Source organism: Cypionkella sp. PAMC25878 (genome assembly GCF_058135695.1).
Window position 1 is genome coordinate 1926799 of record NZ_CM176871.1, and the last position, 56100, is coordinate 1982898.

52 protein-coding genes and 2 tRNA genes (2 of these 54 cut by a window edge) are annotated in these 56100 nt (G+C 61.5%); 28 read left to right on the forward strand and 26 right to left on the reverse strand.

The genetic code is table 11. From position 1 onward, the window contains the following. A protein-coding gene (locus tag ACS5RD_RS09285) for a site-specific DNA-methyltransferase (protein ID WP_489930942.1) crosses the window boundary here: on the reverse strand, positions 1–1267 show its 5' portion. Its footprint begins 41 nt before the window's first position; only the first 1267 of its 1308 coding nucleotides appear in the window; the start codon lies at positions 1265–1267; its stop codon lies off the left edge, out of view. 156 nt (positions 1268–1423) lie between these two features. Continuing rightward, positions 1424–2524 carry a HigA family addiction module antitoxin gene (locus tag ACS5RD_RS09290; protein WP_489930943.1) on the reverse strand — a complete coding sequence of 367 codons (1101 nt, stop codon included), beginning with the start codon at positions 2522–2524 and terminating at the stop codon, positions 1424–1426. A 116-nt stretch (positions 2525–2640) separates the two neighbouring features. Between ACS5RD_RS09290 and ACS5RD_RS09295 the strand changes: the two genes are divergently transcribed. The 4 genes from ACS5RD_RS09295 (at position 2641) to ACS5RD_RS09310 (ending at position 5749) form a co-directional block, all read left to right on the forward strand. Beyond that, a complete protein-coding gene (locus ACS5RD_RS09295; protein ID WP_489930944.1) occupies positions 2641–2916 on the forward strand; it encodes a hypothetical protein in 276 nt (91 codons plus the stop codon). A gap of 252 nt (positions 2917–3168) precedes the next feature. After that, complete coding sequence (locus ACS5RD_RS09300; protein WP_489930945.1) at positions 3169–3690, forward strand: DUF3489 domain-containing protein; 522 nt, start codon at positions 3169–3171, stop codon at positions 3688–3690. Continuing rightward, positions 3687–4097 carry a DUF2924 domain-containing protein gene (locus ACS5RD_RS09305; protein WP_489930946.1) on the forward strand — a complete coding sequence of 137 codons (411 nt, stop codon included), beginning with the start codon at positions 3687–3689 and terminating at the stop codon, positions 4095–4097. Before ACS5RD_RS09300 ends, ACS5RD_RS09305 begins: the two co-directional genes overlap by 4 nt. Further along, complete coding sequence (locus ACS5RD_RS09310; protein WP_489930947.1) at positions 4094–5749, forward strand: recombinase family protein; 1656 nt, start codon at positions 4094–4096, stop codon at positions 5747–5749. The genes ACS5RD_RS09305 and ACS5RD_RS09310 overlap by 4 nt, the downstream gene beginning before the upstream one ends. A gap of 366 nt (positions 5750–6115) precedes the next feature. On the opposite strand, the gene ACS5RD_RS09315 is transcribed toward ACS5RD_RS09310, so the two are convergent. From ACS5RD_RS09315 to ychF, 3 genes are all read right to left on the reverse strand, one after another. After that, a tRNA-Ser gene (locus ACS5RD_RS09315) sits at positions 6116–6205 on the reverse strand. A gap of 316 nt (positions 6206–6521) precedes the next feature. After that, positions 6522–7475, reverse strand: coding sequence for a formylglycine-generating enzyme family protein (locus tag ACS5RD_RS09320; RefSeq protein WP_489930948.1), 954 nt, complete (start codon positions 7473–7475; stop codon positions 6522–6524). A 104-nt stretch (positions 7476–7579) separates the two neighbouring features. Continuing rightward, positions 7580–8677 carry a redox-regulated ATPase YchF gene (ychF, locus tag ACS5RD_RS09325; RefSeq protein WP_489930949.1) on the reverse strand — a complete coding sequence of 366 codons (1098 nt, stop codon included), beginning with the start codon at positions 8675–8677 and terminating at the stop codon, positions 7580–7582. Between the two features lie 241 nt (positions 8678–8918). Between ychF and trpA the strand changes: the two genes are divergently transcribed. Both trpA and ACS5RD_RS09335 read left to right on the forward strand, forming a co-directional pair. After that, positions 8919–9710, forward strand: coding sequence for a tryptophan synthase subunit alpha (gene trpA / locus ACS5RD_RS09330; protein ID WP_489930950.1), 792 nt, complete (start codon positions 8919–8921; stop codon positions 9708–9710). Positions 9711–10040: 330 nt separating this feature from the next. After that, complete coding sequence (locus ACS5RD_RS09335; RefSeq protein WP_489928261.1) at positions 10041–10295, forward strand: hypothetical protein; 255 nt, start codon at positions 10041–10043, stop codon at positions 10293–10295. A 429-nt stretch (positions 10296–10724) separates the two neighbouring features. On the opposite strand, the gene ACS5RD_RS09340 is transcribed toward ACS5RD_RS09335, so the two are convergent. Together ACS5RD_RS09340 and ACS5RD_RS09345 are read right to left on the reverse strand one after the other, a co-directional pair. Beyond that, entirely contained in the window at positions 10725–11762 is a 1038-nt protein-coding gene (locus ACS5RD_RS09340) for a BstA C-terminal domain-containing protein (protein WP_489928262.1), read from the reverse strand. Next, positions 11755–12690, reverse strand: coding sequence for an IS1595 family transposase (locus tag ACS5RD_RS09345; protein ID WP_489928263.1), 936 nt, complete (start codon positions 12688–12690; stop codon positions 11755–11757). The genes ACS5RD_RS09340 and ACS5RD_RS09345 overlap by 8 nt, the downstream gene beginning before the upstream one ends. 214 nt (positions 12691–12904) lie before the next feature. On the opposite strand from ACS5RD_RS09345, the gene ACS5RD_RS09350 reads away from it, so the two are divergent. From ACS5RD_RS09350 to ACS5RD_RS09360, 3 genes are all read left to right on the forward strand, one after another. Continuing rightward, the gene (locus ACS5RD_RS09350; RefSeq protein ID WP_489930951.1) at positions 12905–13471 is read left to right on the forward strand and encodes a TMEM175 family protein; all 567 of its coding nucleotides are present in this window, start codon (positions 12905–12907) and stop codon (positions 13469–13471) included. A gap of 73 nt (positions 13472–13544) precedes the next feature. Further along, positions 13545–14711 (forward strand): alpha-hydroxy acid oxidase, encoded by a 1167-nt coding sequence (locus ACS5RD_RS09355; protein ID WP_489930952.1) that lies wholly within the window; start codon positions 13545–13547, stop codon positions 14709–14711. A gap of 97 nt (positions 14712–14808) precedes the next feature. After that, entirely contained in the window at positions 14809–16992 is a 2184-nt protein-coding gene (locus tag ACS5RD_RS09360) for a calcium-binding protein (RefSeq protein ID WP_489930953.1), read from the forward strand. Here the strand turns inward: ACS5RD_RS09360 and ACS5RD_RS09365 are convergent. Beyond that, entirely contained in the window at positions 16989–18128 is a 1140-nt protein-coding gene (locus ACS5RD_RS09365; RefSeq protein ID WP_489930954.1) for an MFS transporter, read from the reverse strand. The genes ACS5RD_RS09360 and ACS5RD_RS09365 overlap by 4 nt on opposite strands. Before the next feature lie 210 nt (positions 18129–18338). On the opposite strand from ACS5RD_RS09365, the gene ACS5RD_RS09370 reads away from it, so the two are divergent. Beyond that, positions 18339–18935 carry a 50S ribosomal protein L25/general stress protein Ctc gene (locus ACS5RD_RS09370; RefSeq protein WP_489930955.1) on the forward strand — a complete coding sequence of 199 codons (597 nt, stop codon included), beginning with the start codon at positions 18339–18341 and terminating at the stop codon, positions 18933–18935. A 129-nt stretch (positions 18936–19064) separates the two neighbouring features. Here ACS5RD_RS09370 and ACS5RD_RS09375 read toward each other — a convergent pair whose 3' ends face one another. Next, the gene (locus tag ACS5RD_RS09375) at positions 19065–20081 is read right to left on the reverse strand and encodes a glycosyltransferase family 2 protein (protein WP_489930956.1); all 1017 of its coding nucleotides are present in this window, start codon (positions 20079–20081) and stop codon (positions 19065–19067) included. A gap of 253 nt (positions 20082–20334) precedes the next feature. Here ACS5RD_RS09375 and pth point away from each other — a divergent pair, with 253 nt between their 5' ends. Next, positions 20335–21018, forward strand: coding sequence for an aminoacyl-tRNA hydrolase (gene pth, locus ACS5RD_RS09380; RefSeq protein ID WP_489930957.1), 684 nt, complete (start codon positions 20335–20337; stop codon positions 21016–21018). Further along, positions 21015–22070 carry a DUF2332 domain-containing protein gene (locus ACS5RD_RS09385; protein WP_489930958.1) on the forward strand — a complete coding sequence of 352 codons (1056 nt, stop codon included), beginning with the start codon at positions 21015–21017 and terminating at the stop codon, positions 22068–22070. The genes pth and ACS5RD_RS09385 overlap by 4 nt, the downstream gene beginning before the upstream one ends. Here ACS5RD_RS09385 and ACS5RD_RS09390 read toward each other — a convergent pair. Beyond that, on the reverse strand, positions 22054–22656 hold the full coding sequence (locus ACS5RD_RS09390; protein WP_489930959.1) for a DUF1287 domain-containing protein: 603 nt from the start codon (positions 22654–22656) through the stop codon (positions 22054–22056). The two genes, ACS5RD_RS09385 and ACS5RD_RS09390, sit on opposite strands and share 17 nt — an antisense overlap. Positions 22657–22749: 93 nt before the next feature. Here ACS5RD_RS09390 and mnmH point away from each other — a divergent pair, with 93 nt between their 5' ends. Beyond that, a complete protein-coding gene (mnmH, locus tag ACS5RD_RS09395; protein ID WP_489930960.1) occupies positions 22750–23799 on the forward strand; it encodes a tRNA 2-selenouridine(34) synthase MnmH in 1050 nt (349 codons plus the stop codon). A gap of 62 nt (positions 23800–23861) precedes the next feature. Here mnmH and selD read toward each other — a convergent pair whose 3' ends face one another. Next, positions 23862–26024 (reverse strand): selenide, water dikinase SelD, encoded by a 2163-nt coding sequence (gene selD / locus ACS5RD_RS09400; protein ID WP_489930961.1) that lies wholly within the window; start codon positions 26022–26024, stop codon positions 23862–23864. 252 nt (positions 26025–26276) lie between these two features. On the opposite strand from selD, the gene rpoN reads away from it, so the two are divergent. The 3 genes from rpoN (at position 26277) to ACS5RD_RS09415 (ending at position 29912) form a co-directional block, all read left to right on the forward strand. Beyond that, positions 26277–27608 carry an RNA polymerase factor sigma-54 gene (rpoN, locus tag ACS5RD_RS09405; RefSeq protein WP_489930962.1) on the forward strand — a complete coding sequence of 444 codons (1332 nt, stop codon included), beginning with the start codon at positions 26277–26279 and terminating at the stop codon, positions 27606–27608. A gap of 51 nt (positions 27609–27659) precedes the next feature. Beyond that, positions 27660–29684: a hydantoinase/oxoprolinase N-terminal domain-containing protein gene (locus ACS5RD_RS09410; protein ID WP_489930963.1), complete on the forward strand. Its 2025-nt coding sequence runs from the start codon at positions 27660–27662 to the stop codon at positions 29682–29684. A gap of 151 nt (positions 29685–29835) precedes the next feature. After that, a tRNA-Met gene (locus ACS5RD_RS09415) sits at positions 29836–29912 on the forward strand. A gap of 51 nt (positions 29913–29963) precedes the next feature. Here ACS5RD_RS09415 and ACS5RD_RS09420 read toward each other — a convergent pair. After that, on the reverse strand, positions 29964–31229 hold the full coding sequence (locus tag ACS5RD_RS09420) for a class II D-tagatose-bisphosphate aldolase non-catalytic subunit (RefSeq protein WP_489930964.1): 1266 nt from the start codon (positions 31227–31229) through the stop codon (positions 29964–29966). Positions 31230–31357: 128 nt separating this feature from the next. Here ACS5RD_RS09420 and ACS5RD_RS09425 point away from each other — a divergent pair, with 128 nt between their 5' ends. From ACS5RD_RS09425 to ACS5RD_RS09455, 7 genes are read left to right on the forward strand one after another with little or no spacing between them, the layout of a single operon-like run. Continuing rightward, the gene (locus tag ACS5RD_RS09425; RefSeq protein ID WP_489930965.1) at positions 31358–32128 is read left to right on the forward strand and encodes a DeoR/GlpR family DNA-binding transcription regulator; all 771 of its coding nucleotides are present in this window, start codon (positions 31358–31360) and stop codon (positions 32126–32128) included. Beyond that, positions 32128–33051 carry an N-acetylglucosamine kinase gene (locus ACS5RD_RS09430; RefSeq protein WP_489930966.1) on the forward strand — a complete coding sequence of 308 codons (924 nt, stop codon included), beginning with the start codon at positions 32128–32130 and terminating at the stop codon, positions 33049–33051. Before ACS5RD_RS09425 ends, ACS5RD_RS09430 begins: the two co-directional genes overlap by 1 nt. 23 nt (positions 33052–33074) lie before the next feature. Beyond that, positions 33075–34310 carry an ABC transporter substrate-binding protein gene (locus tag ACS5RD_RS09435; protein WP_489930967.1) on the forward strand — a complete coding sequence of 412 codons (1236 nt, stop codon included), beginning with the start codon at positions 33075–33077 and terminating at the stop codon, positions 34308–34310. Between the two features lie 21 nt (positions 34311–34331). After that, complete coding sequence (locus tag ACS5RD_RS09440) at positions 34332–35237, forward strand: carbohydrate ABC transporter permease (protein WP_489930968.1); 906 nt, start codon at positions 34332–34334, stop codon at positions 35235–35237. After that, complete coding sequence (locus tag ACS5RD_RS09445; RefSeq protein ID WP_489930969.1) at positions 35234–36109, forward strand: carbohydrate ABC transporter permease; 876 nt, start codon at positions 35234–35236, stop codon at positions 36107–36109. Before ACS5RD_RS09440 ends, ACS5RD_RS09445 begins: the two co-directional genes overlap by 4 nt. A 24-nt stretch (positions 36110–36133) precedes the next feature. Further along, positions 36134–37093, forward strand: a complete 960-nt coding sequence (locus ACS5RD_RS09450) for an SIS domain-containing protein (RefSeq protein ID WP_489930970.1) — start codon at positions 36134–36136, stop codon at positions 37091–37093. Between the two features lie 21 nt (positions 37094–37114). Continuing rightward, on the forward strand, positions 37115–38170 hold the full coding sequence (locus tag ACS5RD_RS09455) for an ABC transporter ATP-binding protein (RefSeq protein ID WP_489930971.1): 1056 nt from the start codon (positions 37115–37117) through the stop codon (positions 38168–38170). Positions 38171–38174: 4 nt separating this feature from the next. Here the strand turns inward: ACS5RD_RS09455 and ACS5RD_RS09460 are convergent, their stop codons facing one another. Continuing rightward, on the reverse strand, positions 38175–40055 hold the full coding sequence (locus ACS5RD_RS09460) for a potassium transporter Kup (RefSeq protein ID WP_489930972.1): 1881 nt from the start codon (positions 40053–40055) through the stop codon (positions 38175–38177). A gap of 110 nt (positions 40056–40165) precedes the next feature. On the opposite strand from ACS5RD_RS09460, the gene ACS5RD_RS09465 reads away from it, so the two are divergent. Beyond that, a complete protein-coding gene (locus tag ACS5RD_RS09465; RefSeq protein ID WP_489930973.1) occupies positions 40166–41704 on the forward strand; it encodes an ATP-binding protein in 1539 nt (512 codons plus the stop codon). Further along, positions 41701–42378 carry a response regulator gene (locus ACS5RD_RS09470; protein WP_489930974.1) on the forward strand — a complete coding sequence of 226 codons (678 nt, stop codon included), beginning with the start codon at positions 41701–41703 and terminating at the stop codon, positions 42376–42378. The genes ACS5RD_RS09465 and ACS5RD_RS09470 overlap by 4 nt, the downstream gene beginning before the upstream one ends. A 3-nt stretch (positions 42379–42381) precedes the next feature. Here ACS5RD_RS09470 and ACS5RD_RS09475 read toward each other — a convergent pair whose 3' ends face one another. Further along, a complete protein-coding gene (locus tag ACS5RD_RS09475; RefSeq protein ID WP_489930975.1) occupies positions 42382–43524 on the reverse strand; it encodes an alpha-D-ribose 1-methylphosphonate 5-triphosphate diphosphatase in 1143 nt (380 codons plus the stop codon). 85 nt (positions 43525–43609) lie between these two features. Between ACS5RD_RS09475 and ACS5RD_RS09480 the strand changes: the two genes are divergently transcribed. Continuing rightward, on the forward strand, positions 43610–44293 hold the full coding sequence (locus ACS5RD_RS09480; RefSeq protein WP_489930976.1) for a DUF1045 domain-containing protein: 684 nt from the start codon (positions 43610–43612) through the stop codon (positions 44291–44293). On the opposite strand, the gene phnN is transcribed toward ACS5RD_RS09480, so the two are convergent. Genes phnN through phnG form a run of 8 tightly spaced genes read right to left on the reverse strand, consistent with a single transcriptional unit; the run spans position 44275 to position 50254 of the window. Further along, positions 44275–44808: a phosphonate metabolism protein/1,5-bisphosphokinase (PRPP-forming) PhnN gene (gene phnN, locus ACS5RD_RS09485; protein ID WP_489930977.1), complete on the reverse strand. Its 534-nt coding sequence runs from the start codon at positions 44806–44808 to the stop codon at positions 44275–44277. The two genes, ACS5RD_RS09480 and phnN, sit on opposite strands and share 19 nt — an antisense overlap. Next, entirely contained in the window at positions 44805–45488 is a 684-nt protein-coding gene (gene phnL, locus ACS5RD_RS09490) for a phosphonate C-P lyase system protein PhnL (protein ID WP_489930978.1), read from the reverse strand. The genes phnN and phnL overlap by 4 nt, the downstream gene beginning before the upstream one ends. Beyond that, a complete protein-coding gene (locus ACS5RD_RS09495; RefSeq protein ID WP_489930979.1) occupies positions 45485–46447 on the reverse strand; it encodes a magnesium transporter CorA family protein in 963 nt (320 codons plus the stop codon). The genes phnL and ACS5RD_RS09495 overlap by 4 nt, the downstream gene beginning before the upstream one ends. Before the next feature lies 1 nt (position 46448). After that, positions 46449–47258, reverse strand: a complete 810-nt coding sequence (phnK, locus tag ACS5RD_RS09500) for a phosphonate C-P lyase system protein PhnK (RefSeq protein WP_489930980.1) — start codon at positions 47256–47258, stop codon at positions 46449–46451. Continuing rightward, complete coding sequence (locus ACS5RD_RS09505) at positions 47258–48136, reverse strand: alpha-D-ribose 1-methylphosphonate 5-phosphate C-P-lyase PhnJ (RefSeq protein WP_489930981.1); 879 nt, start codon at positions 48134–48136, stop codon at positions 47258–47260. Before ACS5RD_RS09505 ends, phnK begins: the two co-directional genes overlap by 1 nt. Next, the gene (locus ACS5RD_RS09510; protein ID WP_489930982.1) at positions 48133–49221 is read right to left on the reverse strand and encodes a carbon-phosphorus lyase complex subunit; all 1089 of its coding nucleotides are present in this window, start codon (positions 49219–49221) and stop codon (positions 48133–48135) included. Before ACS5RD_RS09510 ends, ACS5RD_RS09505 begins: the two co-directional genes overlap by 4 nt. Then, positions 49221–49787: a phosphonate C-P lyase system protein PhnH gene (phnH, locus tag ACS5RD_RS09515; protein ID WP_489930983.1), complete on the reverse strand. Its 567-nt coding sequence runs from the start codon at positions 49785–49787 to the stop codon at positions 49221–49223. The genes ACS5RD_RS09510 and phnH overlap by 1 nt, the downstream gene beginning before the upstream one ends. Beyond that, entirely contained in the window at positions 49784–50254 is a 471-nt protein-coding gene (gene phnG / locus ACS5RD_RS09520; RefSeq protein ID WP_489930984.1) for a phosphonate C-P lyase system protein PhnG, read from the reverse strand. Before phnG ends, phnH begins: the two co-directional genes overlap by 4 nt. A 94-nt stretch (positions 50255–50348) precedes the next feature. Here phnG and phnF point away from each other — a divergent pair, with 94 nt between their 5' ends. Both phnF and ACS5RD_RS09530 read left to right on the forward strand, forming a co-directional pair. Next, positions 50349–51095 (forward strand): phosphonate metabolism transcriptional regulator PhnF, encoded by a 747-nt coding sequence (gene phnF / locus ACS5RD_RS09525; protein ID WP_489930985.1) that lies wholly within the window; start codon positions 50349–50351, stop codon positions 51093–51095. Between the two features lie 65 nt (positions 51096–51160). Beyond that, positions 51161–52342: an alpha-D-ribose 1-methylphosphonate 5-triphosphate diphosphatase gene (locus tag ACS5RD_RS09530; protein WP_489930986.1), complete on the forward strand. Its 1182-nt coding sequence runs from the start codon at positions 51161–51163 to the stop codon at positions 52340–52342. Between the two features lie 240 nt (positions 52343–52582). On the opposite strand, the gene ACS5RD_RS09535 is transcribed toward ACS5RD_RS09530, so the two are convergent. The 4 genes from ACS5RD_RS09535 to phnD form a co-directional block, all read right to left on the reverse strand. After that, positions 52583–53200, reverse strand: coding sequence for an LbetaH domain-containing protein (locus tag ACS5RD_RS09535; RefSeq protein ID WP_489930987.1), 618 nt, complete (start codon positions 53198–53200; stop codon positions 52583–52585). A gap of 311 nt (positions 53201–53511) precedes the next feature. Then, positions 53512–54831: a phosphonate ABC transporter, permease protein PhnE gene (phnE, locus tag ACS5RD_RS09540; protein ID WP_489930988.1), complete on the reverse strand. Its 1320-nt coding sequence runs from the start codon at positions 54829–54831 to the stop codon at positions 53512–53514. 1 nt (position 54832) lies between these two features. Next, a complete protein-coding gene (gene phnE / locus ACS5RD_RS09545) occupies positions 54833–55711 on the reverse strand; it encodes a phosphonate ABC transporter, permease protein PhnE (protein ID WP_489930989.1) in 879 nt (292 codons plus the stop codon). Positions 55712–55769: 58 nt separating this feature from the next. Then, a protein-coding gene (gene phnD / locus ACS5RD_RS09550; RefSeq protein ID WP_489930990.1) for a phosphonate ABC transporter substrate-binding protein crosses the window boundary here: on the reverse strand, positions 55770–56100 show its 3' portion. 560 nt of this gene lie beyond the right edge of the window; only the last 331 of its 891 coding nucleotides appear in the window; its start codon lies off the right edge, out of view; it ends in the stop codon at positions 55770–55772.

Here is a 56100-nt window from a genome sequence, read left to right on the forward strand (position 1 = left end):
GCCAGCCGCAGACCAGATGTTCCGCTTGATCTTTGGCATGGACCTCCCAGCGGGCGAGGATGCGGTCGCAGTAGATCGGATCGAGTTCGATCACACGGGCACGACGTCCGGTCTTTTCAGCGGCGATGAGGGTCGAGCCAGATCCGCCAAAGCTGTCGAGGACGATCTCACCGCGACCCGAGACGTCCTTGATCGCATCGGCGATCATCTGCACCGGCTTCACCGTTGGATGCAGGGCAAGCTCCTCCATGCGCCCTTTGCGCATCGTGTTGATGCCCCGGTACTGCCAGACGTTGGTGCGGTAGCGGCCGTGCTGGCCAAGCTCGAAACTGTTGATATGCGGCGCCTCGCCCTTCTTGAAGGCAAAGATCAACTCGTGGCGCGACCGGTAGAACGTTCCCATGCCCCCGTTGTCCTTGGCCCAGACGATCAGGTTCTTCAACTCCGTATAGGCGATCTGACCCGCTGCTAGCATTTCGCCCATATGGCGCCAGTCCATGCAGACGTAGTGGATCGAGCCATCGACGCTGTTGTGCGCCAGATTGTGCAGCGCTTGGGTCAGAAACGCGGTGAACTCCGGCACCGTCATCTCACCCGATGCCATGGCGAACTCCCTGTGCTTGATCTTGCCCGATCCACCGACATGCCCGTCGATTTTCACATTGTAGGGCGGATCGGTAAAGACCATGCGGGCCTGCTCGCCCTGCATTAGCACGTCCATCACTGCCGGATCGAGTGCATCGCCGCACGCCAGGCGGTGCGCACCGAGCTGCCAGACATCTCCCGGGTTCACTCGCTGCGGGGCATTGTCAGGCAGGATGTCATCCTCGGGGTCGCCGGGCTCTTCGGGAGTAAGGCCTTCAACCAAGGCATCCATCTCTGCCACTTCAAAGCCAATGACGCCGATATCGAAGCCCAAATCTTCGATCGCTGAGAGGGCTTTCAGCTCTTCCGCGAGGATTTCGTCATCCCAGCCGGCATTTAAAGCCAACTTGTTGTCCGCGATGACATAGGCGCGTTTTTCGGCCTCAGTCATATTCTCGATGCGCAGACAGGGCACTTCGGCCAGCCCCAGCTCCTCGGCCGCCCGTACCCGGCCGTGACCGGCAAGGATCGTGCGCGACTGATCGATCAGCACCGGGTTTGTGAACCCGAAGGTGCGGATCGATGCCGCGATCTGGCGGATCTGTTTTTTGGAATGGGTCCGGGCATTGCGGCCCCAAGGCCGCAGATCCTGCGGTGCAATCATTTCGATGGTCTGTGTCATGGCGGCAGCTTCCTTCAGCCAAGTGTGAGCGGGCGAAGTCCGCAAGATGGAATCGCTCTGCCACAGACTGCGCGCCCAAACACACTTCGTCAATATGTGTTACCCATCACGACACAATTTTATTTTCCATAGTTGCAGCCCAACACAGCTCATTCTCTATAATTCGTGGTGGAATACCTTCAGATTGTTGAAGACCGCATACCGGATGGCCTTGTTATGTTGGAGCTGTCCGACAACGATGCCTGGCGCGATACCAAGTGATTTGGCGAAAGCGAGCACCTCGCCCTCAGTGCGGGTAAACGTCAGACGAAACGACCGCATCGCAGCGGAAGGAATGAGGAAGTCCGCGGCCCAGATGTTGGCCTCGGCTTCTTCCTTCGGTCCAGCGCTGCCGGAGCTTTTTTCCATGTCGATGAAGATGGCCTTGCGGCTGTGCAGGAGAAGATGTGCACATTCATGGAAGAACGTAAACCAGAAGTGGTCGTCCGACTTGTACCGGAAGCTTTGCTGGATCAGCGCCTTGCGCGGGCTCAACCATCGCGATACGCCGCTGACTCGCATTTTAGGCAGCGGCGGTTCTAGGACGAAAGCAACGCCCGCCGCAGCACATTTTGCCTCGATTTCTGGAAGAGCTTCCGTGATGGGCATCAAGGTAAGTCTGCGGATATCTTTAAGCGCCGCAAGGAAGGCATCGCGGTCATAATCCCGGCAGACGATGCTGGCGGCCTGACGTTCCCCAATCCGGAGCCAAGCGGCAAGCGACCAGGGGTCGTTGTCAAATGTCTCTGAGGTGCGAAAGTCGGCCTGCAGAAGCTCATCGATCCGGTCCACGCAGGCCTTGACGCCCCCCACGGAAAAAAACTTCAGCAATTCCTGAACTTGGTCGGCTTTGTCTGGCGGACGTTTCAGATAGCCGCGTGCGGCAAGTTCGGCGAGCGGGAACGCTTTGGCCCAGTCATGGCTTGCAGCGAGATGCTGGCCCTCGGTATCACGGGCCTGATGCAGCTGGTATGCCGCTTCCATATTGCTCCAGATCGCCGCCGGCACACCGAGCACCCGTTCAAGCTGAAGGGCGGTTGCAGGTTCGAGGGGTGCCCTGCCACTGACAATCTCTGCCATCAACTTGCCCGAGCGCCCGCAGCGACGGGCCAACTCACGTGCCGATATCCCGAGGTGCTCGAGGTACTCCTGCACAAGATCGCCTGGAGGCGAAGCGTGATCGGGCGTGTAGGCGCGGGAGGAACTCATATTTGTCATGATTGTCGGTCCTTCGCTGTACGAACCGGTTCTGGTCCTATGATCAAGAGCTTCAAGACTAGCGAGAAGTCGGTGTCCTCTGCGGCCTCAAAAGGAATTGTCTGGAAGAGGAGCTGGTGATCGGCTCCCAGTGCGACAGAAAAATTCCCCTGCAAAGCGAGGCGCGTCAGACCTACCGGTGGTCCCGCGGGGACATCGGCAAGCGATGGCGAGGCCGCAAGAACCGCCAGCCTGCAGATGATTTTCCGCGCGAGTTCGGCGCCGAATTCGTGCACAAGGGCGCTCTTGCTGCAACAAAGGGCCCGGATCTTGGCATCCGGGAAGCTCAGGTCCACGGGAATATCCTGAAGTGTTTCGCAATACGTAACAAGATATTGTTGTCGGCGCAATAGGAAACAGCATCTATGCTCCGTCAGACGGAAGCGCAGGGCCTATGGATTTAGAAAGACACTTTCTCCAATCTTATTTTTAGAGATGGAGGGTAAGTCCAACGGCCAAAAACCCACCTCCAAATTCGCAACTCGATAGTGTTCCACTGGACTTTGGTCGCCCAAAGAGCGTTGGTTTAATTGTGCCTGGTGACATCCAGGCCTTCCTCAGTAGGGCCAGGCCTTTTGCCTTGCCCCGAACCGAGGAGACAGCACATGGCGAAGACAAAGCACATTACCGCGAAGAATCCGCAGATCACGGGTGGCGGACCCAAGACACATGTTCCGGAAGAGATCCCCGAACAACAGGCCCCCGACCCAACCTCACCGCCCCGCAAAACCAAGGAGATTCTCTTGCGCGACATGCTCTGCGACCCCGCCGGGGTCAGCCTGCAGAGCCTCATGCTGGCGACCGGCTGGCAATCCCACACCGTCCGCGCAGCAATCTCGGGCCTGCGCAAAACCGGGCTGGAGGTGACCCGGACGTCCGGCGAGGCCGGGCCGATCTATACCGCCTCGTTTGCAAGGGACAGTTCCGGCAAAGTAAAAGTCGCCATCATTACTTGCGCGAGCCCGCGGGAGGAAACCGATCAGAAGGCCAGTAAACCCGAAACTCCACCGGTTGCGACGGCCGGGATCACATCAGAGGTGGGAGATGCGGTGGTGCCGGTCTCCACCAGTGCTTCCGGCGCCGGTTCAAACGGAACTTTTGAGAGCTCTGGAAGGGTGGCGTCATGACCGAGGTGGCCCAACTTGCGACCCTGGACCGCGCGGCACTTGCCCGGCTCTGGTCCGACGTCCTCGGCGGACCGGTTCCACCAAAGATGAGCCAGATCCTGCAACGCCGCTTTCTTGCCCATGCGCTGCAGGTCAGACATTCCGGCGATCTACCCACCGCCGCGGCGGCAAGGCTCGACCGGATTGCCGCCGGAAAGGAGCGCGAGGCGTCGCCGACATTGCAGCCCGGCGGGCGCCTGCTCCGGCAATGGAATGGCATCACCCATGTCGTCGATGTCGCCAAGGACGGCTATCTCTGGAACGGCGGGCGCCACAAATCACTCTCCTCCATCGCCCGGGCCATCACTGGCACCCGTTGGTCCGGCCCGCGCTTCTTCGGTCTGAAGCAAAGCGGTGAGCGGCCATGACCCCAAAGCCTATGATCCGCTGCGCCGTCTATACCCGCAAGTCCACCGACGAAGGGCTGGATCAGGAATTCAACTCGCTTGATGCCCAGTATGATTCCTGCGTGGCCTATATCGCAAGCCAACGTCATGAAGGCTGGAAGCTGGCGCCCGAGCGCTTCGATGATGGCGGATTGTCTGGCGGCACGCTGGAACGCCCCGCGCTGCAACGGCTGATGGCGGAGATCGATGCCGGGCGCATAGCTATGGTTGTGGTCTACAAGATCGACCGCCTGACCCGCTCCTTGGCCGACTTCGTTCGCCTCGTCGAGCGGCTCGAGGCCAAGGGCTGTTCCTTCGTATCGGTGACGCAGGCCTTCAACACCTCAACCTCCATGGGCCGCCTGACCCTCAACGTCCTGCTGTCCTTCGCCCAGTTCGAACGTGAGGTGACCGCCGAACGCATCCGCGACAAGATCGCCGCCTCCAAGAAGAAAGGGCTTTGGATGGGGGGCACCGTGCCGCTTGGCTATGACCGCCATGAAGATCCGCTGCGCCGTGAACTTGTGGTGAAGCCGGGCGAAGCCGCAGTCGTCAAAAGCCTGTTCCGGCTCTACGAGGCAACCCCGAACCTGCGTCATGTGGAACTGGAAGCGGCCCGGCTGGGCCTGCGCCCGAAAGCCAGATCAGGCGAGACGGCACAAACCGCCTCGCTGCACCGGTTCAGCCGCGGCCAGTTGCATTACCTGCTGACCAACCCGACCTATCTTGGACGCATTCGTCACCATGAGCGCGATTATCCGGGTCTGCACCCGGCCATCATCGATCAGTCCCTATGGGACAGCGTTCAGGCGAAACTGCAATCGAGCTCGGTAAGGCCGCGTGGACCTGCCGCGACAGTCCCTCCGGTTCGCTGCCTGACAGGAAAGCTGCGCGACGAGACTGGCGATGTCTTGACCCCGACCCACACTGAGCGGCGCGGGCGGAAATATGGCTATTACATCTCGCATCGGCTGATCCGCAATGGAACCGATCCGCAGGCATGGCGATTGTCGGCGTCGGAGCTGGAAGCCACCGTGCGCGGCATCATCGTCCTGCATCTGACCGAGGCCGCTGATCGAAACCTTATCCTCACTGCACCTGATGCCAGTGATGCAGGGGACGTCGGACGGAAAGTTGCCCGGCTGTGCCAGCGCATCGAGGCCGAGCCCGAGTTCATCGGGCACCTCATTGACGGCGTTGTCCTTCACCGGACCCGCATCAGCGTCCGCCTGACAGGCGAGGTGATTGCCGCTGCAATCGGTCATAAATGCGACGACCTTGGCCCCGACCTGATCCACTTCGAACACGGCATCACCTTGAAGCGGCGCGGTGTCGAAACCCGGATCTTTGCGGGCACCTTCCAGCGCTCCCCCGATCCTGTCCTGATCCGCGTTCTCGCAGAGGCCCGCGTCTGTGCCAAATCCCTGCGATCCGGAACTTCGCTCACCGCTCTGGTCGCCCGCACCGGCCATTCCGAACCTTATCTGCGCGCGCGACTGCCGCTGGCCTTCCTGTCACCCAAACTCCAGTTGGCGATCCTCGAAGGCAAACAGTCGCCAGACCTCAGTGTCGCCAAACTGATCGCGACCGAGATTCCCCTCGACTGGGTCGCGCAGGAGCGCCTCTTCCTCTGAAGCGCCCGCTTCCCTGTTACGCCTGTTCCCTTCCCTGTTTGGGCACATTTTCTGCCCTGTTCCCGTGAATATTATTCCCTGTTTTTTGAAAACAGGGAATTCGGTCCTATCCTGCGGAAATCGCGTGGCATTTCGGCGCAAAAAAGCTCAGTAACAGTCCCAAAAAATCGAATTTCCCTGTTAATTCCCTGTTATCACGCGAAAATCAATCCCAAACGGGGTCTTCGGCCTGCAGAGACGGGCGGGGCAATACGAGCAGATGTGCAGGGCCGCGAGCGTCTCCGGACAGAACACAGCCGGCTAACCCCCGGAATTACGGCGGAATTCCAGCGCAACAGGGAAAAGTAATGAGAATCAAGGGGTTGTTGGCGGAAGCGGTGGGATTCGAACCCACGGTAGGGTTCCCCCTACGCTCAGTTAGCAACCGAGTGCTTTCGGCCTCTCAGCCACGCTTCCGACGGGGTTTATTTAGCGAGGCGAGGGGGCGGGGGCAAGAGGGAAAGCGGGGGCAGGGTGTAGATTTGGTGGGGGAGGGTTGGAGGGATCGGGTGGGGGCGTGGCGAGGTGTCCACGCGTGGACAGGGGTGGGGGTATGTTTTATCAAGAGGTTAGGGGGTGCTGATTAAGGGTTTGTTAGGGTTTCTTATATTCTGTGCCAAATATGTCAGGCTAAGCTTGCTTGATGAGACGGGAACACGGAGATGTTTTCGAACCATAGTGCAAGAAGGCTGCCGAAACTGCGTGGCTACATCCGATACATTCATTTTAGCTCTCAGAATGTCTTTAAAGTTTTGACGACGCGAAATCCGACCCAACTACTTTGATGTGTAGAATCTAGCTGCTTGCCACGCCACGCAGATCGAAGCAAATCCATGGGTGCAATGTAAGAGCCTCCGCGCACAACACGTTCTGGGCATTCGTTGCCTGCGGCTACCCGCCATTCGCTTGTCACAGACCATTGCGCCAGTTGTTTGGTATAGCAAGACACAGTGATTTCCATCGCGTTTCCGATCATGTGGCGCAGTCCCCAAGCATTCGCGGTCTCCATAGCGCCAACCTCAACCGGAACCCCGCGTTCAACAAGCTCTGGCATTTTCTGCATCATCACAAATTCCGTAAGCTGCTTGGAAAAATTTGCCTGCTCTGACGTGATCGTGTCGCCTTGAGGGAAGGTTGTTTGTGTTCCAGCTCGCGCTGCGTATTCCCATTCGGCTTCTGTTGGAAGTCGATAGGCATCTGACCCTGTCTTGTCGTTCAACCACTGAACGTAGGCCAAGGCGTCGAAATACGAGACGTATAAAACAGGATACGTCCCGACAACCCTGACTTCTATGGGATTGGGGCCGTCTCGAAACACAGTTTCAGCAGGAATATAACCACCGCATCCGCCATCCTGCACACATGCCATCCAATCGTCATATGTCGTCTCATCCCGCGCCATTGCGAAAGCGATGTCGACTGTGACCAGATGCTGCGGGCCTTCGTCATCTTTGCGGTAAGGATTTGTGGGATTGCCGCTATACTGTGACGCTGGCGTCAATATGCGACGAAACTCGCCCTCTGGTGCGCCCATCATGAAGCTGCCCAAGGGCAATTCTATCATCTCGGGACAGGCGCCACAATCACGAAAGCTTTTCAGCGGCTCTGCGTGCAGGGGGAGGGCGCAGAGGGTCGAAACCATAAGGGCTAATGGAAACACGAAATGGCGTGGCAGCAGTCTTTTCATATTTTGTCCTCTGCACTGCCGGGGCGCGAAAGCTTTCGCGCCCGTTCGACCCTCAAATCGCTCCACTGGAGCGATTTGCCCCCGGCAAGGGCCGGGGTCGGTCCTCACCCATTAAACAAGAAATGCAGCACGTCGCCGTCTTTGACCTCATAGGTCTTGCCCTCAACCCGGAACTTGCCGGCTTCTTTCGCCCCGGTCTCGCCCTTGCCTGCGATATAATCATCGTAGGCGACGGTTTCGGCGCGGATGAAACCTTTCTCGAAATCACCGTGGATCACCCCAGCCGCCTGCGGCGCGAGCATGCCTTTGTGGATCGTCCAGGCGCGGGCTTCTTTCGGGCCGACGGTGAAATAGGTGGACAGGCCAAGCAGTTTATAACCCGCGCGGATCAGCCGGTCCAAGCCCGCCTCGTGCAGGCCCATTTCTTCGAGGAACATCGCGGCTTCGTCGTCGGCCAGCTGAGAAATCTCTTCCTCGATCTTGGCCGAGATCACCACCGAACCCGCGCCCTGTTTCGCCGCCATTTCCGCCACGCGGGCCGATTGGGCGTTGCCATCGGCGGCGCAGGCTTCTTCGACATTGCAGACATACAGCACAGGCTTCGAGGTCAGCAGTTGCAGCAGCCGCCACTGACGCTGATCATCTTCGGCGATCTGGAGATTGCGCGCCGGATGCCCCGCTTCCAGCAATTTCAAAGCTGCGCGCAGCAGGCGGTCTTGGTCCAATGTATCCTGATCGCCGCCGCGCAGTTTCTTGGCAAGGCCGGTCAGGCGCCGCTCGATGCTCTCCATATCTGCGATCATCAGCTCGGTCTCGATAGTTTCCGCATCAGCCACCGGATCAATCTTGCCCTCAACATGGGTGATGTCGCCATCTTCAAAGCAGCGCAGCACATGGGCGACGGCATCACATTCGCGGATATTGGCGAGGAACTGGTTGCCAAGGCCTTCGCCCTTCGACGCGCCACGCACCAGACCGGCAATGTCCACAAAGGTCATTCGCGTCGGGATGATCTGCTTGGAGCCCGCAATCGCCGCCAGTTTGTCCAGCCGCGCATCGGGCACCGCGACCTCGCCGACATTCGGCTCAATCGTGCAGAACGGGAAATTCGCCGCCTGCGCAGCAGCGGTGCGTGTCAAAGCGTTGAACAGGGTGGATTTGCCGACATTCGGCAGACCAACGATACCCATTTTGAAACCCATCGCGCGCACCCCTGTTGTTGGCCGATTGCCAAGACCGCCTGCGGCATAGGCAGGACAGGCGGTGCGGTCAAGGCTTTCGCTTGCGAAACCTGTGCAGGCTTGGGCTGTTGCAGCCTCCGGCGGGAGTATTTTTGCCAAGATGAAATTGCAAGACCGGCTTGGGCGGGGCTGTGAAGAGGCATTGATTTTCCGGGGCTTCCCGTGCAAACCGCTAGACAGATTTGCAGGGATGGGCCGGGATATGAGCAGAATCGACGACACTTTCGCGCGGCTGACATCGCAGCAGAAAAAGGCCTTCGTCGCCTATATCATGGCGGGCGACCCGGATGTGGCACGGTCTTTGGCGGTGATGCAGGGGCTGCCGGGAGCGGGGGTCGATATCATCGAGTTGGGGCTGCCGTTCACCGATCCGATGGCGGATGGCCCGACGATTCAACTGGCGGGCCAGCGCGCGCTTGAGGCTGGGATGACGCTGGACAAGACGCTGCAGATGGTGCGCGACTTCCGCAGCGGTGACAAAACCACCCCAATCGTGCTGATGGGCTACTACAACCCGATCTACTCGCGCGGCGTCGATCTGTTCCTGTCTCAGGCCACCGAGGCCGGTATTGACGGGTTGATCATCGTCGATCTGCCGCCCGAGGAAGACGCAGAGCTGTGCCTGCCCGCGCAGGCCGCGGGTCTGAATTTCATCCGCTTGGCCACCCCCACCACCGATGCCAAGCGCCTGCCGAAAGTGCTGCAAAACACTTCCGGTTTTGTCTATTACGTCTCGGTCACCGGCATCACCGGGGCGGCTGCGGCGCAGGCGGGCGATGTCGGGCCGGAAGTGGCGCGGATCAAGCGTTCGACCGATTTGCCAGTGATCGTCGGCTTTGGCATCAATACGCCTGAGGCCGCGAAAGCCATCGCCAGCGTCGCTGACGGCTGCGTGGTGGGTTCCGCCATCGTCAAGGAGCTCAGCACCGGCAAACCAGTGTCCGAAGTGCTGGCTTTTGTCGCCAAACTCGCATCAGGGGCTCATGCGGCATAAACCGCCAAATCGTCTAAAACTTATCTAAAATTGGGGACCTATATACAGAACTAGCCAGCGAAGGGCGAAGTCGCAGGGGCGGTTAACATGTTGGAAACCTGCGTCGTTCAAGGATGTGATCGCCGTTTGGGCTGTCATGGCCTTGCCCCAGCTGGGATCAGGCCCATATTTTGTGGATCTATGAATGTTCTCGTAAGGTTCGCACACAGTTGCAAACTGAACCACATTTGCGACACTTTGGTCGCTTACGCAGGGTCGAACTTTAAATGAACGTGTTGTCAATCCATGTATGGTATGGTTTGAGTGCCATGAAAATAGCGGGAGTCAAGTATGTCTGAAACACAAAATCTGCGGATCGTCGTTCTACGCGAAGGCGATACTTACGTTGCGCAGTGCTTGGAGTATGACATTTGTACCCAAGCACCGGACATCGCAACTTTGCAAGATCGAATGGAATGCTTGTTAGAAGCCGAACTTACCGAAGGGCAAGCTATTGACGCTGCGCCGGAAAGATTCCACAAGATGTGGGATCAAGCGTTCCTTCGACCAGCAGGCAACCACGAGTATGGATTGATTGCTGCTTAAGCCAGAGTGATCAATGTCAGCACCTTTCGCACCCTCTCCGAAGCTACGTGAGTATCTTGATTGGGTGCGAACCCATGCGGGTTGCGAGGTAAAAGAGGGCGTGCGAGGAACGAAGTCAATCGTTCGAATCAGTTCGCCAACTGGCAAAGTTGTCCATCAAGTTGGGCTGCATGATACAGAACCATTGTGTCATAGTCTCGTTGCGCACCTTGACCGTAGACTAGGCATAGACTCGCCATTTCCCAAGACACCAGACAGCTACGAATAGTTTGATAGCTGGCGGTTGCCCGGACGCGCGGACACCTGTGACGGTATCGAAGGCGTACAGGGACACGGCAGGCACGGCCCGCAAGGTTGATTGATGAACAAGTCTACCCGGAAGTCAGAATATCTCGTATTCACCGTCTGCAAGCACTGCCCAGATTGGCGCTAGTGACCGATCAGCTTGGGCGATAGACGCTCTATGGCAAGCTGCGCGACCGATGGGGCGATTTGCTTTTGCCCTTTCAGATAGTTTTTGAACTTTCCCCCGCTCAAATATTCGTCCTGCAACCATCTGCGATACTCGCCCAGAGCATCCAATGGATAGCAGTTGGCAATTTGCGGGTTAGATTTAGCCTGAGGATGATCCTTGGGGTATCGGTGGGGGAATTTCTCACGATCCCCAAATCTAGCCCCAAAATTATTCAAATCCCAGTGTTTTGCCCAATGCTGTCCGATTGAGATATCGGGAACCATCTTCTCGCCTATGGGAGCACCAGCCATAATTAGTTCATACATTACGGTATGGGCTTCATTGAAAATGCTGAAATAGCCGGAAGGCGCGCTCTGATGGTTCAGTTCAATGCGTTCATGCCACTTTCGCAGCGGTTCCGTGAGGCGCTGCCCAGTAGGATCATAGCCAACTTGGCTGTAGATAAGGTCTTGTAGGGCTTTCCCAGCGAGAATTCGGTAATTGTCACGGGCGGTTGTGCGCGGAGTTGCAGCATCAAAGGCGTAATACTCTAGAACTGCTAGGCATATCGCATCGGGGAATGCGTGGATTGTTCGACTTCCGTCCGAGGTCTCAATATGCGCCTCCGGGGCGCTAATCCCGCGCTTACTTAGGATCGACTTAATTGCGCTAATTCTAGGCTTTTGTGGGTTTTCATTCCAATCCTGACTGATTGTGCGAATGTGGAGGTTCTCAATGCCAACTAGGCGTGCCAGCCCCCGCCCTGTTAGGAATGCTGTCCCATCTTTAAGGACGCCCATTCCGATGCCTTCAATTTCAGCTTGGCGCTCGATTTGCAGGTCAAGCTTGCCCTGTTTTGGGTCGAGTTCCTTAGCGGTCGTTTTTTGAGGCAAGTATTTGATTTCATTTGATTTCATACCGAGTTCCTCTGGCTTTACACGCGGCACAATCGCACCTAACAAATCGTCAAAACTAGCGTCGATGGGGTCTATAATGTCGGGTTTCTTAGCCACGGACCAACTCCTCATAGGACAGGTGCTTGGACGCCATCCTGTCAATAGTCATGTTTATGAACTGCATCGTGCCAACTTGCGAGGTGTTATGGCGGAAAGAAAATTCCTTCACATAGCGATGCAAGTGCTTGGCGCTCATGTAGTGGTAGATGCCATAATGGCCGCGCTTCAACAGCGCCCAGAAGCTTTCGATGCCATTGGTGTGGGCCATGTCACGAACAAACTCACCAACCGAGTGATTGACGGTCAAGTGGTTGAAGCCAGCGCGGGCCAGCGGGCGGTAGCCGCGAAGCTCATCTGTAACTACGGTAGCGCCAGCGGGAGCATTGGCCGCGATGAAGCCGATCAGGGTGCCGGACTTCGTGTTAGCAACTGGCTCTGCGCGAACTTGGCCGCTTTGATCGCGCATCCCGACTACAGCGGTTTTGCCGACAGCGCCGCGACCAATGTGCAGCTTCTTGTTAGCGTGTTTGTTGCTTTCCTTACCGCCCACATAGGCTTCATCGACTTGAACGTGATCGCCCATATCGTCATTCTCGCCACCTTGGCTTTTCAACCAAGTTTCGCGGATACGTTGGGCGAGGAACCAAGCCGACTTTTGAGTGATGCCCAACTCGCGCGCCATTTGGGTTGAAGGGATGCCTTTGCGGGCGCTGGTGAGCATGAAGATAGCCAACAGCCATTTCAGCAAGGGAAGGCGGCTTTCTGCAAGCACAGTGCCAGTGCGGACGCTGAAATGCGCGCGGCAGTCCTTGCAGCGGTAGGCCATCGGTTTGTGGTCTTTGCACTCAGTTACGTTGACAGAGCCGCAATGACCACAAACAGGCTCCGAACCCCAGCGGCGATCTTCAAAGAACTTACGCGCGGCTTCCTCATCGGGAAACTTCTTGAAGAACTCGAAGGTGCTTAGGGTATCGGGCTTTTGCATCGTGAACTCCATCGCTCACGAACATAACTAGCCAAGCATAGAAGGCGTGTCAACTGAACTTTGGCTAGTTAAGTATATAGGTCCCTAAAATTGACATCCTCTGCGCGCAAATATCCCACCGGGGTTTGGGGGTGTGAAACCCCCAAGACGCCCGCCCCGATCACGCCACACGTCAGTCGCCACACGTTTCACCCGTAAACCTGAAAGGCGCGCCATGCACAAAGGTCGTATCGAAGCGTTCTCAGATGGCGTGCTGGCCATCATCATCACCATCATGGTGCTGGAGCTCAAAGTTCCACACGGCCATGATCTTGCGGCGCTCACCCCGCTGATCCCGATCTTCTTCAGCTATGTGTTGTCCTTCGCCAATGTTGGCATCTATTGGAACAACCATCACCACATGTTCCAAGCGGTCAAACATGTCGGCGGCTGGGTGCTTTGGGCCAATCTGCATCTGCTGTTCTGGCTGTCGCTGATGCCCTTTGCCACCGCGTTCATGGGCGAGAATGGCTTTGCCGCCCCCACCGTGGCGCTTTATGGCTTCGATCTGCTGATGTGCTCGGTGGCTTATGCTTTGCTGGTGAAGGCGCTGTTGGCCGAGCATGGTACGGATTCCGACTTCGCCCGGGCGCTGGGGTCGGATCGCAAGGGCAAGATCTCGACGCTGGCTTATACGCTGGCGATGCCGCTGGCCTTTGTGCAGCCGATGCTGGCGCTGATCGCCGTTGTGGCGGCGATCTGGATCGTGCCGGATCGGCGGTTTGCGCGGATGCCGCAGTAAGCACGAAAGCCATTGCGCGAAATCGTTGAAATTGGTAATCATCCATGACCAATTTCAGCGAAAAGGCCCAGATATGCCCCCGGTGATCACCTGCATCGACGATCTCAAGCAGCTTTACAAAAAGCGCACGCCGAAGATGTTTTATGATTACTGCGAAAGCGGGTCGTATACCGAGCAGACCTTCAAGGAAAACACCACGGATTTTGCAAAAATCCGGCTGCGGCAACGGGTTGCGCGTGATCTGACCGGGCGCAGCACCGAAGTGTCGATGCTGGGCAATCCGGTAGCGATGCCGGTCGCGTTGTCTCCGGTTGGCTCGACGGGGATGCAATGGCCGGATGGCGAGATTCTTGCCGCCCGTGCCGCCGCGGCGTTTGGTGTGCCGTTCACGCTGTCGACAATGTCGATTTGCTCGATTGAAGACATTGCCGCACACAGCCCGGTGCCGTTCTGGTTCCAGCTTTATGTGATGAAGGACGAAGATTTTGTCGATGCCGCCATTGAACGTGCGCGGGCGGCGAAATGCTCGGCCTTGGTGCTGACGCTGGATCTGCAAATTCTAGGTCAGCGCCACAAAGATCTGAAAAACGGCCTAACCAGCCCGCCGAAACTGACACTTCCGAACATGATCAATATGGCGACGAAACCGGCGTGGTCGATGGGGATGCTGCAAACCCCGCGCCGCACCTTCCGCAATATCGTCGGCCATGTGAAGGGCGTCACCGACCTCGCCGATCTGACCAAATGGGCGAATGAGCAGTTTGACCCGCATCTCGACTGGGACAAGGTCAAACGCATCCGCGACCAGTGGGGCGGCAAGCTGATCCTGAAAGGCATCCTCGACGCCGACGACGCCCGTTTAGCGGCGGATGTGGGCGCGGATGCGATGATCGTCTCCAACCACGGCGGGCGGCAGTTGGATGGCGCGTTGTCGTCGATCCGCGTGCTGCCCTCGATTGTGAAAGCGGTGGGCGATCAGACCGAGATCTATATGGACTCAGGCATCCGCTCCGGCCAAGACGTGCTGAAAGCCCTCGCCTTGGGCGCGAAATCCACCTTCATCGGTCGTAGTTTCATCTATGGCTTGGGTGCGATGGGGCAAGCGGGGGTCACCAAAGCGCTGGAGGTGATCCAGAAGGAACTCGATATCTCGATGGCTTTGTGCGGTGTTCAACAAGCCCGCGACATCAGCCGCGAGCACGTTCTGGTGCCGCAGGACTTTGAGGGGAATTGGGCGTAGGGGTGCATCCGCAGATTGACGGCTGGCGCTGATCTGGTGCTCTATACCCGCAAGTGCGCAGCGTCGCATGATGTGAATGTGCAAGAAGGATTGTGTAATGGGTGGCGTTGTTGAACCGGTTGTCGAACCCCCGCTGGTGACAGCCTCAATCCTTGGCACTGCTGGCAATGATACGCTCATTGGAACACTAGGCTCAGATACCATCACTGGTCTCACGGGCAATGATGTGCTGTTCGGCGGCGGTGGTGGCGATAGCCTTTATGGTGATGCTGGGGACGACTATCTGGTTTATCGGCCTGGGGATTATCTGTTTGGTGGCGCAGGCATCGACACCGTTTACTTCGATCTGAGCGCGCGCAGTGCTGGCATAGAACTGAACAACGTCACTGTTGGCAGCCCTTTCGTAGGCTTTGAGACGCTGACCGGAAAGTTGACCGCCTTTGATGATACCTTGTTCGCGGGTGCCTTGGGGGGGCCGGATCCCTCGGGCCTGTCCTTTATCTATGCCGGTGCTGGGCAAGACAGCCTTGTTTTGAATTACAGCGGCTTGGCAGTAGCCGAGCATGTGGTGGTTGGCACAGTTGGCAGCAACATCATCGCAGGGCGCTACCAAGGCTCGACCCAACTTGGCTCGGCCAATCTGCATGATTTTGAGGCGGTCACCCTGCGGGGCAGCCTTGGCGATGATAACATGGACCTGTCTGGCTGGACCGGTGGCAAAATGCTGCGGTTGTTTGGTGGCGCGGGCGATGACGACCTGCGGGCCGGTGCTACGGACAGCAATCTGCTTTATGGCGGCGATGGCGATGATGTGCTGGCCGCAAGATCAGGCAATGGCGCGGCGGATCGCCTGTATGGCGGCAGCGGCAATGATGCGTTCTGGTTTGTCACCGGGCAGGATCAGATCTTTGGTGGCGCTGGCGTGGACGAGGTTATTCTTGATCTTTCGGCCTCAAGCGCTGGCGTGAGCATCGGCAAGATCCTTGATGCAGAGTATAGCGACGTCGAAAATTATTACGGCACGCTGACCCAATATGCCGACACTGTCCGCTTGGTTTGGGCGGCGACGGCTTTTGGCGGCGGCAGTGGGCTGTTGGATGCGGGCGCAGGCAATGACACGCTGGTGCTGGATTTTGGCCACATCACCGCTTTGGGCTACTCGGCGGCTTCCAGTATTGGCACTGGGGTCGGCAGTAACTTTGGCGTGGATTTGTTTGGCGCGAATGGCGTGCGCTCAGACAATCTCAGCTATGTCGGGTTTGAGCATATCACGCTGCTGGGCAGCAGCGGAAATGACAGCCTGCGGGGCGTCGATCTTGCCGAAACCCTGCGCGGGCGTGACGGCGATGACTGGCTGCGTGGCGGGCGTTTTGGCGATCTGTTGGATGGCGGCGCGGGCAATGACACGCTCCAAGGCGATTTAAGCGGCAGTCCGGGTGCCGACGATACGCTTTATGGCGGCAGCGGCGATGATACGCTGGAAGGTGAAGCGGGCAACGACTTGCTGTTTGGTGGTGATGGCGCTGACGGCCTGTTCGGCGGCTATGGTGATGCGCGCAGCTATGGCGGCAGTGGCGACGATACGCTGTTGGGCTGGTTTGGCAACGATCTACTCAGTGGTGGTAGTGGCAATGACAGTATCGACGCCGAGGTCGGCGCGGACACTTTGCACGGCGGGCAGGGTGATGACTGGTTGGGTGGCGGTTTAGGCGCCGACTGGATGACGGGTGCGGATGGCAACGACAGTCTTTACGGCGACACTGGCTTTGACGACAGCGGCGGGGCGGACAGTCTTTTTGGGGGCGATGGTGATGATTGGCTGTCCGGCGACGGCGGTTCGGATCTGCTTTACGGCGGGATGGGCAATGATGTGCTGGACGGGGGCAGAGATTACGCGCTTTCGCTCGGTGATGACAGCCTTTTCGGGGGCAGTGGCGATGACAAACTCTACGGCTATGACGGCAACGACGTGATGTCGGGTGGTGCAGGCAGTGACAGTTTGCGGGCTGGCATTGGCAATGACGTGATGACGGGCGGCGGCGGCGTCGATCGGTTCATCTTCGATTTCAACGGCTACGCCTCGGACGACCATGACACGATTGCCGATTATGCCGCAGGCGAGGTGATCAGTTTTGCCAGATTTACCCCCTATAGTCTTGCCGATTTCACCATCACGCAAGACGGGGCGGATCAGTTGATCAGTTGGAGCAATGGCACGCTGACCTTGTTGAATTACAGCGGGGCGGTGACTTTTGCGTTCGGGGTCGATCAGGGCCTTTAACGCCGCAACAACACCCGTGCCAACACTGGGATGCCCGCCAGCATCACGGCGGCACAGACGAAGGCAAAGCGTAGGCCGAACTGGCCTGCGACAAAGCCAATCGCAGGCGGGCCGAAGAAATAGCCGAAATAGCCGATCAGCGTCGCCCGTGCCACCGCGCGGGCGCGGGCGGCGGGGTCAGACAACTGCCCTACCAAGGAAAATACTGTGGGCGCGATCACCGATGATCCGATCCCCATCACGATGAACCCGGCATAGGCCATCGTGGGCGTCACCGCCAAAGCCGCCCCCAATGCCCCCGCCGCCGAGATCACCGCCCCCCCGGTCAACAGCCACACCGCCGGGATACGGCTGGCCAAACCTTGCCCGAACAGCCGCGCCACCCCCATGGTGATCGCCATCACCGCAGGCCCCATCGCGCCATCAGACGGTGAGCCGCCCAAGTTCTTCTCGATGTGCAAAGCCGACCAATTCTCGGCCGCATTCTCGGTCAGAAACGCGATCAGCACCATCGCCCCGCCGATCACTGGCACCAGACCCAGATGCGCAGCGCCCTTGCCCTTTGGCCGCGCGAGGCCCTCAATCCGGCCATCCGCCTCATAACTCGCCAGCGCAATCACCCCGGCCAACAGGGCCATACTGCACAAAACCCAAGCGGGCGACCACCCGGCACTGCGCAACGCCCCGGTGGCAATCGCGCCACCGGCATAGCCGAAACTATAGGCGGCATGGCAGAGGTTCATCAGCGGCCGCCCGCTCTGCGTCTCCAGCGTCGCCACCCGCGCGTTCATCAGCACATCGGTCAGCCCAGTGCCAGCGCCACAGGCCATCATCGCCAGCGGGAATAGCAGCAGATGACTGAACTGCCCCGGCAGAGTGAACGCCACACACATCAGCAGACACGAGATCAGCATCGCGCGGCGACCAAACGCCACGCCCAGACGCGGAGCCACCAGCATCGCGCAGACCGCCGCAATCGGGGTCATGAACATCAAGGCCCCCAAGCGCGACTCGTCAATGTCGAGCATGGTCTTGATATCGGGCAGATCGGCAGCGAACGACCCCCACAGCACGCCCATCGCGGCAAAAGCCGCCACGGCGGGGCGGGCGACGCGAAGGGTATTCAGGGCGGTCATAAAATTCTCCTGCGGACTCAGGCGGGATAGCGCGCGGCGGCTGGAAAGACTATCCTACCCCCGACATCGCATCTCTCAGAGCCGCCAGCCGGGCATAGCCCCAGAGGCAGGGGCACTTTCCGGCTTCCCTTCCCGGTGATTCCCCGCTATAGGCCCGCGATCGCGCCATGCACCCTTGAACGTTGGCGGATATATATATGGAGAAACACTATGGCACGCGAGATCCTTGATCTTCACGCCGAAGCACGCACGGGGACAGGCAAGGGGGCCGCCCGTCAATCACGTCGTGATGGCTTCGTTCCCGGTATCGTCTACGGCGATAATGTTGCCCCCTTGGCAATCAAAATCAACTACAACGCCCTGCTGAAGCGCCTGAAAGCTGGCCGCTTCCTGTCGTCGCTGTTCAACCTGAAGGTTGAAGGTCAGCCGGACGTGCATGTGATCTGCCGCGCTGTGCAGCGTGACGTTGTGAAAGATCTGCCGACGCATATCGACCTGATGCGCCTGCACGACGAAAACCGCATCAACCTGTTCATTCACGTGACCTTCATCAACCATGAAGCGAGCCCGGGTCTGAAAAAGGGCGGCACCTTGACCGTTGTGCGCAACGATGTCGAGCTGAACGTTCTGGCAGGCGATATCCCGGATCACATCACCGTCGATCTGACCGGCAAAAACATCGGCGATGTGATCCACATCAATGACGTGGTTCTGCCAGAAGGCACCAAAGCCAGCATCGACCGTAACTTCGTGATCGCCAACGTGGCGGCTCCGGCGGGTTACGTGGAAGTCGCTGAAGCTGAATAAGCCTTTCAGGGTTTGAAGTTCGGGGCGCAGGGGGAAACCTCTGCGCCTTTGCTTTTGGCCGCGCGCTGTGACGCAGCCGATTTATGAAGTCATAAATCGTCGACGATTTATTTCTGAATAAATCGGCTCCTAGGCCTGATCCGCCAGCGCCTCCGCCTGCGCCAGAAACGCCGCATATCTCGGATCATCCTCCACCCGCTTACCTGCCTTTTCGGCAATCGCGCGCACATGATCGGCGCAGCACAAAGCATGCAGGCGAGCCACATCCGGCAGCGCCATCACCTGTTCATACAAAGCATCAAACCGCGCCGAATAGCGGAAGGCGGAAATGTCCACCGCGCCCCCCGCATCGGCGGTGCGGAAATATTGCGCGCGGTAGCGGTTGCTGAGCCCCACGGGCGACTTTGTGCCGCGTTTCAGCCGATAGGTCTCAACCGAGCGCAGCATGTAATGGTTGATCTGTGCCACCTCATGGCTGACCAGCGACGCGGGCATCAGCGTCAGATGGCGGTCCAGCGGTGCCCAGTGCGGCAACGTTTGGCCCGCGGTGTTCACCCAAATGCCCCCCGGCTTGCCGCGTTTTTGCGCCGCGCGCTCATAATCAAAGCCACGCGGGCTGTGTTCGCCGAGATGGCTGAAGAACTTCACCAGCCGGAAGATCGACTTCACAAACCGTGACGAGCGATGCCCAGCTTCATGCGCGTAGGTGAACTGGCGATGCACCGGGCGGTCTTCAAAACTTTTCCGCCCCGAGGTGCCAAACACCCGCCAGTTGATCGACATGCCCAGATAGGCGGGCTCGGCGCTGGTCAGATCAATCAGATCGCCGATCAGCCCCGCGCCGCGATGGATCACCAGAAACTCATCAACATCGCAGATCATCAGCCAGTTGCAGCGCCGTACCGCTTTGTGAGAAGCCGCCGCGTTCAACTTGGCGCGGGTGATGCGCTGGCCGGGTTGCAGATCATGCCGAATGTGGTGAACAAGGCCAGCCGCTTGCAACGCGTCCAGCAGTTGCGGCGAATGGTCGGTGCAGTTGTTGGTGACCACCACCGCATCGGTAAAGCCGAGCATCCGATACCAGCACAGCCATTCGACGATGAACGGCCCTTCGTTTCGCATCGAGGCTAAAACCGTAATCCGCACGCCTGTTTTGCTTTCTTGCTTGGGCCGTTGGGGCTTGCTTTGTTTGCTAAGCTGAAGGGCGCGTCATGGCAAGTCAAGCGGGTGGCGAGAGGGTAGATGCGATGAAAGGTTAAGATTTCCTTAAAACCCCTAGGCTATGCCATTGATATAAAACACCTAAAAAAGGTCCCGAGTTGGGACCAGCCGCCCCGGCTTGCATCCCAGCCTGCGCCGGGGCATTTATGGCAGGCAAGCGGCAGATCGGCGGGGCATCATGAAACTCTTTGTAGGCCTCGGCAATCCCGGCGCGAAATATGCTGGCAACCGCCACAATATCGGCTTCATGGCCGTGGACCGGATCGCCGAAGATCACGGGTTTTCCCCGTGGCGGCGCGGCTATCAGGGGCAGGTGTCGGAGGGGCGGTTGGGCTCGGAAAAGATCGTGCTGCTGAAGCCCGAAACCTTCATGAACCTGTCGGGCCAATCGGTGCGCGCGGCGGTGGATTTCTTCAAGATCGACCTTTCAGACATCACTGTGTTCCACGACGAGCTAGACCTCGCCCCCGGCAAGTGCCGCATCAAACAAGGCGGCGGTCATGCCGGACACAACGGCTTGCGCTCGATCCACGCCCATCTCGGTGAGGCTTACGGCCGCGTTCGCCTCGGCATCGGCCACCCCGGCCATAAAGACGCGGTGGCGGCCTATGTGCTGCATGATTTCGCTAAGGCCGATCAAGACTGGCTGGATGATCTGTTGCGCGGCATCTCGGACGGCGCGCAGGCCTTGGCCGAGGGTGACGGTCAGCGGTTCATGAACGCGGTCGCCCTGCGGGTGGCGCCGTCACGATCGTCGGCGAGTGTGGAGAAACCTGTCAAACCGACGGCAAAGCCTACGCCGGAACCCATCCCCGAACCCGCCGCAAACCCGCTGCAAAAGCTGCTGGACCGCTTCAAATGACCACAGCGGTGCGCGAGATGTTTCTTGCGCAGGCGGCGGGATGTGACAGCCTCGGCTCGCCCCTGACCGCGCGGGTGCTGCGCTTGCTGGCTGCGGCGATGGTGCTGGGCCACGCCATAGAGGACCGGGTTTTGGGGTGGCAGGGGGATCTTTCCCGCGCCGGAGATGCGCTGGCTTTGCGGCTGGCGGGGGGCTTGCATGGGTTGGTGCTGAGCGGGGCTGCGCCAGATTTGGCGGTGTTTTACCGCGCGCCAGAGGCGGTTTCCGATGCCGAGGCGACGGCTGTGCTGCTGCGGGAGATCCGGGCGCATCCGGCAGCTTTGCAGTTGTGGTTGGATCACCCACCGCAAACCAATGAAATCCGCCGCTCAGCGGTGTTGATCGCAGCGGGGCATTGGTTGACAGCGCGGCTGGGCGTGCCGCTGGTGCTGTCAGAACTGGGGGCGAGTGCCGGGCTGAACTTGCTGTGGGATCGCTATGCGCTGGAGATCGGCGCGCAGTTTGGTCCGAAGGATGCCACGATACGGCTGAACCCGCTGTGGCACGGGGACTTGCCGCCCGATCTTGCCCCGCAGGTGGTGGCGCGGGCCGGTGTGGATTTGCAGCCGCTTGATCCAGTGCGGGATCGGGTGCGGGCGTTGTCCTATATCTGGGCTGATCAGCCAGAGCGGTTGGCGCGCACGGCGGCGGGGTTGGATGCCTTGGCGACGTACGGCCCGGTGGTGAGCCAAGGCGACGCGATTGACTGGTTAGCGCAGCGCTTGGCCGAACCGCAACCGGGTCACTTGCACCTGATCTATCACACCATTGCTTGGCAGTATTTCCCTGCCACCGCAAAGGCGCGCGGGTTGGCTTTGCTTGAAGCTGCGGGGGCGCGGGCAACGCTTGCTGCGCCATTGGCGCATTTGGCGATGGAGGCGGATGCGCAAGAGCGGGGTGCGGCTTTGACTCTGCGGCTGTGGTGCGGTGGCCCGGTACAAGACATCGCCCTAGGGCGCGCGGATTTTCATGGCCGCTGGGTGGAGTGGTGCGCGCCTAGCGCCCGAGTTTGATCAGTTCTGCCACAGCATCGGGGCCAAGGCGGTAGTGGCCTGTTATGGGGAAGTCGAACAGACGGTCTTCCTCCTGCGCGCCTGCGCCGATGTTGTGCAGCACTTGCGGGCGGGTGCCGTCCATGCTGCGGATATCCGAGATCAGGCCGATATGCGGCAGGTTGCCGGGCCGCAGCCATGTCACCACATCGCCGGGTTGGTAGTCGGCGGGATCGGTGGAGGTGGGCAGTTCGGCACCGACGCGGGCGAACAGGGTTTGCAGGTTCGGCACCCGGCGGTGGTCGATGTTGCGGTCAGTGGTCTTCAGGCCCCATTGCTGCGGGTAGGCCAAGAAATGCGCCTTCATGTCGCGGTTGACGGCCAGTTGCAGATCTATGCCCCAAGCTGTGCGCAGGGCGCGGATGATCACGTCGGTGCACACACCATGGGCGGGGTCGACATCGCCACCGGGGAAATCAAGGCTTTGATAGCCGGGGTCGTAGATCGTGGTGATGCCGACTTGCGCGCGGGCGGCGGCGACCAGCGCCGGGGCATCTTGGGCGGCGGCGGCAAGGGCGAGGAGGAGCGAGAGTAACAGGATACGCATGGCAGGATTTAGCCAAAGCTCTGTGCAATCCGCTAGCGGGGCGTTTGCGGTCCGGCACCTTTCCGCCAAGCGGGGGATCGGCTATGCAGAGGCATGGCGATCACCCTGACCTCACTCACAGACCTCGCAGCGCATGGCTTTGATGACATCATCGACGCCCGCGCCCCAGCAGAATATGCCGAGGACCATCTGCCAGGGGCGATCAGCCTGCCTGTGCTGGATGATGCCGAACGGGCGCGCGTGGGCACGATTTACAAGCAAGTCAGCCCGTTTACCGCCCGCAAGGTGGGTGCTGCACTGGTGGCGCAGAATGTCGCCAAACATTTGCAGGGGCCATTGGCGGATAAGCCGGGGGGATGGCGGCCCCTGGTGTATTGCTGGCGCGGCGGGCAACGCTCGGGGTCTTTTGCGCTGATCCTGGGCCAAGTGGGGTGGCGGGTCGAGACGATTGCGGGCGGCTACAAGGCGTGGCGCGCGCTGGTGGTCAAGGCTTTGTATAACACACCGTTCCCTTGCCCGGTGGTGGTGTTGGATGGCAATACCGGGTCCGCCAAGACCGAAGTGCTGAACATGCTGCCCGCGCGCGGCGTGCAGGTGTTGGACCTTGAGGGGCTGGCCAACCATCGCGGCTCGGTGTTCGGGCATCGCGGGGGGCAGCCGTCGCAAAAGGCGTTTGACTGCGCTTTGGCGATGGCGATCTCGCGGTTGGACCCCACAAAGCCAGTGGTGATTGAGGCGGAAAGCGCGAAGGTCGGGGAGTGTCGCCTGCCATCAGGGATCTGGAAGGCGATGACGGCAGCCCCAAGGGTGGCGATAGCCACGGGGGTGGCGGCGCGGGCCGCGTATCTGGTGCAGGCGTATGGCGACATGGTGGCGGATGGCGCGCGGCTGGTTCGGGTGATCGACCGGTTGCGCCCCTTGCATGCGGCCGAGCGGATTGAGGCATGGCAGGCGATGGCCGGGGCGGGGGCATTTGTCGATCTGGCGGCGGGGTTGATGCAGCATCACTATGACCCGCGCTATGACAAACATCGGGCGCGGATGCAGGCTTCGTTTGTCGAGATTGAGGTGGCGGGGCTGGGGCCGGATGATTTGGCGCGGCTGGCGGATCAGGTGGCGGCGGCGGTTAGGGCGGTGATGTAGCGGAGCTGGCGGAACGCTCCGCGGGGAGTATTTTTGCCAAGATGAAACCGCTCGGCGCAGGGTCAGTCGGCAAGGGTTATTCTGGGCGGGCCTGCGGTGATTTCGCCGATGAGTGCGGCCCCGGAGATAGCGTTCAGCAGGGTTTCAGCGATCTCGGGGGGCACGGCGGCGAGCAGGCCTCCGGCGGTTTGCGGGTCGTAGAGCAGGGCTTTCAGCGGTGAGTCTGGGCCCGTGACGCGCCCTATGGTGGCGGCGCGGTTGGCGGGGGCGAGGCTGGAGGCTTGGCCGGATACGGCGAGCATCAGGGCTCCGGGCAGGGTTGGGATGGCGTCGCTGCGCAGGGTGGCGGCGGTGTTGGAGGCATCTAGGATTTCCAAGAGGTGGCCAGCGAGGCCGAAGCCTGTCACGTCGGTCATTGCATGGGCATAGGGGGCGAGCTGTGCTGCGGCGGGGCCGTTGGCTTGGCTCATCTGGTGCAGGGCGCGGGCGACGGCTTCGCCGAGGATCAGACCGGGGCGTTCGGCCATCGCCATCTCAGCCGCCATGATGGTGCCGGAGCCGATCGGTTTGGTCAGGATCAGTTTGTCACCGGGCTTTGCGCCGCCTTTGGTGATGGCGCGCTGGGCAAGGCCGGTCACGGTGAAGCCGATGGTGAGTTCCGCGCCGATCGAGGTGTGACCGCCGACGATATCGGCCCCGGCTTCGCGGAAGACTTCCGCCGCCTCGGTCATGATTTCGGCCAGCATCTCGGCGGATTTTTCCGGCGATAGGCGCGGCAGGGTGATTTGGGCGAGGGCTATTTGCGGAGCGGCCCCCATTGCCCAGACATCCCCAAGTGCGTGAATGGCGGCGATGCGGGCCATCAGACGGGCATCGTTGGTGAAGGCGCGCAGGTGGTCTGTGGTGATGACCTGCACGCCGCTGGGGATCGTCAGGATGGCGGCATCGTCGCCGGGGCCGGAGATGACCTCGGGGCGCTGCGGTTTGGGCAGGGTGGCGAGGGCGGCGGTGAGGTCTGATGCCCCGAGTTTCGCGCCGCAGCCGCCGCACATCGGTTTGTCGCCCATGGCATCCAGCAGGCCGGGGAGCGCGGGATTGGGCAGGGCGCGCGGCATCACGGGGTAGCTGGTTAATTTCGCCATGAATTTGCGGTCGATGCGGTCTTTCCAGCGCCACAGCCATGCGCCGTCCAGTGGCAGGCTCCATTTGTCGGCGACGGCACCTTTCGCCCCGGTCGAGATCAGTTTCAGGTAGTCGCGCTGCGGTTTGAAGGCTTTGAGGGGTCGTTCCAGCAAGGCGGCGCGCAGGTTGTGCAGCAGGATCGGCGCGGCGCGGACGGCGTAGACTCCGGCTTTTGGACGCGGGGCGAAGGGCAGGTGAGCGCAGTCTCCGGCGGCAAAGATGGCGGGGTCGGAGGTTTGTAGGGTGTCCGAGACGGTGAGAAAGCCGTGGTGCAGGGTGAGCGTGGTGTCCGTCAGCCATGCGTGCGGGCGGCTGCCTGCGACAGCGAGGGTGAAATCGGATGGCAGGCGGGTGCCGTTGCTGAGGGTGACGGCGGTTGCCTGGATTTCGGCGGGTTTGGCGTTGGTGATCAGGGAGATTTTAGCGCGGATGAGATGGGCGAGCAGGGCATTGCGGGCTCCGCTGCCGATGGCGGGCAGGGCTGTTGGGCCTTGTTCCAGCAGGGTGACATTGGCGCTGGGTAGGCGGTGTTTGGTGGCAAGGGCGAGTTCTACACCGCCAACACCTGCACCGATCACGGTGATCTGCGGGGCAGGCAGGGCGCGGGCGACAAACTCTGCCCACTGGGTGGCAAAATCGCCCAAGGGTTTGGCGGCATGGGCGAATTGGGTGAAACCGGGGATGTCTGGTAAATCGGAGGTGATGCCGATGTCGATGCTGCACAGATCGTAGGAGATCGGCGGACGATGGGCGAGATGCAGGCGGCGGGTTTCGCGGTCAAGGCCTGTCACGCGGTCAAGGATCAGGCGGGCATCTGCGAAACGGGCGAGGCGGACAAGGTCGATCATGATCTCTTCGCGGGCGTAATGGCCTGCGATCAGGCCGGGCAGCATGCCTGTGTAGGGCGCGGCGGGATCGGGGTTGATCAGGGTTAGCCGCACACCTGGAAGCGGGTTCATCGCCCACATCCGGGCGACAAGCGCATGGGCATGGCCGCCGCCGACCAGCACCAGATCTTTGACGATGGGGAAATCGGGTTGCATGGGGCTCTCGGTGGTTTGCTCCTTGGTAGCTGTGTGGGGTTGGAAAGGCCATGCTTGCTGGAGAGGGGATGTTGGACGCTTGCGGCGCCGTATTATCTAGGCTGCGGTTTGCGGTGTTGGCTTGGGGGAGCCTCCGGCGGGGATATTTGAGCCAAGATGAAATTGGCGGGGCGTGAGCGGGGCAGCGGGTGAGGGCGGGCGGCGCTTCTGCTGGCGGTTGCGCGGAGGGACCGCGCAAGCTAGCCTTGCGCTATGAGATCACCCCAGCAGCGCCTTGGCCTGACCCAGACCCAGCGGCTTGAGCTGAACACCAGCCTGCAAGCCTCGATTGCGATTTTGCGCACCGATGCGGCGGGGCTGACGCGCTATCTGGAGGAGCAGGCGGCGGAAAACCCGCATCTGCGGCTGGAGCCGCCGCCTCAGCCCGGTCTGCACGACTGGCTGCCGCGCTGGGCAGGGGTGTTGGGGTCGGGCGGCGGCGGTCTGGGGCTTGCGGCGGAAACCGCAGATACCAGCCCCAGTCTGATGGCGCATGTGATGGGCGCGATTGAGGCGCTGAAACTCGGGCCAAGGGAACAGCGGATCGCTGTGGCGCTGGCCGAGGTGTTGGAGCCGTCGGGCTGGCTGGGGGCCGAGCTGAGCCTTGTGGTGGCCGAAACGCGCACGACGCTTGCCGAGGTTGAAGCCGTGCTGCACCGCTTGCAAAAGCTTGAACCAACAGGAATTTTTGCGCGCAATCTGGCGGAGTGCTTGCGGTTGCAAGCGATTGAAGCGGGGGCGCTGGACAAAGAGATGGCGGCGGTGCTGGCGCATCTGGATCTGCTGGCCTCGGGCGATCTGGCGCGGTTGGCCAAGGCCTGTCACATCTCGGAAGCGGCGGTGTTGCAGCGGTTTCGGATCATTCGCGCGATGAATCCCAAACCGGGAGCGGAGTTTGCCAGCATCAGTGCCGCGCAATCACGTGAGCCTGATCTGGTGGTGAAGGCGACGGCGACGGGCTGGAGCATCGCGCTGAACCGCTCGGCTTTGCCAACGTTGCGGGTGGAGAAGTCGGAGGCAGGCTCGGCAGAGGGGCTGTCGCAGGCCAAAGCGTTGGAACGGATGGTCGAGGCGCGCAATGCGACGCTGCTGCTGGTCGGGCGCGAGATTTTGGCGCGTCAGCAAGAGGCGATCCGGCTGGGGCCGATTGGGCTTGCGCCGATGAGCATGGCCGATCTGGCCGAGGCTTTGGGCTTTCACGAAAGCACGATCAGCCGGGTGGTGTCGGGGGCCAGTTTGGACAGCCCGCGCGGCACATGGTGGCTGCGGCAGATGTTCAGCAGCGCGCTGGGTGGCAATGGCCAGCCGCTGATCTCGGGCGCTGCGATGCGGGGGCGGCTGGCGCGGCTGGTGGCGGCAGAGAACCCGGCGCGGCCGCTGTCAGATGCGGCTTTGGCGATGGCCTTGGCGATTGATACCGGGGTGACCATCGCGCGCCGCACGGTGGCGAAATACCGCGAGGTCGAGGGGATTCCGGTGGCGTCGCGGCGCAAACGCAAGCCGGTTTTGCCGCGAATGGGCCGAAAAGGTCGCGCAGAGGGCTGACTTCGCCGCGCAGCGCCGCTATCGCTGGGGCGAAATCAAACGGGAAGTCAGATGGCGCATTTTCTGGGCGTGGATACGGGCGGCACTTACACCGATGCGGTGATCGTTGATGAGGCCGCCGATCTGGTGATCGGCAAGGCAAAATCACTGACCACGCGGGCGGATTTGGCCTTAGGGATTGGCCGCGCGGTCGATGCGGCTTTGGCGCAATCTGGGGTGGCGGCGAAGGATGTGGCCTTGGTGTCGCTGTCGACGACTTTGGCGACCAATGCTTTGGTTGAGGGGCAGGGCGGGCGGGTGGCACTGATCTTCGTCGGCTTTGACGAAGGCGATTTGGAGCGCGGCGGGCTGATAGAGGCTTTGAAGGGCGATCCGGTGGTGAAAATCGCAGGCGGGCATAGCCATGCGGGCACCGAAGCGGCTCCGTTGAATTTGACCGCGTTGGAAGTGCTGCTGCGCGAACTTGGCCCACAGGTGATGGGCTTTGCCGTCGCCGCCCGCTTCGCCACTCGTAACCCCGCGCATGAAATCGCCATCCGCGATCTGATCAGGGCCGTGACGGGCCGCCCGGTGACCTGCTCGCATGAGCTCTCAGCGCAGTTGAACGGCCCGAAGCGGGCGCTGACCGCGGTGCTGAATGCGCGGCTGATCGGGATGATTGATCGCCTCGTTGCTGCCTGCGAGCGGCATCTGGCGGAAATCGGCATCACAGCCCCCCTGATGGTGGTGCGCGGCGATGGCGCGCTGATCTCGGCGGCGATGGTGCGCGAGCGTCCGATTGAGACGATCCTGTCGGGCCCTGCGGCCTCGATTGTCGGCGCACGGTGGCTGACCGGGGCGAAGGACGCTTTGGTCTCGGATATTGGCGGCACCACCACCGATGTCGCCCTGTTGCGCGATGGGTTGCCCGAGATTGACCCGCAAGGCGCGCGGGTGGGTGGCTTTCGCACCATGGTCGAGGCGGTGGCGATGCGGACAAGTGGCCTCGGCGGGGATTCCGAGGTGCATTTGATCACCGAAGGGCTGCAAGGCGGCATGCGGCTGGGCCCGCGCCGTCTGATCCCGGTGTCGCTGCTGGCATCCGAGCATGGCGCGATGGTGCATGCGGCGCTGGATCGGGCCTTGTCCTCGGACAAGGCGGGCGAGATGGATGGGCGGTTTGTGGTGCCGATGGCGGGGCAGACCGGGGGGCTTTCTGCGCGCGAATTGACGGTGCTCGCGCGGATCACGCAGCCGATGCCGATGGCGCAAGTGTTGACGACTCGGTTGGAGATTGCGGCGCTGGAGCGGTTGGTGGCGCGCGGCTTGGTGATGATGGCGGGGGTGACGCCGTCGGATGCCAGCCATGTTCTCGGTGGGCTAGAGGCTTGGGATGGCTTGGCTGCGGCGAAGGCGGTGGAATTGCTGGGGCGCAGGCGTAATGGCTCGGGCGAGCGGTTCTCGACCGATGCTGCGGTCTTGGCGCAGGGCATTGTCGATCAGTTGACCACGCAGACGGTGGAATGTTTGCTGGAAGCGGCGTTTGATGAAGACCCCGGTTTTGCCGGTGAAAGCCCGGAAGTGCTGGCGCGGCACGCTTTGACGCGGGCGGCTTTGGGGCGGCATCGTGGGGTGATCGAATTCACCGCGCGGCTGGGGGTTCCTGTGATCGGGCTTGGTGCCTCGGCACCCTATTACTATGGGGCGGTCGGCAAGCGTTTGGGTTGCGAGATGATCCTGCCGGAACACGCAGGCGTTGCCAATGCCATCGGTGCTGTGGTCGGCCAAGTCAGCCAGCGGGCGACAGCGATTGTCACCAGCCCCGGCGTTGGCCGCTTTACCGCGCATTTGCCGGAAGGCTTGCTGAGCTTCACCGACCCGGAGACCGCGATGGCTGCCACCGAAGCGGCGTTGACGCTGGAAGCGGTGCGCCGCGCCAAACATGCAGGTGCCGAGGATTTGCGCATCACCACCGCGCGCGATCTGCGCTCCGCTTCGGTCGAAGGCCAGCCGATGTTTGTCGAGGCGACGATCTCGGTGACGGCTTCGGGGCGGCCGCGGGTGGCGCATGCGGTGCCGGAAGAAGCGGCAATCTAAGGGAAATTTCTCGGCGGGACCGCTGATCCGGGCGGCTTTCGCTGCCAGCAAGGTCTGGGCGGCTATTCCGCGCGCAGCCCGCCAAAATCCACACTTTGCCCCAGAATACCCCTTGACGCCCCCCGCCCCCCAAACTACTCACCGCGCCAGTGGCGAGGTAGCTCAGTTGGTTAGAGCACACGACTCATAATCGTGGGGTCGAGAGTTCAAGTCTCTCTCTCGCCACCAGCAAATCCAGAAATATGGTTTCAGTTTGCTGGTGGCAGCCGATTTTGCGGATCAGTGCGCGCCATAGCAGGCATCGAAATACGGCGTCAGCGCGCGCATCACCGCCGCACGCAGCAGGGCGGGGGCGGTTTTGGCGGTTTTGCCTGTCATCACATCGCTATAAGCCGCGCCAAGGTGCTGCGAGATCAGCGGCTCGGGGAGGCTTGCGTCGCCAAACAGTGCCATCAGATCGGCGACGGCAGCGCTGGCAACCGGATCGGTCCAGTAATAGCGGATGCGGTCGGAATAACTGTAATGCCGTTGCAGATGCTGGTGTAGCGGCGTGCCGTGGTAATATTTCGCCCAATGCTGCGGCTTTTGCTGCATCAAAGCCTCCATCGTCAGGCGCAGGGGCATGTGATCGGGGAACAGCACGTCGGCGATATGATCGAGGCCATAGAGCGCCTCGCGCAAGGCAAAGGTCAGGCCGGGGCCGACTTTCAGCATGCCGAAACCGTCTTGCACCAGATCAGCCAGCGCTTGCGGGGTCTGGTAATCGGTCGAATGCGCCTCAAACAGCATCGGCAGTTTGGGCAGGCAGGCGGCCAGAGCGCGGGCGGCGGGGCGGTGATAGGCGACGACGTTTTCATTGCCGAATTCGACGCCGGGCTGCACCACTAGGCCGACGACGCGCGCGAAAGCGGCTGCGATGCCAGCGGCTTTGAAGGCTTCGCGTTGCAAGGTCGCGGTGGCGAGGGCGGCCTCGGGCGAGGTGGGGGTCAGGCCTTCGACTTCCTCCCAAGCGCCGCCTGGAACCGGGACTTCGGTGCCGATGATATAGACCGGGGGCGTTGGGCTGTGGGTCTCGGCGACGGCGGCGAGTTGGGCGTTGCGGCTGGCAATGGTGGCATCGGGCAGCGGATTGGGGTCGCCCAAACAGGCCATGCTGGCGTCGAGATGGATCTTGCCAAACCCCGCCTGCGCATAGGCCGCGACCATATCGCAGGCTTTCGCCATCGCTTCGGCAGCGGGCAGCGCGGTCCAAGGGTTCGGCCCCAGATGATCGCCGCCAAGGATCAGGCCTGCCGGATCAAAGCCCTCTGCCGCCGCGATTCCCAGCACGAAACGTCGAAAATCGACGGGGGTCATCCCGGTATAGCCGCCCTCGTGGTTGACCTGATTGCAGGTGGCCTCGATCAGAACCGGGGTGCCGCGCGCCCGTCCCATCGCGAAGCTGGCGGCAATCACCACCGGATGCGCCGAGCAAATCGACGGAATCGCAAGCACTTGGCCTGATTTTCGGGCGGGGGCGAGGGCAAGCAGAGCGGCAGTCGACATTGCGGTCGATCCTTTTTGATCAAAATAAGAGCGTATATTGCTATAAAAAATCATAAATGATCATCATCATGATTGACAGTGATTATTTTTGATCTCTGTATAGGGGCATACCGGAAAACAGGACCACCATGAAGATTGATCGCGCCACCGCCATCCGGCAGCACCTTTTCGCCAAGGGCTATTCCTCGATTGCCGAGATCGCGGCAGCGGTGGGCGCGTCGGAACCAACGGTGCGGCGCGATCTGCTGACGCTGGAGGCCGAGGGGCAGATTTTGCGCACGCATGGCGGCGCGCAGATTGCTGAGACTTCCGGCGTTGAGGTGGCGTTTGAGAGCCGCGAGCAGATCAACCTGCCCGCCAAGCGCGCGATTGGTGAGGCGGCGTATCAGATGCTGCGGCCTGAAACCTCGGTGTTTCTGGATGCCGGAACCACCGTGTTGCAACTGGCGCGGCGGCTGCGGCTGAACCCGATGCCGTTGCGAGTCTTCACGAATTGTCTGCCGGTGGCACAGGTGTTGATGCCGGTGCCGGAGATTGGCGTCACTCTGCTGGGCGGCAGTTTGCGGCGGCAAAACGCCTCAATGGTGGGGCCTTTGGCAGAAGCGGCGCTGGAGAAGCTATGGTTTGACCAGTTGTTTCTGGGGGCGGGCGGTATCTCGGACAGGGGCGAGATTTCCAGCCGCGATGAACAAGAGGCGCGGCTCAACGCGCTGATGCTTACGCGCAGCAAGGCCCCGGTGATTGTGGCCGATGCGGATAAGTTCGGGCCGCAACTGACCTATGGCGTGGCGCATCTGGGCGCGGGGATGTGCCTGCTGACCGATGCGCGGTTGGCTGTTGGCTGGCGGGATGTGCTGGCGGGTTTGGGTTGTGCGGTGACCGTGGCGGAGGTCGCGTGATGGAGCGGATTCTCGGGCTGGATAGCGGCGGCAGCAAGACCGATGCGGTGGTGATCAACCGCGCGGGGCGGGTGCTGGCGCGGGCGTGGGCTGAGGGGTTGGACCCGACGGCGGGCGCGGGTTGGGAAGCGCGTTTGGGGTTGTTGGCGGCAGAGTTCGGGCCGGTGTCTTGCGCAGTTCTGGGGCTGCCCTGTCATGGCGAGATTGCGGCGATTTCGGCGCGGCAGGTGGCGGTGGTGGCTGAACTGTTTGGCCCACAAGCCGCGGTGATGAACGATGTCGCGGTGGCGTTTCACGGGGCCTTGGCGGGGGAAGACGGCGTTTTGGTGCTGGCGGGCACGGGATCAATGGCTTGGGCACGGGGGCCTTTAGGCACCCACCGCGTTGGCGGCTGGGGCCATTTGTTTGGCGATGAAGGCTCGGCGCATTGGATCGGGCGGGCGGCTTTGGCGCTGGCCAGCCAGCACTTGGATGGCCGCAAGCCGCCATCGGGCTTTGCGCATGGTTTGCTGCGCGAGATGGGGGTGGCGGCAGAGGATTTGCTCGGCTGGACCTATGGGCGGGACACGCGGGCGGGGCTGGCCTCGGTGGCGGCTTTGGTGTCGCGGTTGGCCAATGCGGGGGTGATTGAGGCGGTGGGTTTGATGCAAGAGGCCGCCGGGCATCTGGCGCTTGCGGGGCGGACGGCGGGACGGCACGCGGGGGTGGAGCCGCCGTTGCGCTGGAGTTTTGCGGGCGGTGTGATGCAGGACGCCACGGTGATGACGGCGCTGATGGCTGCACTAGGCCCGCCCGTACCGCCGGTTTTGCCCCCGGTGGGTGGTGCGGCACTGGCTGCGGCGAAGGCTGCCGGATGGGCGATAGGGCCGGAGTTTATCGCGACACTTCAGACGGAATTGACCAAAAGCGCAACGCCCCAGTAAGGGGCCGACAACAGGGTGACATTATGAAAAGACGGTATTTTCTTCTTTCTGCCTCGGCGCTTGGCCTGAGTGCCTTTGCGCCCGCGATTGCCTTTGCCGAGGGCGCTTTGGCGGTATTGTTGCCGCCATGGGTGACACTGCCCAAAGCGATGACGGATACTTACACGGGCGGCGGTCTTGATATTCAGACGCTCGGTTGGGACGAAATTCGCACCAAGATCGTAACCTCAATGCTGGCCAATACTGCGCCCGCCAGTGTCACGGAGATGGATTGGAGCTGGGTTGGTCAGTTCGGCTCGGCAGGCTGGTACGATCCGCTGGACGCGCTGCTTACGGATGAGTTGAAGGCCGATCTGCCGACCACCTCGATTTTCACCTATGATGGCAAGCTGATCGGCGTGCCCTATAACAACGACTTCCGCGTGCTGATTTACAACGCAGCGCATCTGACGGCGGCGGGGGTGGCGGTGCCGAAAACCCCGGCGGAATTGCTGGCTGCGGCGCGTGCGGTGAAGGCCGCCAAGATCGCGGACTATCCGATTGCTTTGCCACTGTCGGCCTCGGAGGGGGCTGCGACGGCGTGGTATCTGCTGACAAAGGCGTTTGGCGGCGATCTGTTTGACGCCGATTTCAAGCCTTTGTTCATCGATCCGGCCTCGGCGGGCTATCAGGCGATGGCGTTTGAGATTGCGGCTTTGAACGAAGGGCTGATTGATCCGGCCTCGACCAGCCTGAAGGATGTCGAGGTGCAAGAGCTGTTCAAAGCTGGCAAGGCGACGTTCGACGTCGCAGGCTGGGCGGGGAATTTGGCGGTATATACCGACCCTGCGAAATCGCAGGTGGCGGCAGATGTGGCGGCGGCATTGATGCCGAATGTGAACGGCAAATCGCGGACCTTTGGCCTGCCGGGGGCGTTGGGGATTCCGATGAACGCGGAAAATAAGGAACAGGCGGCGGGCTTTATCCAATGGATGTTGGAGCCTGCGACGATGGAGGCGAATTACCGCTTGCTGGGCAATCTGCCGACGCGGCTTTCGGTGCTGAAAACCCTGAATGAGGCCGGAAATCTGAAGCAGGGCGATGTGTTGATCGCGCAGGCCGAGGTGGTCGAGCCTTTGTTCGCGCAAGGTACACCGGGGTGGTATCCCGAATTCTCGGGCGCGGTGGCGACGGCGTTGAACGCAGCGGCGAAGGGTCAGTTGACCGTCGACGAAGCGGTGGCGCAGATCGCCGCAGCTGCTGCGACGGCGCAGGAATAAGGGCGGCGAGGGGGAATGACTTTGCGGATCAGACCCCCTCGGTTGGGACGCCTACGCCTCGGCCGGGATGCGCGCCTCGGGTTGGCTTTGGCCTTGCCTGTGGCGCTGATCATGGGCGGGTTGGTATTTTTGCCACTGCTGTCGACATTGTTTGACAGCCTGTTCAGGGTAGAGCCGATGAAGCCCGGCTCGCCGTTTGTGGGCGTGCGGAATTACACCAATCTGCTGAAGGATAGCACCGTCAACGCGGCTTGGATCACCACGGCGATCTATGTGGCTTTGGCGGTGTTTATTGAAACCGTCGGCGGCCTCGCTGCGGCCTTGCTGCTGAATCGCATCAAAATCGGGCGGCGCTGGCTGCTGGCGATTGTGGTGCTGCCGTGGTGCCTGCCGCCTGTGGTCAACGCGATCATCTGGATGTGGATTTATAACCCCAGCTATGGCTTGCTGAACGGCCTGCTGCTGAGCGCTGGCATTATCGACACGCCGCAGGTTTGGTTTAACAACCGCGAAACCGGGCTGCTGTTGGTCTCGGTCGTTCATGCGTGGCGGATGATGCCGTTGACGGTGATCATCCTGCTCGCAGCACTGCAATCCATCCCGGCGGAGTTGTATGAGGCCGCGCGATTGGACGGGGCCAACCCGCTGCAACGTCTGCGCAAGATCACCTTGCCGCTGATCGCCCCCGGTCTGGCGATTGCCTTGTCACAATCCACCGTCTTTGCCGTTAACCTGTTTGATGAGGCGTGGATTTTGAACGGAGCCTCGCTGGATACCCGCTCTGTGATCATTCAGGTCTATGTGCTGGCATTCCAGAACATGAAATTCTCCAGCGGGATGGCGCTGTCGGTGCTGACCATGGTGATCTCGCTTGCGGTGTCGATGATCTATGTGTTGCGGGTCTACCGCGAAACGAGGTTTGAATGAGCCGCCGTTTCAAACATCTGCTGGGGCAGGTCGGGCTGTGCTTGGGTGTGGCGCTGCTGGTGCTGTGGTCGGTGGGGCCAGTTTATTGGTCGTTCGTGACCTCCATCACGCCACCTAATGCTTTGGTGTCGGATAACCTGCATTTCTGGCCGGAGACCACGACTTGGGAGCACTACGCCAAGCTGTTTGGGGCCACTTCAACCTCACAGGGCAATGAGGTGGCATCGGTCTGGCCGCAGTTCTCACGCGCCTTTGCCAACAGCCTGATCACCTCGCTGGCCGCCACCGCGTTGGTGGTGATCATCGCGGCCTTTGGCGCTTGGGCCTTTGTGCGGTTGGAGTTTCCGGGCCGCAATGTGCTGTTCGTGCTGGTGGTGGCGACACTTGCGATCCCGGCCTACACGGTGATGATCCCGCTCTATCGGTTGATGATCTCAATGGGCCTGATCGACACCTATACGGGTGTGACGCTGATCTATGTCTCGGCGTTTTTGCCGCTGGCTTTGTGGCTGATGCGCTCGGTTTACCAAGCGATGCCCCTGTCGCTGGAGGAAGCGGCTTGGCTGGATGGCGCCAGCAAGCTGCGCGCCTTTGTGCAGATCGTGCTGCCCTTGGCGGGTCCGGGTTTGGTGGCCTGCGGCATCCTGACGTTTCTGTCGGCTTGGGGGCAGTTCATGGTGCCGCTGGTGTTCTCGCCGACGCTTGCGACCAAGCCGCTGACCGTGCTGATCCCCGAATTCGTCACCCGCAACTATGTCGATTACGGGCTGATGAACGCAGCCGGAATCATCGCAATTCTGCCGCCGATGCTGCTGGTGCTGTTTCTCAACCGATATCTCGTCTCGGGCCTGATGGCTGGGGCGGGGAAATAACTGACTGTAAGGAAAGCGAAAATCATGTCTGCGACCATCACCGAAACCGTCATCCGCCGCCAGTTTCCCTATTGGACCGCCGCTTTGACGCAAGAGTTGCCTGCGGTGAAAGCCACGACGGTGGTGATCACCGGCTGCGGCACGTCTTACTATCTGGCGCAGGTGATGGCTTGTGCCTTTAACGCGCAGGGCCAAGCGGCGCTGGCCGTGCCGGGAGCGGAATGGGCGCGCAGGCCGGAATGTTACCTCGCCCATACCGAGGGCGTGCTGGTGATCGGATTGTCGCGCTCTGGCACCACATCGGAAACCGTTCAGGCGATTGAGGCCAGCCGTGCGCGCGGATGGCGGACGCTTGCGGTATCGTGTGAGCCGGATTCGACCATTTTGCGCGCGGCGGATCAGGCGCTGTATCTGCCGACTGATCCGCAAGAGGGCATAGTGATGTCGGTGTCGGCCAGCCTGATGCTGTTGGCCGGATTGCGGATGGCAGGCGTCGCTCTGCACCAGACGATCCCCGCTGAGGCCGCAGCGGCTATGACCGCCCTTGAGTCGGGGATCGTCGGCCTGCTGCACGGGCGCAGTCATTTCGTTTATCTGGGCGCTGGGCCGAACTATGGCATGGCAACCGAAGGCTGCCTCAAGTTGCAAGAGATGAGCATTTCCTATTCTCAGGCGTTTCATCCGATGGAATATCGCCACGGCCCGGTCTCCCTGATCGACACTAAGTCACTGGTGGTGATGCTGTATTCGCAAGCCACCGCCGCTGAAGAGGCTATTCTGGTCGCCGAACTGCAGGCCAAGGGCGCGCTGGTGATTGGCTTTAACGGGCCGGGGGATCTGCGGATTGATTTGGGGCTGTCTGACGATGCCAATGCACTTGCCTGTCTGCCTGCCTTGCAAATGTTGGGCGAGAGGGTGGCTTTGTCGAAGGGCATCAACTCGGAAGCGCCGCGGCATCTGAGCAAAGTCGTTGTGCTGCAATAATCCCTTAAGCCCGAGGATCAAATGGCCGAAGTTTCCATTCGAGACGTGACGAAATCTTACGGCACGACCAAAGTGTTGCATGGCGTCAGCTTTGATGTGGCGGATGGCGAGTTTGTGGCACTGGTTGGCCCCTCGGGCTGCGGGAAGTCGACCCTGCTGCGGATGATTGCGGGGCTGGAAGAGATCAGCTCGGGCACGGTTTCCATCGCGGGGCGGGTGGTGAATGACGTAGAGCCAAAGCAGCGCGATATTGCGATGGTGTTCCAGAATTACGCGCTTTATCCGCATATGTCTGTGCGCGACAATATGGGGTTTTCGCTGCATCTGCGCGGGGCCAGCAAGGCGGAAATCGCGGCGGCGGTCAGCAAGGCTGCCGAGATTTTGGGCTTGACGCCTTATTTGGATCGCACGCCAAAGCAGCTTTCGGGCGGACAGCGGCAGCGGGTAGCGATGGGGCGGGCGATTGTACGCCAGCCAGCGGTGTTTTTGTTTGATGAGCCGCTCTCGAACCTCGACGCCGCCTTGCGGGTGCAGATGCGGGCGGAAATCCGGGCGTTGCATGAGAGGTTGGGTTCGACCTCAATCTTCGTGACGCATGATCAGGTCGAGGCAATGACGATGGCCGACAGGATCGTCGTGATGCGGGCGGGGCGGTTAGAGCAGGCCGGCCCGCCGTTGGAATTGTATGATCGGCCCGCCAATGCGTTTGTCGCCGGCTTTATTGGTTCGCCTGCGATGAATTTGCTAGAGGCTGTGGCGGAGGGTGGGCAGGTCCGGCTGGCCTCGGGGCAGGTGTTGGAGGTTGCATCGGCAGCCACCGGAGGGGTGCTGTATGGCATCCGGCCCGAGCATCTGGAACTGACCAACCCAGATGCGCCGGGGGCGATTGTGGGGCAGGTCGGGATTGTGGAAAGCACCGGGACGGCGATGTTTGTGGCGATGCAGGCGGGTGCCTTGACCCTGCACGCCGTTTTCACCGATCGACCCAACATCAAGCGCGGTGATCAGATTGGGCTGATGCCAAAACCCGGCCTTGTGCATCTGTTTGATGCCAAGACCGGGCTGCGTTTGAGCTAAACCGTTAGATATTCACCTGCGTGCCAATCTCAACCACGCGGCCTGCGGGGATGTGGAAGTAGTCCGACGCCCCGGCGGCATTGCGCGCCATGAAGATGAACACCCGGCGCTGCCAGCCCGGCAAGGCGCTTTTGCTCGACAGTTTCAAAGACCTGCGCGACAGCAGGAACGAGGTCGACATGATGTCGAATTTCCAACCCAGCTTGCGGCAGAGCATCAGACCATCCGGCACGTTGGGGTCCTCCATATAGCCATAGGTCAAGCTGATGCGGCGGAAGCGGGGGGTGATTTCCTCCATCTTCACGCGGTCCTCAATGGCGACACGCGGGACAGTGGCGGTCACAATCGTTAGGATCACGTTCTGCGCGTGCAGGCTTTTGAAATGCTTCAGGCTGTGCAGCAAGGCCACCGGGGCGGTGTCGGGGCTAGAGGTCAGGTAGATCGCCGTGCCGGGAATAACCGGGATTGGTTTGGTATCCACCTGCCGCAGAATTGTGGTCAGCGGCACCTCGGCCTCATGTTCCTTACGCACCAGAACGGCGGTGCCGCGCAGCCAAGTCAGCATCACGCAGATCACCAAGGCGGCCAAAGCCAGCGGCACATAGCCGCCGTCAAACACTTTCAGCAGGTTTGCCCCCAGAAAGATCAGATCTATCAGCAGGAACGGTGCGATCAGCAGGCTTGCGGCCCAAAGCGGCCAGCCCCAATGTTTGTTGACCACAATCAGCGCCAGCACGGCTGTTACAACCATCGTGCCCGTCACACTGATGCCATAAGCATGGGCGAGCGCCGCAGAGTTGCCAAAGCCCACCACCAATGCCAGCACCGCCACCAGAAGCAGGGCGTTGACGCTGGGCAGATAGATCTGACCTTCCTGCGTTTCCGAGGTATGGCGAATCTTCAGACGCGGCAGCAGGCGCAGTTGGATCGCCTGACGGGTCAGCGAAAACGCCCCGGTGATCACGGCTTGGCTGGCGATGATTGTCGCCATCGTCGCCAGCAGAACCACCGGCAACAGCGCCCAATCGGGATACATTAGGTAGAACGGGTTCTCTAAGGTTTCCGGGTGTTGCAGTACCAGAACACCTTGGCCAAGGTAGTTCAGCGTCAAGGCGGGCAAAGCGACGGTGACCCATGCAAGGGTGATCGGGCGGCGGCCAAAATGACCCAAATCGGCGTAAAGCGCTTCGGCTCCGGTTACGGCCAGAAACACCGCGCCCAACACCACTAGGCCAATCGTGCCGTGTGCCGTCAGAAACCGTGCGGCGTGGATCGGGTTCAGCGCCGCCATGATCGCGGGGTCCGTGGCGATCTGCGCAAGACCACCCCAAGCCAGCACGATAAACCACACCAGCGTGATTGGACCGAACAGACTGGCCACCGCCGCCGTACCCCGCGCTTGCACCGCAAACAAAGCGATGATGATCACCAGCGTGATCGGCAGCACATAGGCGTCAAGCTGGGTAGTGACCAAACTCAGCCCCTCGACCGCCGACAGCACCGAAATCGCTGGGGTGATCGCCGCATCGCCGTAAAACAGCGCCGCCCCAATCAGCCCGGCCATCAGCACGACGGATGTTTGCCGCCCCATCGCGCGCTGCGCCAGTGCCAGAAGCGAAAGCGTGCCGCCCTCGCCTTGGTTATCCGCCCGCAGCAGGATCAGCACATATTTCAGCGTCACCACGATGATCAGCGCCCAGAGGATCAGCGACAACACCCCCAGCACGGTCTCGCGCCCAGAGTCGCCCGCCGCACGCAAAGCCTCGCGGAAGGCATAAAGCGGTGAGGTGCCAATATCGCCGTAAACCACCCCGATGGAGCCTAGTGACAGCGCCAGAACGCCGGGATGTTTGCGGGGGGAAAGGCTAAGCTCTGTGGTGGTCACGGCATTGATCCTGCAAAAGCCAAGTCTGGCGGATTGCGGGCAATCTGGGGATTGCGGCATAAGGATGCGACAGGGGGTTTGCGCCCGGGCATAAGGATTGCGTAAAGATCATGGACAGCAAGGGCCAAGCGGCTAAAACTTCGGCGATGCTGACGCCTGCGCCATGGATGCCACGACATGAAGGCTGGGCGGCATTGCCCAGACTGCCGCAAGTGCTGGGGGCTATGCTGTTTCTGGCGGTTGCGGCCCTGGGCACGCATCTGACGCAGGACAGCTTTCCCGAACCCTCGGGGTTGTTTTTGTTCTTTGTTGCCGTGCTGTTGGCCGCCGTGCGCTTTGGCTTCTGGATTGGCATTGCCACCGCCATCGCGGCCTTTGCGCTGTTCAATTTCCTGTTCGTCGCCCCGCTTTACACATTGGCCATCGCCAAGCCCGGCGACCTACTGGTGCTGGCGGAATTCCTGTGTGTCGCGGGCCTGACGGGCTTTCTGGCCGGGCGGTTGCGCGAAGAAGCCAATGCCGCCAAATCTCGTGCTGCTGTGCTGGAAGTGCTGTCGGCCTTTGCCACCGATCTTGCCGAAGCGGATGAGCCCTTGGCCGTCGAGCAGGCTTTGGTGATCCACGCCACGGCGCTGGCGCATGGGCCTGCGCTGGTGCTGCACGACGGCAATCCTGACGCCACTGATCTGCAGGCCCCAGACCTGCAAGCGGCCGAACGTGCCTTTCGCCGTCACACGCCCCAAGACGCTGCCGAGCCGGGGCAGCAAGGTGGTCGTTACACTTTTCTGCCGTTGATGCAGCAAGGACAGATGGTGCTGGTGCTGGGCTATCATCGTCTGGATGCGCAGCGGCCCGATCGCTTTGCCCGCGCCGCCGCCATCGAAGTGATCTGCCACCAAGCCAATCTTGCTCTGGAACGCCTGCGCTTCGCGCAAGCTGCCGAAGAGGCCCGCACCGCCGCCACACGAGAGCAGTTGCGCGCGGCTTTACTCACGTCGCTGTCACACGATTTGCGCACGCCTTTGGCGACCATTCTGGGCGCGATCACCAGCCTGCGGCAGTTGGGCGCGTCCTTGCCGCCGGAGGCGCGTGACGATCTGGCCTTGGCGATTGAAGAAGAAGCGCAGCGGTTGGCAAACTACGTCGACAACCTGTTGCATATGACCCGCCTACAAGCCGGGTTGGCGCTGCATCTGGTCTGGGTGGACCCGGCGGATGTGATCGCAGCCGCGGTGGCGCGCGCGCATCGCGCCTTCCCCTTGGCCGAAATCACCGCTGATCTGCCCGACCTGCCGATGATCCGCGCCGAGTCCGCGCTGCTGGAGCAAAGCCTGTTTAATCTGATCGACAATGGGGTGAAATTCTCGACCCCACCCGCACGCATCCAAATCACCGCCCGCGCGCAAGCGCAAACCCTGACTCTGACCGTCACCGATCAGGGTCCCGGCATCGCGCCCGAAGCCCTTGCGCAAATCTTCACACCGTTCTTTCGCGCCAATCCAAGCTTTCCCGGCACCGGATTGGGGTTGACGATTTGCCACGGCATCGCTGCGGCGCTGGGCGGTAACTTGACCGCCGAAAGCCCGGTCGCAGAAGGTCACGGCACCGCGATGCACATCTCTCTGCCCCTGCCGAAAGCTGCAGCATGACCAAGCCGCTGATCCTGATCGTGGATGACGAGCCACAGATTCAACGCTTTCTTGGCCACGCTTTGGCTGCCTCGGGGTATGACACCTGCTTTGCGGCGACAGGGCAGGGCGCTTTAGAGGCCGTGGCCGCGCAGAAGCCCGACGCGATGGTCCTTGATCTCGGCCTGCCGGATCTGAACGGCAAAGCGGTGATTGAAACCCTGCGCGCCAAATCTAATCTGCCCATCATCGTGCTGTCGGCGCATGATCAAGAGATGGAAAAGATCATGGCGCTGGACCTTGGCGCGAATGATTTTGTCGCCAAGCCCTTTGGTATAGGCGAATTGCTTGCCCGCCTGCGCGCCTGCCTGCGCAAGGCCCCGCAGCCCGAGGATATTTTGCGGCAAGGCCCGCTGGTGATCGACCTGCCGGGCCATACTGTGACCCGCGACGGAGCGCCCGTGCATCTGACGCCGACGGAGTTCGATCTGTTGGTGATGTTGGCACGCAATCCGGGCCGGGTGCTCAGCCACCGCCAGATATTGCTGCAGATCTGGGGTCCCGCGCATGGCGAGGATGTGCCCTATCTGCGCGTTTTCATCGGCCAGTTGCGCCAGAAGATTGAGTCCAACCCCAGCGCCCCCGACCTGATCCGCACCGAACCCGGCATTGGCTATCGCTGGATGGCGGATTAGGCGTTAACCTACCCGCTGCCCCTGCACCCAAGTACCGCGGAGCGCCGCAGCCCCAGCAACCCGCGCCACCCGGATCACATCGCCGCGCGCGCCAAGGCTTAAGCTGCCACGGTCCGACAAACCCGCCGCCTGCGCTGGCGCTTGCGTCACACAACGCACCCCACGCGCCACATCGCCCCACAGATCGCCCAGCAACAAAGCTGCCGACAGCAGTGCCGAGGGCACATAATCCGACGACACAATATCCAGCAAATCCGCCTCAGCCAGCTTGCTCGCCGCAACATTGCCGGAGTGAGAGCCGCCCCGGATCAGGTTCGGCGCCCCCATCATCACCTTGATGCCCTGCGCATGGCAGGCTTCGGCGGCCTCAACCGTGGTCGGAAATTCAGCAAAATGCGCGCCGTGCTGGGCCGAGGTGGCGACCTGCGCGGCGGTGGTGTCGTCATGGCTGGCGAGCACCGCGCCAAAGCGGCGGGCTTCCGCCACCGCCGCCGCCTCATGCGCTTGGCCCAGCCGCGTGGAAATCGCCACTTGCTCCGCGACATGGCTCTCAAATTCGCTCTCCGACAGCCCATGCTTGCCGCAGACATAGGCGCGCAACTGGGTGATGTCGCGGAATTGCCGCTGACCGGGGGTGTGATCCATCAAAGACACGATGCCGATGCGGTCGGCAGGGCCAAATTTTGCCAGTTCCGCGATCAGGGTTTCCGAGCAAACTTCTGCCCGTAGATGCAGGAAGTGGCTGATTTTCAGCGCGCCCTTTTCCCGCAGCCCCAGAATTTCATCGGCCAAATGTCGGGCGTATTCGCCGTAATTCATCTTCTTAGACGAGGTGATCGACCCCACCCGCAAAGCGTCGAACACCGTCGTGATCCCCACACTCGCCAATTCCGCATCATGCGCGATGATCGCGCTGGCATGCGGCCAGTTGACCTTTGGGCGCGGCTCGATATGGCGTTCCAGATTGTCGGTGTGCAACTCGATCAGCCCCGGCATCAACAGATCGCCGTTGCAGTCGAGCGCGCCGTGTGGGATCGCAGCCCCTTGATCTATTGCAGTAATCACACCGTTTTCAATGCGGAGTGCCCCATGGATCACTTCATGCGGCAGAACCAGCGTGGCATTGGCAAGGATCGTCTCAGTCATCATCAGACCTTCATTGTGCTTACGTAAAACAGATGCCAGAAAACTGTCACAACGGTGTGACGATGGGCAGGTAAGGGCGGCGGCTATGGACCAGATGAAACGCTTCGCGATCTACTACGCGCCCGAACCGGGCGCCTTTGCCGATGCCGCAGCCGCTTGGCTGGGCTGGGATCTGGCACTGGGCGCACCCGTGCAGCAACCCGCGCCCGACCTGCCGCGCCCCTTGGCCGAAGTCACTGCCGAGCCGCGCAAATACGGCTTCCATGGCACCCTGAAGCCGCCGTTCCGTTTGGCCGAAGGCACCTCGGCCGAAGATTTGGCGCAAGCCACGGCGCGTTTGGCCGCCAGCCTTGCGCCGCTGAAAATGCCGGGGCTTCAGATGGCCAACCTCGAAGGCTTCCTCGCGCTCACCCCCTTGGGCGACACCAGCGCGTTGCAATCTCTGGCCGCCGAAGTGGTCCGTAGCCTCGACCCCTACCGCGCCGCCCTGACGCCAGCCGAGATCGCCCGCCGCCACCCAGAACGCCTGACCCCGCGCCAGCGCGATCTGCTGGCGACCTACGGCTATCCCTATGTGATGGAACAGTTTCAGTTCCACCTGACCCTGTCCGGCCCGCTGGATGAGGACGAAACCGCCGTCACCAACGCCACCGCCAATCACTTCGCGGGCCTGATCCCGCAACCGTTTCACATTCACGACATCTGCCTGTGCGGCGAGGATGCCATGGGGCGCTTTCACCTGCTGCACCGCTACGCCCTCAGCGCATAAAGCAGTCGCGCGATGCCCTTTTCGGGCGTCGCATCATTGCTGATCTCAATCGCCGGAACCCCTTCGGGCAAAGCATAACTGGCGCGTTGCAACCGGGCGATAATGTCGGCGTGGCTTTCCCGTCCCCGCGCCGCCAAACGATCCGCCAGCACGCCCAAAGGTGCTGAAATCTGGATCACCCGCAGCCCCGGAAACGCCTGCAACGCTGCAGGCAAAGCTGCCCGCGAGCCATTGATCAGCACATCCCGCCCGTCCTCCAGCGGTCTAAGCTCCGCTGCAGGCACGCCATAGCAAAGCCCATGTGCCTGCCACTGCAGCGCGAATTCCCCCGCCTGCACACGCGCCTGAAAAACGCTTTCAGTTACCCCTTCAAACGGCTCACCGCTCGCAGCACTCTCCCGCGTGATCACCCGGCGCGCCCAATGCAGCCGAGGGTCCGCCGCCGCAGCCCCCGCCAAAAGCGTGTCTTTGCCCGCCCCCGAAGGCCCGACGACCAGAAACACCCGTCCCGTCATGCCGCAACCTTCGGCGTGAATTCCCGCACATCCACCACCCGATCACAGACCCGATCCCGTGCGGCCTCATCATGGAAAATCCCCAAGATTGCCGCCCCACGCGCTTTGGCTTCCTCGATCAACCCCAGCACGACCTCACGGTTCACCGCATCCAGACTGGCGGTCGGCTCATCCAACAACAGCGCGGGGTAAGGATGCGCAAAGCCACGCGCGATGTTGACCCGCTGCTGCTCACCCCCCGAGAATGTGGTGGGCGACAGCCCCCACAACCGCTGCGGAATGTTCAGCCGTGCCAGCAGTTCCGCCGCGCGCGCGCGGGCCTGATCCCTAGGCACGCCGAGGTTCAGCAGTGGCTCCGCCACCACATCCAGCGTCGGCACCCGAGGCACCACCCGCAGAAACTGGCTGACATAGCCCAGCACCTGCCGCCGCAGCGCGATGATCTGGCGGGGGGCGGCTTGCGCCACGTCCAAGCCGCCGACCATGATCACCCCCGAGGCCGCAAGGTAGTTGCCCCAAACCATCCGCATCAGTGTCGATTTGCCCGCACCCGAAGCGCCGATCAGCCCGACACATTCGCGGGGGCGCACATGCAGGTTCGCCCCTGCCATCACCGGGATCACCGCAGCACCTTGATTGTGCAGGGTAAAGCTTTTCGCAAGGTCACGGATTTCAATCATAGCCAGCGCTTCCATTTGAAGAAAAGATAGGTTCCCGTTGCGGACGCAAGCATCATCAGCAGCGCCATCGGATAGCCCAGACCCCAAGCCAGTTCCGGCATATAGGCAAAGTTCATGCCATACAGGCTGGCGATCAGCGTCGGCGGCATGAACAAAGCCGCCACCACCGACACGATCCGCACCGTGACGTTTTGCGACAGGTTGATCATGCCCAGCGTGGCATCCGAGGTCAGCGCCAGACGCGAGCCCAAGAAATCCGCATGCACCTCCAGCGCCTGCAAATCCCGCATCAGGCCCTTGACCAAGGGCCGCAACACGTCGCCCTCGACCCGGTCGGACAGGGTTTGGCCAAAGAAGCTAACCGCACGCTCCACCGTCAGCAGACCCAGACGCACCCGGCCCAAAAGGTCGCCCTCACGACCCACCTTTTCCAGCGCGGTCTGCAAAGCATCCGCCTGCAAGCCATTCGCGCCGCCGCTGTAAATCCCCGAGGCGACATCATCCAAGCCGCGCCCGATGCCCTCCAGAATATCGGCCATCCGGCCAATGATTTCCTCAATCAACCCCAGAAACAGCCGCTCTGGCCGATCACAGCCGGGGCCAACCTTGTCGGCGCGGGCGGGGTAGGTCTCAAACGGGCGCGGCGCGTGGTGGCGCACGGTGATCAGGCGATCCGCTGAAAGGATAAAGCAAACCGGACCAGAAATCGGCGCTTTGCTTTCGGACAGACCGGGCAAAACCACAGTCATATGATCGGCCCCGCCCTCGCGGTAGAGACGGTTGGAGATTTCGATCTCCTCCATATCTGCCAGCGTCGGCACCGGCAGACCCAAGCGCGCAACATCGGCGGATTGGTTCGACAGCGGGCGATAGAGGTCGATCCAGAGAGCTGCCGTCAGATCGACGGGCATCGGCATCTGGATCAAGCCGCCAGCTTCGGGGCGATAGGCAAAAAGCATGTCAGACCTGCAAAACCGAGGAAACGAGCAGTTGCGTGTAGCTGTGTTGCGGATCGTCCAACACCTGATCGGTCAGGCCCTGTTCCACCACATGGCCGCCCTTCATCACCATCAGCCGATTCGCGAGCAGCCGCACTACCGCCAGATCATGCGTCACGATGATCGCCGACAACCCCATCTCGCGCACCAGCCCGCGCAACAGATCGAGCAGCCGCGCCTGCACCGAGACATCAAGCCCCCCGGTCGGCTCGTCCATGAACACCAGCCTTGGCCCGGTCACCAGATTACGGGCGATTTGCAGGCGTTGCTGCATACCCCCTGAAAACGCGCGCGGGCGGTCGTCGATGCGGTCGGCGGCGATTTCCACCCGGCCCAGCCAATCCACCGCCGCGGCGCGAATATCGCCGTAATGCCGCGCGCCGACAGCCATCAGCCGCTCACCGACATTGCCGCCCACCGAGACGCCCATCCGCAAACCATCGCGCGGGTTTTGATGCACAAAGGCCCAATCCGTGCGCGCCATCTTGCGGCGTTCCGCCTCGGCCATCGTCACCGTATCGCGCCGGCCTTGTGCGGTCTCGAAGATCACCCGGCCTGTGTCTGGGGCCAAATGCCCTGCCAGGCATGACAAAAGTGTCGATTTTCCCGAGCCACTTTCCCCCACGATCCCAAGCACTTCACCGGGAAACAGATCAAACGACACATCCGCGCAGCCAATCCGGCTGCCGTAATTCTTGCTCAACCCCTGCACCGAAAGCAGTGGCCGATCCGCATTCACCTTGGCCCAAAGACTCAAATCCACCGCTCCCATCACACGCTCCCTTGCAGAACTGGCACACCCAAAGCCCCCAATTGCCCCGCCTCGCGCCGGGTACGGCAAAAGTCGGTGTCCGAGCAGACAAACATCCGCCCGCCCTGATCATCAGTGATCACCTCATCAAGATAGCTCTCGCCCGCGCCGCACAGATCGCAGTCATGCGACGCTTTGCTGGGCTCAAACGGGTGGTCGTCGAAATCGAGGCTGACGACATGGGTGAACGGCGGCAGTGCATAGATCCGTTGCTCACGCCCGGCGCCAAACAGTTGCAGCGCGGGGCTGTTCGACAGTTTCGGGTTGTCAAATTTCGGGATCGGCGAGGGGTCCATTACATAGCGCCCTTCAACCTTCACCGGATAGGCGTAAGAGGTGGCGATGGTGCCGTGCCGCGCGATATCTTCGTACAGTTTGACGTGAATCAGCCCGTATTCTTCCAACTCGTGCATCTTACGGGTTTCGGTCTCCCGCGGTTCCAGAAAGCGCAAAGGTTCGGGGATCGGCACCTGATAGACCAGAATCTGCCCGGTCGTCAGTGCAGCTTCCGGGATGCGGTGGCGGGTCTGGATCAGCGTAGCTTCTGCCGTGGCTTCCGTCACGGCCACCCCCGCCGTGCGCTGGAAAAACTTCCGGATCGACACCGCGTTGGTGGTGTCGTCGGCACCTTGGTCGATCACTTTCAACGTGTCATCCGGGGTCAGGCAGGCCGCCGTCACCTGCACGCCGCCCGTGCCCCAACCGTAAGGCATCGGCATCTCGCGGCTGGCAAAGGGCACCTGATAGCCCGGAACCGCCACGCCCTTCAGGATCGCGCGCCGGATCATCCGCTTGGTCTGCTCATCCAGATAGGCGAAATTGTAAGCCTGATCACTCATTCTGCGGCCTCCTGCGTGGCGAAAACTTCCGCGCGTAGACGGCGCACCAGTTCCAACTCAGACTGGAAATCGACGTAATGCGGCAGCTTGATATGTTCGAGAAACCCGGTCGCCTGCACGTTATCGGCATGCATCAGCACGAATTCTTCGTCCTGCGCGGGCGCTCCGGTGTAGTCCTCGCCCAGTTCCGCCCACCGCAACGAGCGATCCACCAAAGACATCGCAATCGCCTTGCGCTCGGTCTGCCCGAACACCAAACCATAGCCGCGGGTAAACTGCGGCGGCTCGGTCTTGCTGCCCTTGAACTGGTTCACCGTTTCACATTCGGTCAACTCAATCTCGCCGATTTCCACGGCAAATCCCAGCTCTGGGATCTCCATTTCCACCGCCACAGCCCCGATCCGCAACTCGCCTACGAAAGCATGTGTGCGCCCGTAGCCGCGCTGGGTCGAATAGGCCATCGACAGGATAAAGCCCTCGTCCCCCCGTGTGATCGCCTGCAAGCGCAGCGCCCGCGATCCCGGCAATTCCATCGGTTCGCGGGTCAAATCCGCAGGCACGTCATTGCCCAAAGGCTCGGCCTCAATCATGCCATCGCGGTCGAGCATCGCCATCACATGCGGCACCGCTTCCATCGCTGCCGGAGCGGTCGCCGCCTGCGCCGCCTCGCCCTCGCCCTCGGCCGCCAGTTTGAAATCCAGCAGACGGTGGGTGTAGTCAAAGGTTGGCCCCAACACCTGCCCACCGGGCAAATCCTTGAACGTCGCCGAAATCCGTCGGATCACCGCCATTTCAGCGGTATTCACCGGGCAAGACGCCCCCAACCGGGGCAGGGTGGTCCGGTAGGCCCGGATCAGAAAGATTGCCTCAATCAGATCGCCACGCGCCTGTTTGATCGCCAAGGCGGCGAGGTCTGGGTCATACAAAGACCCCTCCGCCATCACCCGATTGACCGCCAGCGACAATTGCGCCCGTATCTGCGCCACCGACAACTCCGCAACACCCAGATCGCCACGGCGTTCCTCGGCCAACCACGCATGGGCATTGTCAATCGCGCGCTCGCCACCTTTTACCGCCACATACATCAGACAGCCTCCACATGGGTTGATCGGGGCAGGGCAGCCACGCGCGTGCCGCAGGCGAAAAAGCAATCAAACCCCAACGGGAACAGCGCCCGGTTGGCCTGAAACGCCGCCACCTCGGGCAGCGAGAGATACGCCGCATCGGCAATCCCCGGTCCGCGCAGCACCGCACCCTTAGCCTCCAGCGCGGGCATCTCGACGATCAGCGTCGCCGCCCGGTCGGGGTAATCCGGCAAGCCAATCGCGAACTGCCCTAAGGGCTGCAACGCCGCCCAATCGCCCAAAGCGAACACGGCTTGCTCTGCCGAAACCAACGGCGCGCCGCAGTGAAAGGTGATCCAATCGCGCAGCGGGGCGCAGTCATACTCCCCCGCCAGATGCAGCGGCGTCGTGCCATCACACAACGTCAACAGCAACACCCCCGCCGCCACCGACAAGGGAGCAGGTGGCACCACCCCGCTGAGTTCCCTGATCTCCCCCGGCTGCGACAGCACCGTCAGCGCCGCGCGAAACGCATGCGATGACTGCACAGCCGCGTCCACAAACCCGCCCAACAACGCATCGTTCATTGGTCTTCCCCCCGCACCAAAGTGAAAAACTCCACCTTCGTCGCCGCCGCCTTTGCCGCGCGATTGGCCCGCCGTGCAACTTCCTCGGCCTGCAACGGCCCCAGCACCGCAGCCTGCAAAGCCGCAGCCTGATCGGTCTGCATCAGGGCATCCACCACCGCCGCGCGCAGCGCATGGCCCTTGTCGCGGCCCTGCACATGGGCATGGCCCACAGCCCCCGAGCCTAAGCGCAGGGCGCAGCGCGTCACCGTCATTTCGCCCAAGTTGAACGGCTGCCCGGTGCCGCCAATCCGGCCCTGCACCATCACCGCGCCAACCTCGGGCGCGCGCAGCAGATCATGCGCCGGAAGCTCGGGGAACAAATCCGCCAGCCGCGCGGGCTTGGCGCGAGCCAGCAGGCCCATCCACGCTTTGCGCGCAGCCAAGCTCTCAGAGTTTGGGGTGGCAGCTTCAAGGGGTGTTTGCATCATCTCGATCCCGACATCTTGCGAAGTTGTCTATCATACTATACAACTAGACAAATCATAGCCGAGGAGCCTGCGAAATGCATGTGAAGTTTTGGTGACAAAGCCAACAATCTGGCGATCCATCGCCGAAACCCTCACCACCGAGATCAGGTCAGGCCATTACCGCCCCGGTGATAAACTCCCAACTGAAGCCGCTCTGGCCGCCCGCTTCGGCGTCAACCGCCATACCGTCCGCCATGCTTTGGCTGCCTTGGCCGAGGCTGGCTCCGTCCATGCCCGCCGGGGTGCGGGCGTCTTCGTCACTGCCACCCCCACCGACTACGCCCTCAGCCGCCGCGTGCGGTTCCATCAGAATGTTCTGGCTTCTGGCCGCACGCCCTCCCGGCAAATCCTCCGCCAAGAAACCCGCCCCGCTGATCCGGGTGAGTCCGCCGCCCTAGACATGCCCGCTGGCGCTTTGGTGCAAGTGGTCGATGGGCTCTCGCTCGCCGATGGCACCCCCTTGGCGATGTTCCGCTCAATCTTCCCCGCCGCCCGCTTCCCCAACCTGCTCGAGGCGATGAGCCGTCACAGCTCGGTCACTGCTGCCTTGGCCGAGGCGGGCCTGACTGATTACACCCGCGCGGAAACCCGCATAACTGCGATTGCCGCCGATGCCCTGTTGGCGCTGCATTTGCGCTTGGCCCCTGGCGCGCCGCTGCTGCGCTCCGTCGCGGTGAATGTCGATGCCGCAGGTCAACCTATCGAGTTCGGCACCACATGGTTCGCAGGCGACCGCGTCACCTTAACCGTCTCGCCAGAAGGCGCAGATGCGGGGAAAACTGTGGATAAACTGTCATAACCCCGTTGCTTGGCAATGTTATTCCAGCCGACAACCCCCAGTTGCCCCCGTTCCCGGAGTCCGAAATGCCGCTGCCCTTGCCCCCTCTGCGACTGACCGGCGCGCATATTTTGCGCGACGGCGCGATGCAGCAACGCTCCATCGGGCTGGCGGATGGCCGCATCACTCGTGGCCCGCTACCGGAGGTGGATCTCACGGGATTCCTGATCCTGCCCGGCATCATCGACCTGCATGGCGATGGGTTCGAGCGTCACATGGCCCCGCGCCCTTCCGCCCCGTTTCCGCTTGCTGCTGGCCTCGCGTCCTTTGATCGCGAGGCTGCCGTCCATGGCGTCACCACCGCCTATCTGGCGCAGGGCTGGAGCTGGGAAGGCGGCCATCGCGGTCCCGATCATGCCGAGGCGTTGATGGTCGCCATCGACAGCTATCGTGCGCAAGCACTGACCGATCTGCGCCTGCAAATCCGCGCCGAGACGCATCTTGTCAGTGAAACCACCCGCCTGATCGCCGCCGTCAAGCGCCACCGCATCGGCTATGTGGTGTTCAATGATCATCTGTCCGAAGGCCTGCACATGGCCCGCATCGCGCCGACCGATTTCGCCGCTTGGGCGCGCAAGGTTGGCAAAACCGCTGAGGAACTCGCCGAAGCCATCGAATCCGCCGCCGCCCGCGCCAAAGAAGTGCCCCGCAGCTTGTGTACGCTGGCCGAGAGTTTCGATGCCTTGGGGGTGCTCTACGGCAGCCATGATGACCCCGATGGCGAGACCCGCGAATTCTACTCGATGATCGGCGCGAAGATTGCCGAATTTCCGCTCACCCGCCGCGCGGCTTCGGCGGCGCATGCGATGATGAGCCCGGTGATCATGGGCGCTCCGAATGTGGTGCGGGGGCGCTCGCAGGCTGGCAATGTATCGGCGCTGGCCTTGGTGTCGGACGGCCTGTGCGATGCGTTGGTCTCGGATTATCACATCCCCGCACTGCCCTTGGCGGTCTGGGGTCTGGTGGATCGCGGTGTGATGGGGTTGGCGCAGGCTTGGGCCTTGGTATCGTCGCGCCCGGCAGAGATCATGCGGCTGGTCGATCGTGGCCGTCTGGAACCGGGATTGCGCGCCGATATGGTGATCGTGAACGCCGAGACGCGTGGGATTGAGGCGACGATTTCGGCGGGGCGGCTGAGCTATCTGGCGGGTGAAGCCGCGCGGCGATTTGTCAGCCAGCCCGAGGCTTTGCGGCTGGCGGCAGAATGAGGTCCCAACTCGGGACCTTTTTTGTTTGTTAACTTCAAAATGTTAGCGCTGTGTATTTAACGAATTTTTAACACTTCTGCGCGTCTCCACCAATAGGGCCTATGAACAGGTGCCGTCCGCAGGGCCATCGAGGCCTTTTGGACGGCGCTACCGGGGATAGGCTGGTCAGGCGGTTTGAGCCTGCCGTGGTAACGCCGCAGGAGGGGGCTCGATGCCCCCGAGGGCGGCTTCTGGGTATGGTCAGCCGTGATACTTTTCCAAGAACGCCTCCACAGGCAAGCTGCGAAAATCTGGCAATGCGCTGCGCAGCACTTCGTGGCTCCAGTCCCACCAAGCGAGGGCTTGCAGGCGCTCGGCGATCTGCGCGGGGAAGCGGGCGCGCAGCGGGGTGGCGGGGAGGCCCGCCATGATCATGTAGGGGGCGACGTTTTTGGTGACGACCGCGCCGCTGGCGATCACGGCACCTGCGCCGATGCTGACGTCGGGTTTGATGATCGCGCCGTGGCCGATCCAGGTGTCGGGGCCGATTGTGGTGCGGCGGGCGTGGCGGGCGGTGAAGAAGGCGTCGTCGTCGATCGCGTCTTCCCAATAGGCGCTGCTGCGGTAGAGGAAATGGTGCAGGCTGGCGTTTTGCATCGGGTGGTCGGTGGGACCGATCCTTGTCATCGCGGCGATGTTGGCAAATTTGCCGACGCTGGTGTTGGTAATGTCGGAGAATTGGTCGCAGTAGCTGTAATCCTCGAAGCTTGAGTTCAGGATGCGGCTGAAGCGGCCGACCTCGCAATAGGCGCCGAAATTGGCATTTTTGATCTGGCAGTCGGGGTGGATCAGCGGGGTGTCGGCGGAGAGTTTGGGCATTGCGGGCTTTCTTGTCCACGCGTGGACAGGGGATGGGGATGTTATATTTCAAAGGGTTGGTGGGGTGCCGTTTACATCTTGTTAACAGTTTGACCGCAACGCAGGTGCCGTCCGCAGCGGCATTGAGCCGCTTTGGACGGCGCTGCCGCGGAGGCGTTGAAGCGACCGCTTCGGGCTTGGTGCGGCAGCGGCCGCAGGAGGGGGCTCGATGCCCCCGAGGGCGGCTTCTGGTTATCGGGCGGTTTGGGGTGAGAGGCAGGAGCCTCCGACGGGAGTATTTTTGCCAATGTGAAATGGTTAAGCGAGGCGCTTTATCGTCCGATCAGCTTGCGGCGCAGCCAGCCGGAAAAGCTGTCCATTGCCATCACCATCAGCACGATCAGGATCATGTAATAGGCGACATCTTCCCAATCTTTCTGGGTGATGATCGCTTGGGTGAGCAGCAAGCCGATACCGCCGCCGACGATTGCGCCGATGACGGTGGCGCTACGGGTGTTGGATTCCAGATAGTAGAGCACTTGGCTGAGCAGGATCGGGGCGATTTGCGGCAGCACGCCGAAGCGGGCGCGTTGCAGCGGGCCTGCGCCAGTGCTGCGGATGCCTTCGACTTGTTTTTCGTCGATGTTCTCCAGCGCCTCTGAGAAGGTTTTGCCAAAGGTGCCGCTGTCGGTCAGCAGGATCGCCAAAGCGCCTGTCATCGGGCCGGGGCCGAAGGCGCGCGACAGAATGATGGTCCAGATCAGGCCATCGACGCCGCGCACAAAGTCGAACAGGCGGCGGAAGGCGAAGCGGACGGTGCGGATTGGGGTGAAATTGGAAGCGGCGAGGAAGGCCAGCGGCAAAGCGATCAGGGCCGCGCCCATGGTGCCAAGGAAGGCCATCAGCACGGTTTCAAACAGCGCCAATGCCACATCGCCGTGGTGCCATTGTTTGTTGTGCCAGAACTCGGACGCCATATAGCTGAGGTTGCTGCGGGTGGGGTCGATGCGTTCTCCGCCCAGCATTGCGGTCAACTGGCCGTAGGATTTGCCGTAGAACGGGCTGTCGAGGGTGAAGAAGAACAAAGCCCAGCCGGGTTGGTATTTGAACGTCTCGACCTTGGAGCGCGAATAGGCGAAGCGGCCTTGCGGGGTGGTTACAGAGATGCGGGTGTCGGTGACGTTGATCCAATCCGGGATCGGTTGCGGGGCGGTCAGTTTCAGCTTGCCACCTTCCGGCTGGATGTCGATCACGCCATAACCGGGGACGTTGTAGCGCGCGCCGTGTGTGTCATAGGTGACGATGTTGTCTTTGCCGAGGTCAATGGTGGTGGTGTCGCCATCGGTCTTGACCCAAGCCGGATATTGGTTGGGGGCGAAGGTGGCTTTTGCTTCGCCTTCAATCGAGACGGAGAGTTTGTCGGTGCGGTTGTCGCGGGTGACATGGGTTTTATAGGCAACGAAATCGGACAGCAGGATCTTGGCGTTGTCCATTCTGGCACGGGCGGCGAGGCCGGGGATGTCAAAGCTGAGGAACAGGTAGCTGAGGTAGACGAGCAGCAGCACCGGGATCGCATAGGCGGTGAGGCGGCGGGTTTTGAATTGGTGCTGCACGGTGGCATAGGCGGTGCCGAACTGGGTTGCATCGGTCATCTTATTGCCCCTTCACCAAGCGGTTGCGGGCGTATCCCGACACCTGATCAAACACCACGATGGCACAGAACAGCAGGGCGAAGATGGCCACGACTTGATCGTATTTGCCGCCGCCCCATTGCATCGCCAGTTTCAGATCATAGCCGATGCCACCGGAACCTACGAAGCCGAGGATGGCAGAAGCGCGGATGTTGATCTCGAACCGCAGCAGGGCGTAGCTGAGCCAGTTCGGGGCGACTTGTGGCAGAATGCCAAGCCAGATTTGCTGGCTCCATGATGCACCAGTTGAGGCAAGGCCTTCGACGGGCTTCAGAACTGCATTCTCGGCGGATTCCGAGAACAGCTTGCCCAAAGCGCCGGCGGTGTGAAAGGCGATGGCGAGCACGGCGGGGACCGGGCCACCGCCCAAGATGAAGATCAGCACAAGGGCGATGACGATCTCGGGGATGGCGCGCATGATGTCGGCAGAGCGGCGGAACAGCGGGGTGAGCAGGGGAAAGCGGGCAAGGTGGCGGGTGGAGCCGAGGGCGAGAAACGCGCCGAACGCACCGCCCAGCAGGGTGGCGGCGGCGGCGATGTTGATGGTTTCAATCAGCGAGGGCAGGTATTGCCACAGCAGGGCGGGCAGGTTGGCGCGGTTGGTCCACGCTTCGGAGAGGACTTCGGCGGGGAAGGCGGGCAGTTGGTGCAGGCCGGAGAGGAAATCGCCGGCATTGCGGTCTTGGGCGACTTGAAAGCCAGAAGCCATCAGCGCCACGAACAAGATCAGCAGGATGAAGCCGTAAAGCCGCTTGCGGCGGGTCTGGTGGATATAGGCCTCGGTGGGGTTGGCCATATCGGGGCGCTTGCCCGGCTCTGGCCCGAAGGTGATGTCAACCATGCGGCCTCCAATGAAAAACCGGACCCGCTTCACGCGGGCCCGGTAGAGGGTGCTGAAATTACTCGCCGGAAAGTTTGCGGGCTTCGACAATGCCGAGATACATGTCGTGGCTGGCGGGGACGAAGTCTTTCGCTTCACCCGAGGCCACGCCGTAAGCGCATTTCGCGTCAGTTTCCCACAGATCAGCCGTCAGCTTGGTGACTTTGGCTTTCACATCATCGGGAAGGGCGGCGCGCACCACCATTGGGCCTTCGGGGATCAGCTTGGAGCGCCAGATTTCCACCAGGTTGTTCATGTCAACCAAGCCTGCATCAGCGGCCTTGCGGAACGCGCCGGAAGAATAGCCGTCTTCCCAGTTGCCGTCTCCATCTGCCCAAGACACGCCTGCG

Excerpts from the sequence above, each read along its gene's own strand:
- ACS5RD_RS09345 (WP_489928263.1), bottom strand. The coding sequence starts at position 12,690 with ATGCAAAAGCCCGATACCCTAAGCACCTTCGAGTTCTTCAAGAAGTTT.
- ACS5RD_RS09530 (WP_489930986.1), top strand. The coding sequence starts at position 51,161 with ATGCCGCTGCCCTTGCCCCCTCTGCGACTGACCGGCGCGCATATTTTG.
- phnN (WP_489930977.1), bottom strand. The coding sequence starts at position 44,808 with ATGACGGGACGGGTGTTTCTGGTCGTCGGGCCTTCGGGGGCGGGCAAA.
- ACS5RD_RS09390 (WP_489930959.1), bottom strand. The coding sequence starts at position 22,656 with ATGCGTATCCTGTTACTCTCGCTCCTCCTCGCCCTTGCCGCCGCCGCC.
- ACS5RD_RS09470 (WP_489930974.1), top strand. The coding sequence starts at position 41,701 with ATGACCAAGCCGCTGATCCTGATCGTGGATGACGAGCCACAGATTCAA.
- ACS5RD_RS09350 (WP_489930951.1), top strand. The coding sequence starts at position 12,905 with ATGCACAAAGGTCGTATCGAAGCGTTCTCAGATGGCGTGCTGGCCATC.
- phnH (WP_489930983.1), bottom strand. The coding sequence starts at position 49,787 with ATGAACGATGCGTTGTTGGGCGGGTTTGTGGACGCGGCTGTGCAGTCA.
- ACS5RD_RS09445 (WP_489930969.1), top strand. The coding sequence starts at position 35,234 with ATGAGCCGCCGTTTCAAACATCTGCTGGGGCAGGTCGGGCTGTGCTTG.
- ACS5RD_RS09425 (WP_489930965.1), top strand. The coding sequence starts at position 31,358 with ATGAAGATTGATCGCGCCACCGCCATCCGGCAGCACCTTTTCGCCAAG.
- ACS5RD_RS09535 (WP_489930987.1), bottom strand. The coding sequence starts at position 53,200 with ATGCCCAAACTCTCCGCCGACACCCCGCTGATCCACCCCGACTGCCAG.
- ACS5RD_RS09430 (WP_489930966.1), top strand. The coding sequence starts at position 32,128 with ATGGAGCGGATTCTCGGGCTGGATAGCGGCGGCAGCAAGACCGATGCG.
- pth (WP_489930957.1), top strand. The coding sequence starts at position 20,335 with ATGAAACTCTTTGTAGGCCTCGGCAATCCCGGCGCGAAATATGCTGGC.
- ACS5RD_RS09290 (WP_489930943.1), bottom strand. The coding sequence starts at position 2,524 with ATGACAAATATGAGTTCCTCCCGCGCCTACACGCCCGATCACGCTTCG.
- ACS5RD_RS09385 (WP_489930958.1), top strand. The coding sequence starts at position 21,015 with ATGACCACAGCGGTGCGCGAGATGTTTCTTGCGCAGGCGGCGGGATGT.
- ACS5RD_RS09310 (WP_489930947.1), top strand. The coding sequence starts at position 4,094 with ATGACCCCAAAGCCTATGATCCGCTGCGCCGTCTATACCCGCAAGTCC.
- ACS5RD_RS09335 (WP_489928261.1), top strand. The coding sequence starts at position 10,041 with ATGTCTGAAACACAAAATCTGCGGATCGTCGTTCTACGCGAAGGCGAT.
- ACS5RD_RS09435 (WP_489930967.1), top strand. The coding sequence starts at position 33,075 with ATGAAAAGACGGTATTTTCTTCTTTCTGCCTCGGCGCTTGGCCTGAGT.
- phnL (WP_489930978.1), bottom strand. The coding sequence starts at position 45,488 with ATGATTGAAATCCGTGACCTTGCGAAAAGCTTTACCCTGCACAATCAA.
- ACS5RD_RS09450 (WP_489930970.1), top strand. The coding sequence starts at position 36,134 with ATGTCTGCGACCATCACCGAAACCGTCATCCGCCGCCAGTTTCCCTAT.
- selD (WP_489930961.1), bottom strand. The coding sequence starts at position 26,024 with ATGCAACCCGATTTCCCCATCGTCAAAGATCTGGTGCTGGTCGGCGGC.
- ACS5RD_RS09480 (WP_489930976.1), top strand. The coding sequence starts at position 43,610 with ATGGACCAGATGAAACGCTTCGCGATCTACTACGCGCCCGAACCGGGC.
- ACS5RD_RS09510 (WP_489930982.1), bottom strand. The coding sequence starts at position 49,221 with ATGTATGTGGCGGTAAAAGGTGGCGAGCGCGCGATTGACAATGCCCAT.
- phnG (WP_489930984.1), bottom strand. The coding sequence starts at position 50,254 with ATGCAAACACCCCTTGAAGCTGCCACCCCAAACTCTGAGAGCTTGGCT.
- ACS5RD_RS09355 (WP_489930952.1), top strand. The coding sequence starts at position 13,545 with ATGCCCCCGGTGATCACCTGCATCGACGATCTCAAGCAGCTTTACAAA.
- trpA (WP_489930950.1), top strand. The coding sequence starts at position 8,919 with ATGAGCAGAATCGACGACACTTTCGCGCGGCTGACATCGCAGCAGAAA.
- ACS5RD_RS09300 (WP_489930945.1), top strand. The coding sequence starts at position 3,169 with ATGGCGAAGACAAAGCACATTACCGCGAAGAATCCGCAGATCACGGGT.
- ychF (WP_489930949.1), bottom strand. The coding sequence starts at position 8,677 with ATGGGTTTCAAAATGGGTATCGTTGGTCTGCCGAATGTCGGCAAATCC.
- ACS5RD_RS09365 (WP_489930954.1), bottom strand. The coding sequence starts at position 18,128 with ATGACCGCCCTGAATACCCTTCGCGTCGCCCGCCCCGCCGTGGCGGCT.
- ACS5RD_RS09420 (WP_489930964.1), bottom strand. The coding sequence starts at position 31,229 with ATGTCGACTGCCGCTCTGCTTGCCCTCGCCCCCGCCCGAAAATCAGGC.
- ACS5RD_RS09410 (WP_489930963.1), top strand. The coding sequence starts at position 27,660 with ATGGCGCATTTTCTGGGCGTGGATACGGGCGGCACTTACACCGATGCG.
- ACS5RD_RS09305 (WP_489930946.1), top strand. The coding sequence starts at position 3,687 with ATGACCGAGGTGGCCCAACTTGCGACCCTGGACCGCGCGGCACTTGCC.
- ACS5RD_RS09495 (WP_489930979.1), bottom strand. The coding sequence starts at position 46,447 with ATGCTTTTTGCCTATCGCCCCGAAGCTGGCGGCTTGATCCAGATGCCG.
- ACS5RD_RS09465 (WP_489930973.1), top strand. The coding sequence starts at position 40,166 with ATGGACAGCAAGGGCCAAGCGGCTAAAACTTCGGCGATGCTGACGCCT.
- phnE (WP_489930989.1), bottom strand. The coding sequence starts at position 55,711 with ATGGTTGACATCACCTTCGGGCCAGAGCCGGGCAAGCGCCCCGATATG.
- phnK (WP_489930980.1), bottom strand. The coding sequence starts at position 47,258 with ATGGGAGCGGTGGATTTGAGTCTTTGGGCCAAGGTGAATGCGGATCGG.
- mnmH (WP_489930960.1), top strand. The coding sequence starts at position 22,750 with ATGGCGATCACCCTGACCTCACTCACAGACCTCGCAGCGCATGGCTTT.
- ACS5RD_RS09360 (WP_489930953.1), top strand. The coding sequence starts at position 14,809 with ATGGGTGGCGTTGTTGAACCGGTTGTCGAACCCCCGCTGGTGACAGCC.
- ACS5RD_RS09505 (WP_489930981.1), bottom strand. The coding sequence starts at position 48,136 with ATGAGTGATCAGGCTTACAATTTCGCCTATCTGGATGAGCAGACCAAG.
- rpoN (WP_489930962.1), top strand. The coding sequence starts at position 26,277 with ATGAGATCACCCCAGCAGCGCCTTGGCCTGACCCAGACCCAGCGGCTT.
- ACS5RD_RS09455 (WP_489930971.1), top strand. The coding sequence starts at position 37,115 with ATGGCCGAAGTTTCCATTCGAGACGTGACGAAATCTTACGGCACGACC.
- ACS5RD_RS09320 (WP_489930948.1), bottom strand. The coding sequence starts at position 7,475 with ATGAAAAGACTGCTGCCACGCCATTTCGTGTTTCCATTAGCCCTTATG.
- phnE (WP_489930988.1), bottom strand. The coding sequence starts at position 54,831 with ATGACCGATGCAACCCAGTTCGGCACCGCCTATGCCACCGTGCAGCAC.
- ACS5RD_RS09475 (WP_489930975.1), bottom strand. The coding sequence starts at position 43,524 with ATGACTGAGACGATCCTTGCCAATGCCACGCTGGTTCTGCCGCATGAA.
- ACS5RD_RS09370 (WP_489930955.1), top strand. The coding sequence starts at position 18,339 with ATGGCACGCGAGATCCTTGATCTTCACGCCGAAGCACGCACGGGGACA.